The sequence below is a fragment of the Kitasatospora sp. MBT63 genome, assembly GCF_000710465.2.
In the GTDB taxonomy this organism is placed as follows: domain Bacteria; phylum Actinomycetota; class Actinomycetes; order Streptomycetales; family Streptomycetaceae; genus Kitasatospora.
Genome location: NZ_JAIZ01000061.1, coordinates 1 through 57,469 on the forward strand (window position 1 = coordinate 1; position 57,469 = coordinate 57,469).

General features: G+C 73.1%; 53 protein-coding genes (1 of these 53 cut by a window edge). 38 read left to right on the forward strand and 15 right to left on the reverse strand.

The window, feature by feature from the left end; translation table 11 throughout:
• Positions 1-186: 186 nt before the first annotated feature.
• The 4 genes from AA75_RS04040 (at position 187) to AA75_RS04055 (ending at position 4,236) form a co-directional block, all read left to right on the forward strand.
• The gene (locus AA75_RS04040; protein ID WP_149037924.1) at positions 187-786 is read left to right on the forward strand and encodes a hypothetical protein; all 600 of its coding nucleotides are present in this window, start codon (positions 187-189) and stop codon (positions 784-786) included.
• 176 nt (positions 787-962) lie between these two features.
• Entirely contained in the window at positions 963-2,987 is a 2,025-nt protein-coding gene (locus AA75_RS04045) for a hypothetical protein (RefSeq protein WP_233288920.1), read from the forward strand.
• Positions 2,984-3,295, forward strand: coding sequence for a hypothetical protein (locus tag AA75_RS04050; RefSeq protein ID WP_033818330.1), 312 nt, complete (start codon positions 2,984-2,986; stop codon positions 3,293-3,295). The genes AA75_RS04045 and AA75_RS04050 overlap by 4 nt, the downstream gene beginning before the upstream one ends.
• Before the next feature lie 167 nt (positions 3,296-3,462).
• A complete protein-coding gene (locus AA75_RS04055) occupies positions 3,463-4,236 on the forward strand; it encodes an SDR family NAD(P)-dependent oxidoreductase (RefSeq protein WP_033818331.1) in 774 nt (257 codons plus the stop codon).
• Between the two features lie 11 nt (positions 4,237-4,247).
• On the opposite strand, the gene AA75_RS04060 is transcribed toward AA75_RS04055, so the two are convergent.
• Entirely contained in the window at positions 4,248-5,633 is a 1,386-nt protein-coding gene (locus AA75_RS04060; protein ID WP_033818332.1) for a hypothetical protein, read from the reverse strand.
• Positions 5,634-5,896: 263 nt separating this feature from the next.
• Here AA75_RS04060 and AA75_RS04065 point away from each other — a divergent pair, with 263 nt between their 5' ends.
• The 3 genes from AA75_RS04065 to AA75_RS04075 are packed head-to-tail and all read left to right on the forward strand — an operon-like array spanning position 5,897 to position 8,916.
• A complete protein-coding gene (locus AA75_RS04065; RefSeq protein ID WP_033818333.1) occupies positions 5,897-7,384 on the forward strand; it encodes a hypothetical protein in 1,488 nt (495 codons plus the stop codon).
• 60 nt (positions 7,385-7,444) lie between these two features.
• Entirely contained in the window at positions 7,445-8,449 is a 1,005-nt protein-coding gene (locus AA75_RS04070) for an asparaginase (protein ID WP_051811798.1), read from the forward strand.
• Positions 8,449-8,916: a PPC domain-containing DNA-binding protein gene (locus tag AA75_RS04075; protein WP_033818334.1), complete on the forward strand. Its 468-nt coding sequence runs from the start codon at positions 8,449-8,451 to the stop codon at positions 8,914-8,916. The genes AA75_RS04070 and AA75_RS04075 overlap by 1 nt, the downstream gene beginning before the upstream one ends.
• Here AA75_RS04075 and AA75_RS04080 read toward each other — a convergent pair.
• The 3 genes from AA75_RS04080 to AA75_RS04090 all read right to left on the reverse strand — a co-directional run bounded on the left by AA75_RS04080 (position 8,894) and on the right by AA75_RS04090 (position 12,294).
• Positions 8,894-9,952 (reverse strand): aldo/keto reductase, encoded by a 1,059-nt coding sequence (locus tag AA75_RS04080; protein WP_199520257.1) that lies wholly within the window; start codon positions 9,950-9,952, stop codon positions 8,894-8,896. The genes AA75_RS04075 and AA75_RS04080 overlap by 23 nt on opposite strands.
• A gap of 386 nt (positions 9,953-10,338) precedes the next feature.
• Positions 10,339-10,818, reverse strand: a complete 480-nt coding sequence (locus tag AA75_RS04085) for a TrmO family methyltransferase (protein ID WP_033818369.1) — start codon at positions 10,816-10,818, stop codon at positions 10,339-10,341.
• Between the two features lie 90 nt (positions 10,819-10,908).
• Positions 10,909-12,294 (reverse strand): hypothetical protein, encoded by a 1,386-nt coding sequence (locus tag AA75_RS04090; protein WP_033818336.1) that lies wholly within the window; start codon positions 12,292-12,294, stop codon positions 10,909-10,911.
• 368 nt (positions 12,295-12,662) lie between these two features.
• On the opposite strand from AA75_RS04090, the gene AA75_RS04095 reads away from it, so the two are divergent.
• The 23 genes from AA75_RS04095 (at position 12,663) to AA75_RS04205 (ending at position 37,924) form a co-directional block, all read left to right on the forward strand.
• Positions 12,663-13,181 carry an ATP-binding protein gene (locus AA75_RS04095; protein ID WP_051811800.1) on the forward strand — a complete coding sequence of 173 codons (519 nt, stop codon included), beginning with the start codon at positions 12,663-12,665 and terminating at the stop codon, positions 13,179-13,181.
• 44 nt (positions 13,182-13,225) lie between these two features.
• Positions 13,226-13,969: a hypothetical protein gene (locus tag AA75_RS47000; protein ID WP_149037925.1), complete on the forward strand. Its 744-nt coding sequence runs from the start codon at positions 13,226-13,228 to the stop codon at positions 13,967-13,969.
• Positions 13,970-14,034: 65 nt separating this feature from the next.
• Positions 14,035-14,460, forward strand: coding sequence for a hypothetical protein (locus tag AA75_RS04105; RefSeq protein ID WP_033818337.1), 426 nt, complete (start codon positions 14,035-14,037; stop codon positions 14,458-14,460).
• Positions 14,457-14,891, forward strand: coding sequence for a hypothetical protein (locus AA75_RS04110; protein WP_033818338.1), 435 nt, complete (start codon positions 14,457-14,459; stop codon positions 14,889-14,891). The genes AA75_RS04105 and AA75_RS04110 overlap by 4 nt, the downstream gene beginning before the upstream one ends.
• 57 nt (positions 14,892-14,948) lie before the next feature.
• Positions 14,949-15,959, forward strand: coding sequence for an ATP-binding protein (locus tag AA75_RS04115; RefSeq protein ID WP_149037927.1), 1,011 nt, complete (start codon positions 14,949-14,951; stop codon positions 15,957-15,959).
• On the forward strand, positions 15,959-16,342 hold the full coding sequence (locus AA75_RS04120) for a roadblock/LC7 domain-containing protein (protein ID WP_033818340.1): 384 nt from the start codon (positions 15,959-15,961) through the stop codon (positions 16,340-16,342). Before AA75_RS04115 ends, AA75_RS04120 begins: the two co-directional genes overlap by 1 nt.
• 47 nt (positions 16,343-16,389) lie before the next feature.
• Complete coding sequence (locus tag AA75_RS04125; protein ID WP_033818341.1) at positions 16,390-17,325, forward strand: SAM-dependent methyltransferase; 936 nt, start codon at positions 16,390-16,392, stop codon at positions 17,323-17,325.
• Positions 17,326-17,334: 9 nt separating this feature from the next.
• Positions 17,335-17,796, forward strand: a complete 462-nt coding sequence (locus tag AA75_RS04130) for a hypothetical protein (protein ID WP_149037928.1) — start codon at positions 17,335-17,337, stop codon at positions 17,794-17,796.
• Positions 17,797-17,846: 50 nt separating this feature from the next.
• Positions 17,847-18,029, forward strand: a complete 183-nt coding sequence (locus AA75_RS04135) for a DUF5999 family protein (RefSeq protein WP_033818343.1) — start codon at positions 17,847-17,849, stop codon at positions 18,027-18,029.
• Positions 18,026-18,559, forward strand: coding sequence for a hypothetical protein (locus tag AA75_RS04140; RefSeq protein ID WP_033818344.1), 534 nt, complete (start codon positions 18,026-18,028; stop codon positions 18,557-18,559). Before AA75_RS04135 ends, AA75_RS04140 begins: the two co-directional genes overlap by 4 nt.
• Complete coding sequence (locus AA75_RS04145; RefSeq protein ID WP_033818345.1) at positions 18,556-19,056, forward strand: hypothetical protein; 501 nt, start codon at positions 18,556-18,558, stop codon at positions 19,054-19,056. Before AA75_RS04140 ends, AA75_RS04145 begins: the two co-directional genes overlap by 4 nt.
• Positions 19,053-19,895 (forward strand): hypothetical protein, encoded by an 843-nt coding sequence (locus tag AA75_RS04150; RefSeq protein WP_033818346.1) that lies wholly within the window; start codon positions 19,053-19,055, stop codon positions 19,893-19,895. The genes AA75_RS04145 and AA75_RS04150 overlap by 4 nt, the downstream gene beginning before the upstream one ends.
• Positions 19,895-20,611 (forward strand): hypothetical protein, encoded by a 717-nt coding sequence (locus AA75_RS04155; protein ID WP_051811803.1) that lies wholly within the window; start codon positions 19,895-19,897, stop codon positions 20,609-20,611. The genes AA75_RS04150 and AA75_RS04155 overlap by 1 nt, the downstream gene beginning before the upstream one ends.
• A gap of 244 nt (positions 20,612-20,855) precedes the next feature.
• A complete protein-coding gene (locus tag AA75_RS04160) occupies positions 20,856-21,386 on the forward strand; it encodes a hypothetical protein (protein WP_149037929.1) in 531 nt (176 codons plus the stop codon).
• A complete protein-coding gene (locus AA75_RS04165) occupies positions 21,383-23,488 on the forward strand; it encodes a hypothetical protein (RefSeq protein WP_033818348.1) in 2,106 nt (701 codons plus the stop codon). Before AA75_RS04160 ends, AA75_RS04165 begins: the two co-directional genes overlap by 4 nt.
• A 73-nt stretch (positions 23,489-23,561) precedes the next feature.
• On the forward strand, positions 23,562-24,899 hold the full coding sequence (locus tag AA75_RS04170) for a hypothetical protein (RefSeq protein WP_033818349.1): 1,338 nt from the start codon (positions 23,562-23,564) through the stop codon (positions 24,897-24,899).
• A complete protein-coding gene (locus tag AA75_RS04175; RefSeq protein WP_033818350.1) occupies positions 24,899-25,810 on the forward strand; it encodes a Scr1 family TA system antitoxin-like transcriptional regulator in 912 nt (303 codons plus the stop codon). Before AA75_RS04170 ends, AA75_RS04175 begins: the two co-directional genes overlap by 1 nt.
• 81 nt (positions 25,811-25,891) lie before the next feature.
• Positions 25,892-27,775 carry a glycoside hydrolase family 15 protein gene (locus tag AA75_RS04180; RefSeq protein WP_149037930.1) on the forward strand — a complete coding sequence of 628 codons (1,884 nt, stop codon included), beginning with the start codon at positions 25,892-25,894 and terminating at the stop codon, positions 27,773-27,775.
• A gap of 213 nt (positions 27,776-27,988) precedes the next feature.
• Positions 27,989-30,121, forward strand: a complete 2,133-nt coding sequence (locus AA75_RS04185; RefSeq protein WP_051811808.1) for a DEAD/DEAH box helicase — start codon at positions 27,989-27,991, stop codon at positions 30,119-30,121.
• Positions 30,122-30,411: 290 nt separating this feature from the next.
• Positions 30,412-30,771 carry a hypothetical protein gene (locus AA75_RS04190; protein ID WP_033818351.1) on the forward strand — a complete coding sequence of 120 codons (360 nt, stop codon included), beginning with the start codon at positions 30,412-30,414 and terminating at the stop codon, positions 30,769-30,771.
• Positions 30,768-35,363 carry an SNF2-related protein gene (locus AA75_RS04195; RefSeq protein WP_051811810.1) on the forward strand — a complete coding sequence of 1,532 codons (4,596 nt, stop codon included), beginning with the start codon at positions 30,768-30,770 and terminating at the stop codon, positions 35,361-35,363. The genes AA75_RS04190 and AA75_RS04195 overlap by 4 nt, the downstream gene beginning before the upstream one ends.
• On the forward strand, positions 35,360-36,571 hold the full coding sequence (locus AA75_RS04200; protein WP_033818352.1) for a hypothetical protein: 1,212 nt from the start codon (positions 35,360-35,362) through the stop codon (positions 36,569-36,571). Before AA75_RS04195 ends, AA75_RS04200 begins: the two co-directional genes overlap by 4 nt.
• 177 nt (positions 36,572-36,748) lie before the next feature.
• The gene (locus AA75_RS04205) at positions 36,749-37,924 is read left to right on the forward strand and encodes a transcriptional regulator (RefSeq protein WP_233288921.1); all 1,176 of its coding nucleotides are present in this window, start codon (positions 36,749-36,751) and stop codon (positions 37,922-37,924) included.
• Positions 37,925-37,967: 43 nt separating this feature from the next.
• Here the strand turns inward: AA75_RS04205 and AA75_RS04210 are convergent, their stop codons facing one another.
• The 10 genes from AA75_RS04210 to AA75_RS53400 all read right to left on the reverse strand — a co-directional run bounded on the left by AA75_RS04210 (position 37,968) and on the right by AA75_RS53400 (position 47,505).
• A complete protein-coding gene (locus AA75_RS04210) occupies positions 37,968-38,558 on the reverse strand; it encodes a nitroreductase family protein (RefSeq protein ID WP_051811812.1) in 591 nt (196 codons plus the stop codon).
• Positions 38,555-39,835 carry a cation:proton antiporter gene (locus AA75_RS04215; RefSeq protein ID WP_033818354.1) on the reverse strand — a complete coding sequence of 427 codons (1,281 nt, stop codon included), beginning with the start codon at positions 39,833-39,835 and terminating at the stop codon, positions 38,555-38,557. The genes AA75_RS04210 and AA75_RS04215 overlap by 4 nt, the downstream gene beginning before the upstream one ends.
• Before the next feature lie 117 nt (positions 39,836-39,952).
• A complete protein-coding gene (locus AA75_RS04220) occupies positions 39,953-41,056 on the reverse strand; it encodes an SAM-dependent methyltransferase (protein ID WP_033818355.1) in 1,104 nt (367 codons plus the stop codon).
• 168 nt (positions 41,057-41,224) lie between these two features.
• Positions 41,225-42,097, reverse strand: coding sequence for a dimethylarginine dimethylaminohydrolase family protein (locus AA75_RS04225; protein WP_033818356.1), 873 nt, complete (start codon positions 42,095-42,097; stop codon positions 41,225-41,227).
• Between the two features lie 121 nt (positions 42,098-42,218).
• Positions 42,219-42,704 carry a GFA family protein gene (locus AA75_RS04230; protein WP_233288922.1) on the reverse strand — a complete coding sequence of 162 codons (486 nt, stop codon included), beginning with the start codon at positions 42,702-42,704 and terminating at the stop codon, positions 42,219-42,221.
• On the reverse strand, positions 42,704-43,567 hold the full coding sequence (locus AA75_RS04235; RefSeq protein WP_233288923.1) for a DUF3865 domain-containing protein: 864 nt from the start codon (positions 43,565-43,567) through the stop codon (positions 42,704-42,706). The genes AA75_RS04230 and AA75_RS04235 overlap by 1 nt, the downstream gene beginning before the upstream one ends.
• Entirely contained in the window at positions 43,564-44,847 is a 1,284-nt protein-coding gene (locus tag AA75_RS04240; protein WP_033818357.1) for a hypothetical protein, read from the reverse strand. Before AA75_RS04240 ends, AA75_RS04235 begins: the two co-directional genes overlap by 4 nt.
• A gap of 76 nt (positions 44,848-44,923) precedes the next feature.
• Positions 44,924-46,063, reverse strand: coding sequence for an inosamine-phosphate amidinotransferase 1 (locus AA75_RS04245; protein WP_051811814.1), 1,140 nt, complete (start codon positions 46,061-46,063; stop codon positions 44,924-44,926).
• A 114-nt stretch (positions 46,064-46,177) separates the two neighbouring features.
• Positions 46,178-47,254, reverse strand: a complete 1,077-nt coding sequence (locus AA75_RS04250; RefSeq protein WP_051811817.1) for a fatty acid desaturase — start codon at positions 47,252-47,254, stop codon at positions 46,178-46,180.
• 116 nt (positions 47,255-47,370) lie between these two features.
• A complete protein-coding gene (locus AA75_RS53400) occupies positions 47,371-47,505 on the reverse strand; it encodes a hypothetical protein (RefSeq protein WP_255369496.1) in 135 nt (44 codons plus the stop codon).
• 438 nt (positions 47,506-47,943) lie between these two features.
• On the opposite strand from AA75_RS53400, the gene AA75_RS04255 reads away from it, so the two are divergent.
• From AA75_RS04255 to AA75_RS45130, 5 genes are all read left to right on the forward strand, one after another.
• Positions 47,944-48,837, forward strand: coding sequence for an amino acid--tRNA ligase-related protein (locus AA75_RS04255; RefSeq protein WP_233288924.1), 894 nt, complete (start codon positions 47,944-47,946; stop codon positions 48,835-48,837).
• A gap of 33 nt (positions 48,838-48,870) precedes the next feature.
• Positions 48,871-49,791 (forward strand): TauD/TfdA family dioxygenase, encoded by a 921-nt coding sequence (locus AA75_RS04260; RefSeq protein WP_063794272.1) that lies wholly within the window; start codon positions 48,871-48,873, stop codon positions 49,789-49,791.
• Positions 49,792-49,833: 42 nt separating this feature from the next.
• Positions 49,834-50,937, forward strand: coding sequence for a hypothetical protein (locus AA75_RS04265; RefSeq protein WP_233288925.1), 1,104 nt, complete (start codon positions 49,834-49,836; stop codon positions 50,935-50,937).
• A gap of 65 nt (positions 50,938-51,002) precedes the next feature.
• On the forward strand, positions 51,003-51,896 hold the full coding sequence (locus AA75_RS04270) for an aminoglycoside phosphotransferase family protein (RefSeq protein ID WP_033818359.1): 894 nt from the start codon (positions 51,003-51,005) through the stop codon (positions 51,894-51,896).
• Between the two features lie 44 nt (positions 51,897-51,940).
• Positions 51,941-52,969 (forward strand): NUDIX hydrolase, encoded by a 1,029-nt coding sequence (locus AA75_RS45130; RefSeq protein WP_051811819.1) that lies wholly within the window; start codon positions 51,941-51,943, stop codon positions 52,967-52,969.
• A 421-nt stretch (positions 52,970-53,390) separates the two neighbouring features.
• Here the strand turns inward: AA75_RS45130 and AA75_RS04280 are convergent, their stop codons facing one another.
• The gene (locus tag AA75_RS04280; protein WP_033818360.1) at positions 53,391-53,987 is read right to left on the reverse strand and encodes a hypothetical protein; all 597 of its coding nucleotides are present in this window, start codon (positions 53,985-53,987) and stop codon (positions 53,391-53,393) included.
• 1,393 nt (positions 53,988-55,380) lie between these two features.
• On the opposite strand from AA75_RS04280, the gene AA75_RS47005 reads away from it, so the two are divergent.
• The 3 genes in view from AA75_RS47005 to AA75_RS04295 are tightly spaced (at most 24 nt apart) and all read left to right on the forward strand, a layout consistent with a single transcriptional unit that may run on beyond the window.
• The gene (locus tag AA75_RS47005) at positions 55,381-55,965 is read left to right on the forward strand and encodes a hypothetical protein (RefSeq protein WP_149037932.1); all 585 of its coding nucleotides are present in this window, start codon (positions 55,381-55,383) and stop codon (positions 55,963-55,965) included.
• Positions 55,959-56,900 carry a hypothetical protein gene (locus tag AA75_RS04290; RefSeq protein ID WP_033818362.1) on the forward strand — a complete coding sequence of 314 codons (942 nt, stop codon included), beginning with the start codon at positions 55,959-55,961 and terminating at the stop codon, positions 56,898-56,900. Before AA75_RS47005 ends, AA75_RS04290 begins: the two co-directional genes overlap by 7 nt.
• Positions 56,901-56,924: 24 nt before the next feature.
• A protein-coding gene (locus tag AA75_RS04295) for an SAF domain-containing protein (protein ID WP_233288926.1) crosses the window boundary here: on the forward strand, positions 56,925-57,469 show its 5' portion. 142 nt of this gene lie beyond the right edge of the window; the window shows 545 of its 687 coding nt (coding positions 1-545); the start codon lies at positions 56,925-56,927; its stop codon lies beyond the right edge, outside the window.

Genomic DNA, 57,469 nt, shown 5'->3' on the forward strand with positions numbered 1-57,469 from the left:
CGCCCGCCCGGCCACCCCTGGGCATGGCCCGCCGCCGCGGACAGCCCCGGCACCGAGGACAGGGACACCATCAGCCCGTCGCCGCCCCGCCGGCTCCCGGCCCCTGTCACCCGAACGAGGGCCCGCACGGCCACGGCAGGCCCCGCCGCTCACCGCGCATCCGAACGCTGTGGGACGGTACGGGCCATGACCCCGCGCGCGAACCGGCACCTGCAGCCCGTCCCAGCCGCCCGGCCGGCGCACGCCCCCGAGGGCCAAGAGCTCTCAGATCGCGACCGAGCAGCCGCGCTCGTAGATGAACTCCTCACCGCCGCATCCGAGCTGCGGTGCGTACCGGGCTATGTCAACGGCGACCACATGGACCAGTGGTACGTTCCCGCGAGCAAGCGCCTGCTGGAAAGCCTGGCCGACCTCGCCGCCGCGGTCCACCAGCCCGAACTGGAGCTGCGGCTGCGCCAGGTGGACAGCCCCCGCTGCTACCGCGATCCACGCCCCGGGCAGCCGACGCGCGGCATCCGGATCTGCGGACGCCCGGTCGACGCCTGGCACCAACTCTGCCCGGAGCACCAGGAAGTGGAGGACCGTGCTCGCGCGGCCCGCCGCGCCCAGGCCGACGCCCAGGCCGAGCAGGCGCGGCTACGACGCGACGCGGAGAACCTGCGCGCCCTCCAGCGCCCCTGCCCCCGCTGTGAAGCCCGGCCCGGCAGCGGCTGCACCACCCGCAACGGCAACCCCTGCGACATCCACAGCCCCCGCAAGCGGGACAGCCCGCAGGCCAACCGGTAACCGATCCCCGGGACAGCCAACGCGCTGGCGCGGGCCAACCCGAGCCGACGGGTCAGCGCCCGCCGACCGCCCGCGGCGATCCCCTGGCGGACACCGCCGTCAAGTCCGCACCCCAACCCTCACCCTCCTCGGGCAAAGAGGCCCGAACCACCTACCGGATCGGGCACGATGAGGCCATGCCTGCCCCGATCACCAACCCCCTCCGATGCTCAGGCTGCGCACGCAGCCACGCCGCAGCGAGCGACCAGTCCGAGTGGAACGGGGACTACGCCAAAGGTGTCCTCAGAGCGGTGATCTGCCCGGGGTGCCAGACCCCCGCCCAGTCGGTCGAGGCGCTGGTCAATGCGGCACTGATCGGCCCGGGGACCATCAGCCGCACCCCCGACGGGCGCGCGCGAATCATCGAGCCGGGAATGTGGACCCGGGTCGAGGCCGCCGCCCACCCCCTCGTCCAGGACGACCCGGACGTCCACCTCGCGATGACGGTGCGCGACGGCACCCTGCTGATCTCCGTCGCTCGACACAGCGACGCCGCTCTCGTCTCGGCGCTCGCCCCCGGCCCCTGCGCGGAGGTCGCCACGGCCGCGCTCAGCGCCGCCGGCGCCACCCGCACCGGACGCCGGGTGACGGTCACCGCCGCGGACAACATCCCGGCCGACACGGCGTTCCTCGCCGCTGACCACGCCGCTCTCGAGGACCATGAGGACCGCAGCGAGCTGATCCTGCTCTTCAGCCCGGACATTGACCCGGCTCTGCTGCGCGCCGTCGCCCCCGACATCGCCGCCGCGATGCGCAGCCAGCTCCGCTCCACCGTCGGCGTTGCGGACGGGCCCCGCGGCCTGCCCGGCCAGCGGACGGACGGCACCGACCTGCAAGCGGTGGGGTTGGTCACCAGCGGGCCGGCCTGGCAGCAGTTCTGGTACGGCGCGGCAGACTCCGGCTTCGACCTGGAGGCCGGCCTGCGGGGCTGGATCGAGCGGGTCATGGCCGACAGCGACGCAACCGCCCTCCTGGCCACCCGGTACGGGCTGACCTGGTCAGAGCTGCCCGCCGACCACCGCGCGCAGCTCCACATCCCGACCGCCGGCGACGGGCCCGGCCTCAGCCTGGCCACCCTGATGCTCAGCACCCGCGAGGCCGACTGGGAGTGGGACCGCCGCTTCACCCGTGTCTGCCCCGACCGGCTCCCGTCCGACCTGCGCGGCCTCGTGCCCACCCACCTCAGCGCGCTCCGATCCGGCCTCGTCACGCCAGCTGCCTTCCAGCCCGACCGCCGGCGCAGCCCCGCCGCACTCCAGGCCCACCGCGTCGCCGCACTGGCCACCACCGCGGCCTACCTCGCCATCGACCACGCCCATTTCGTCCCCGCGGACCTCGCCCTCGACGTCGCGACCACCACCGAGCCAGACGCCGGCACCCTCCAGGCGCTGCGCCTGCCCGGACTGTGGAACCTGGTCCTCCACGAGCCGGTCCCGGTCCGGGCGATCAGCGCCGACGACGACGAGCTGGAGGTCATGACCGCCCATGGCGTGGTGCTGGGCCGCGAGCAGGCCGTGCTCGGCGCGGTGCTCGCCGCCCACCCCGACCACACCGTCGACACCAGCATGGGCCTGGTCCTGGTCACCGACGTCGATGACCGCGGCACCCGCCGCTGGTACCTGCATCCCGCCGCCTACGGCAGCCACCCCGCCGGCCGGCTCCTCTACTCCTACGCCGCCCAACTGAGCTTCGCCGCCTGGCTGAACGCGCCCGAGCCGCCAGCGCGCGGGACCTCCGGCAAGCCGGACTCAGCGAACCAGCTCAAGCGCCTGGCCAGACACCCGGCCGTCAGGGCCGGCGCGCTGCACCGCATGCGCGTCCTCGACTACACGCCACCGCCGGCCGAGCCCGCCGCCCCTCTGCCCTCCGACGGCACCGGCACGCCGCTGAGCCACTCCAGCACCCGCCGCGCGTTCTGGAAACCCGGCGTTCGGATCGGCATCCGCGACAGCTCCGGCCGCATGGTCGGCCCCGTCTACAAGGACGGCGCTGTCGAGGGCGAGACCTTCAACCGGGAACGCCGGTGGATCCGCCGATCCACCGTGCGCCCGGACCTGCCGCCACGCCCGGACCGCCGCGTCTACGAGCTCACCAACGACCCGGCCACCGCCGCCCCCGGAACAACCCCGGAGGGCCACGACCCCGATAGGCTCCGTCCGTGACCATCCACCCTCGTCCGGGTAATACCCTTCAACTGCCCGTCGATCCGGAGGACGCCGCGGGAGTCGATGCCTGGCTCAGGCCGTACGGCTGGTGCGTCGAACCCGACCCCGCACAGGCGAGGCTCGGACACTTTCGCCTGCGGCCGCTGCGTACGAGCGACCCCGACGACCACGACGGCGGCCGCACCTTCAAGCCTGGTGCCATCATTCAGTGGACCGGTGTAGACGTCGTCCGCTTCGCCCCTCCCGTTCCCAGGCCGCTGCGCCCCGTCGTCGCGATGATCGGCAACTCGGCCGTTCTCTCCTGATCGGGACGACAGAGGAACCAACCACAGCCACGGCGCCGCTCGCGCGGCTTCACGCGACGGAAGCTCTTCATTCCACGGCAGGATGGGGCCATGATGCCGCTGTCGGAGGTCGTACCCGTGTGTCCAGTCCGTCTTGAAGCTGGACATGTGGCAGCAAGGAGCGGGGGATGACCGACAGCGTACTGGCCGGCCTGCGCCTTGCGGTGACGGGAGGATCCCGCGGGCTGGGAGCCGAGATCGTCCGGCTCGCGCTGGCCGGCGGAGCGAAGGTGTCGACCTGCGCACGAGGGAAGTCCCAGCTTGAGACACTTCACCGAGATGTTGGCGGGACTTCTATCCATACGCACCTGGCGGACGTGACCGCCCCTGGCGGCGTCGAGGGCTTCGTTCAGGCCGCTGTGGACGCGATGGGTGGCTTGGATGCGGTAGTGGCCTGCGCAGGCGGATCTCGAGGGGGCGGCATCGAGGAGGCTGACCCTGCCGACTGGGCCTGGACGCTGGACATGAACGTCGGGCACGCGGCCCGGTTGATCGGCAGCGCCGCACCGTACATGCGGGAGGCCGGCGGCGGGTCCGCAGTGGTGGTCTCGTCGATCTCGGGGTGGAAGCCGGGACGGCCGGCGCAGTATGGGGCGGCGAAGGCGGCCCAGATCAGCTTGGTGGCGTCGACGGCGCGAGAGCTTGCTGCGGACGGGATCAGGGTGAACGCAGTGTCTCCGGGGTCGATGCTCATTCCGGGCAGGCGCTGGGATCGGCTCAGGCAGGAAGACCCGGTGGAGTTCGCACGGCTGTTGGCGCTGGTCCCCGGCGGCAGGTTGGTGACGCCCCGGGAGGTGGCGGAGGCCGTCCTGTTCCTGCTCTCCCCTGCCGCCTCGGGCATCAGCGGGGTGAACCTGCCGGTGGACCGGGCGCAGGGCGCGCCCGGTCCGGACGGCTACTGACCGGCGGGATGTCAGGCGGCCGCGCCGAGCAGAGGCCGTGCGGCGCGGCGGAACGCCCGTACGGCGGGCTCGGTGGCCCGCGAGTCGAGGCGCAGGTTGAAGTCTCGGAGTGCTTGAACCGAGCGCTCGCTGCGGGTGTCGGTGAGGTGCTCCAATGCCTGGTGGGCAGTGTCGAGCGCGGCGTCCAGGTCGTTCTGCTGGAGGAGTGCGGTGGCTTGGACGGAGCGGCTGATGGCCTGGCGTCGGCGCCGGTTGGCGTTGGCGTCGACTGAGGCGCGAGCGAGGCGCTCGGCGGCTACTGCTTCGCCGAGGTCTCGGTGAACGAGGGCGGCTTCGGCTTCCAGGTAGTGGGGGTCGAGGTAGCCGACCCACGGTGACTCGCTTTCGGCGCCGCGGCTGGAGGCCAGGGAGATGTGTGCGGCCTCGAGTGCGCGGGTTGCCGCGCGGTGGTTGCCGAGGGCGGCGTGGGCGCGGGCATGCATCGCCTGCAGGCGCATCAGGCCCAGTGGGCTGCCTGTGTGTCGGGCGGTGGCGATGCCGGTCTCGGCGAGGTCCGCGCCTTCGCTGGGGTTGCCGAGGCTGGTGGCGAGGTGGGAGAGCCCAGCGAGAATCTGGCCGGCGAGTACGCGGTCGCCGCCTTCTTCGCACAGGCGCAGGGCCTGGATCATGTAGCGCTGGGCGAGACCGTAGTCGGCACGGTCGTAGGAGGACCAGCCTGCCATGGCGGCGAGCTTCGCGGCGTAGGTGAACAGCTGCGGGCGTTCGCCGGCGGGGAAGGTGCCACGAAGTTGAGGGATGAGCTGGGTGGTCAGGTAGTTGATGATGCTGGCCTGGACTCCGGCGCCGCCCCATTCGTTGTCCATCGCGTCGAACATCGTGATCATGCTCTTGGCCTGGGCCAGGGCGCTGCTGTCTGCGACGGCGGCGTGGAGCGAGGGGTCACGGTTGAGGAGGTGGAGTAGCCAGGCGCGCTGGGGAGGGTGGAGGGCGGAGGAGACGAACGGGAGGGCGCCGGTGAGGAGGGATCGGCGGCTGAGGCCGTCGCCGCCCAGCTCGGCGGTGGTCTGGAGGGCTTCATGCACACTCCGACGGTACGTCAGAGTTCTTGTCGAGAAGTCGCGGTGCGGGTCTGCAGGGAATCCGAGGGCTGCCGGATCGACGCGGCGGCCGAGCAGGGAGCCGATCGCCTCGGCGATGAGCTGGGGGATAGGGACTCGCGGAACGTCGCCATAGCGGACCCATCGGGTTACCGACGCCTTGTCGTACCTCGTGACCAGGCCCTGGGCCGTGGCGAGCTGGTTGACGCGTAACGCCAGGCCGGCGTTCGAGCAGCCGGCTTCGAGGATGGCGGCTGCCAGCGCCGGGTTGCCGGTAACGTCCGCTTTCTGGCCTGCCATGGCTGAAATCCTGCCCGCTCCGAGGGTCCGCTGTCCGGCGAATCACGATCTTCTGCTTGCCGGTTGTGCGGATGTACACCCGCACAACCCTCGCACAACCCCCCTCTTGGAGCGACCGGCCCGTCACACTGGGTACGCCTCTCGCGTTCGGCGGGCAGGCTCACCCGACTCTCCCGCAAGCCCTCCCGCGCCACGCGACATCGCCCGCCGGGATGGCGCGGACAGCGTTCGGGGCGACAGCGGATCCGGGACGGAGGCGAAAGATGGCCGTGTGGGCCCCGGAGACCCCGACGTTGTTCTGGCGGCGCCTGGAACAACTCGGCAGCGCGAGCTGGGCCGCCTTCCAGATTCACCTGCCCAGAGCGGCCCTCCGGGCAGCTGAGGAACTCGACGAGCCGAAGCTGGCCAAGGTCTCGGCTTCCAATCCGTCCTTCCGGCGCTGGGCCTCCGGAATCAGCGAGCCCCGCGACGACGCTGCCCGGGTCATCGTTCACTGGCTCGGCCACCCGATCGAAGCGCTGATGGCTCCCGCAACCGGGCTCACCGCCGCGCGTACCCTCCCGGACGACGTCCTCGCCCATGCCCAGCGTGCCGGGCGCCGCTGGCCGACATCGACCCTGATCCCCGCCGAGGCGGTCCCCGGCTTCGGCGGACACTGGCGCCTCGACGGCATTGCCGCGTACGACTCGACGACGACCGTTGCCCAGGTCTACGAAGCGACCCGCCAAGGTGATCTGCTGGTCATCGATCCGGCTGACCACGACCATGTCCGCCAGCTCGCCGATGCCTCCGCCCGCATGCTCCTGCTTGCCGCGTACGACGGCGAGCTGTACCTCCTTGATGCCGCGCACGCCCGCCGGCACCTGGCCCGGCGCCCTTTCGCGGTCCTGCCCGTGCCGCGCGCCAACCGCCTCGACGACCTCACCTACGCCCTGACCCTGGCTCTGCTCACCTGCGACGACGCCCTGCTGGCCGACGACTGGGCCATAGAGGAGCAGCAGGAGGCGCTGGAGCGCTACCGGTCGCTGCCCCGCTCGGCGCCGGCCAGGACTTCCATGCCGGACCTGCGGGCGGTCACGAGCGCGTTCATCGGGTCGGAGTTCTGCGCCCGGCACATCCTCGGCCACCTGGCCGACACGGAGTCCGTTCCGCTGTTCTGGACCCGGGAGCAGCGGGGCGAGCAGGGCATCGGGTGGTTGATGTGGCGGCACAAGCACGTCTACCTGCGGGAGTTGACCGGCCGGTTCGGCACAGGTGGGCGGAAGCGGATGGCCAGGGCGTTCTGCATCCCGGCCTCCGCCGTGTCCTCCAGCGATCCCTACGAGCGGATCTTGTTGTTCTTGACGGTGGCGCTGATGGAGCTTCACGGCCTGGACGTGTGGGTGAGCGCCGACGAGCGCCTGGCCGACGTGGACGGCTTCGTCCTGGTGCCCGGTGAGCACGCGGTCCTGGCGAACTGGGTGGCCGGCGAGGCGATGTGGCGGGTCGATGCCACCGCGGAGCCGGCCGACCTGCTCAGCTACCAGCACATGCTGGACCACGCGCGCGCCACCTCGGTGGTGCGGGGAGAGGAGCCCCGCCAGCGCCTTCGGGCCCTGGCCGAGCACCTCGCCCTCGACTGGGCGTGGCTGACCGCGCGCTGCGGCGAACTCGCCCGGTCGGGCAGCACGGCGATGCTGCGCCCCCGCAGCCGCCACCTGACCCTGGCCGAGGTCGACCGGGTGCTGGCCTTCGTCGGCACCCTCGGCTGACCGTCGAGCCGGTAGGCTCCGCAACGCACCCGGCGCCGAGACGATGCGAGGACGAACACCGTGACCGACTCCCGCCCCCGCGCCCGCGTGCTGTATGTCGGCCTCGGCGGCACCATCGCCATGACCCGGACGGACACCGGCGGCATCACCCCCGTACTCGGAGCCGACGCGCTGATCGCCGCGGTGCCGGGCCTGGCCGAACTGCCCGTCTCGGTCGAGTCCCGCAACCTGGCCCAGGTGCCCGGCGCGTCGCTGACCATCGACACCATCGCGCGCGTCGCCGCCGAACTTGCCGCCGAACTGGACACCGGCCGCTACGCCGGCGCGGTCATCACCCAGGGCACCGACACCCTGGAGGAGACCGCCTACCTGCTCTCCCTCCTGCACCGCACCGACCACCCCCTGGTGGTCACCGGAGCGATGCGCGCGCCGTCCCTCGCCGGCGCCGACGGCCCCGCCAACCTGCTCGCCGCCGTCACCGCCGCCGCCGACCCGCAGCTGCGCGGCCTCGGACCGCTGATCGTCTTCAACGACCAGATCCTCGACCCCGCCCGCACCCGCAAGACCCACTCCACCAGCACCGCCGCGTTCACCGCCGACACCGGCCCCCTTGGGCACATCGTCGAAGGCCGCGTGCGCTTCCTGGCCCGCCCCCTGCCCCGCATCGTGCACGCCCAGCCGTTCACCCGCCCGGCCACCGTCGGCCTGCTCACCCTCAGCCTGGGCGACGACGGCGAGATGCTGCGCGCCGCCCAGGGCCGCTTCGACGGCCTGGTCGTCTCCGCGTTCGGAGCCGGCCACGTGCCCGGCGGCCACGTGGAGCTCCTCCAGAAGGAAGCCGCCCGCATCCCTGTCGTCCTGGCTTCCCGCACCGGTGCCGGCCCGGTGCTGTCGCACACCTACGCCTTCCCCGGCTCCGAGAGCGACCTGCTCGCCCGCGGCCTGATCGGCGCCGGCTACCTCGACCCCTACAAGGCCCGGATCCTGCTCACCGTCCTGCTGCGCACCGGCGCCGACCTCGGCGCGGTTCGTGCTGCCTTCGACCCCTCCGCCGTGGAGCTGTGATGGACTTCCAGCAGGCCACCCTCGGGCGCTCGTTCGTCCTCGCCTTCGCCGACGGCGACGACTTCCTTGCCGAGCTGCGCCGCTTCTGCGAGCAGCAGCAGCTCCTCCAGGGCTACATCCCGATGTTCCTCGGCGGTTTCCGGGTTGTGCGGCTCGTCGGTTCGTGCGGCCCCCTGGCCGACCCGGAGGCCCCCGTATGGGAGGAGACCGTCCTCCAGCACGTGGAAGCCGTCGGCGCGGGCACTCTGGCCCGGCACCCCGACGGCGGCTTCGACCCCCACATCCACTTGTCGGTCGGCGTGAAGGCCGACCGCGCCCGCGGCCACACCAGCCACCTCCTCGGCGCCCAGGTGCAGTTCATCCAGGAGATGGTGGTCACCGAGATCCTGGCACCGGTCATGAACCGGCCACGCCTGGGGCCGCACGGCATCCCTACCCTGGAGATCAGTTCCGCGCCGCTCCCGTAGGCGTGGCGGGGGCCGGAAGCTCGGCACACAACGCGTCGTAGACGGACTCGACGAAGCCGAACTCCTCGACGGACAGAGGAGAGCGCGCGGCCGCCAGGAGTCCGTCGACCTGCTCGCCGCTGCTCGCGCCGACCATCACCGTGGCGCGGTCGCTGCTCTGCAGGCAGTACTGCAGCGCGAGGCGCACCAACTGCGCCGGATCGGGGCCGAACCGCTCGCGCAACCGGTCGAGATGCCGGTCGACAGTCCGGAGCGGCTGCGCACCGAACCACCCGTGCATTGCCCGCAGGTCCCCCTCGGCGAAGCGGTGTTCGGCGCCCGACGAGTACACGCCGGTGAGCAGACCGTGGGAGAGCGGCCCGTGGACCACAAGCCCGTAGCCCTTGCGGTGTGCGAACTCCCTCACGCTCTCGGCGCCGAGCCGGGCCGACGGGAGCAGGTCGGCGAACCCCACCGCGAGGACGTCCGGCTGCACCCGGTGGAGGAGTTCTGTGAAGCGGGCGAAGCCGGCGCTTTCGTCGGTCCTGCCCGCGGTTGCCGGCAGTGGCAGGCCCAGGCTCCGGGTCCAGCCGCTGTCGCGCAGGGAGCGCATCACCTCAACGATCTCGTCCGCGTCCCCCAGTCCTGGATCCACACGGGCCAAGGAGATGATGTCGAGCTCTTCGACGCCCGCGTTCTCGTTGAGCAGTTCGAGCTGGTGCCGCATGTGGACCGGCTGGAGCGAGTGCGAGGCGGTGCCTCGGAACTGCCCCAGAGTGATCGACAGCCGCAGCTCCCGGGCCGCGTCCTCTCCCAGGTCGTTGCGGAGTCGCCCGATGAGCCGCTCGGCATGGCCCAGCCCGTATACATCGCTGCTGTGGATACGGCGGATGCCCGCTGACCAGGCCCGATGCAGTAGCGCCAGGGCTTGGTCGCTGCTGATCTCCGCACCGCCTACGGGTACCCCGTCGACCACAGCGGGACCGCCGAGGGGACGGCTGCCGAGGCCGAGGCGCCCCAGTGGCGAACTCGGTGCATCCGAGGCATCCGTGCTCACAACAGCGTGCTCCCATCCAGGGTCGACGATCCGCCTGGACGCACAGTCCCAGTTCGGGCGGCGTCACCGCTACAGCGGCAGGCGTCACTTCAGCGTCACTTCACGGACTCGCGGTCCCGCAGTCTGGAGATGGTGATCGTGAAAGGGGCCGCGTGCGGCTGACGGCCAGTGCAGCATGCTCTCGAAATGACGCTGAAGTGACGCCCGCCGCTGTAGCGGTGACGCCTGTTCGAGCGCGACCGTTTCACTCCGCAGGTCGGACCGACTGACGAGTGAGACGGAGGCGCATCATGCAGACGGCTGTCGTACTAGCAGGCGCCTTCGCAGTCGAACGGTTGAGCTCGGCCGCCGTCCGCGGCCGAGTTTCAGATAGTCCAGAAGTCGATCTACAACGGGCGCTTGTCAGCGTCGTCCCAGTAGTGGGCGAGCATCTCGCCCGGCCAGGCCGGCTCGGTGATGGGTCCGCGCGGGCCCATGGCGACGAACCAGGGCGCCAGGTCCAGCACGGGCGTGCCGTCCACGGCGTCCAGGTCCGTGACGTGCAGGTCCCGACCGTCGACGCGCAGCAGGCGGGGGTAGGACGTCCCGATTTGAGCGGGCCTGCGGTGGTTGCGATGGACGAAGGTGCCGGTGGCCGGCCACCGGCTGTCTCCGCGGGGGCTGCGGGCGTGCAGCTGGACATCGTCGGGCGACGCCCGGTGGAAGAACCAGACAACAGCGAGGTGGGAGAACTCCTCGAGGCCCTGAAGGGTGTCGAGCGGGTACTCACTATTCAGTCTGATGATCGACTCCACGCCGCCCTGAAAGTCGTCGGCGGGCTCGGTGTGCCCGCTGACCACGGTGGCGATCGGCTTGAACTTGAGCATGTCGTCCGGCACGGCTGGTTCCCATCTCGTTCGGCCCATCGGGCCGCCCAAAGGCTGGGGCCGGGCCGGGGGTTCGTGGGTGTGGCGCGGTCAGCCTACGGTGCGCAGGAACTCCTGGGCGCGCCGGTCGAGCCGGGCCGCAACGCTCCCGCCGCGCTTGCGGACCGGGGACAGGGTGCGGCGCATCTGGACCACCGTGCTCCGGGCCCGGGCGGACTGGAGGCCGACCATGGCGTCCAAGGCCTGGTCCCAGGTGGCGCAGCCGGCCTCGATGTGGCCTTGGCGGACCTGGACGTCCCCGAGGTATCCGAGGGTGACGGCCCGGGTGCGCGCGAACGGCAGCAGACGGGTACGGACGCTGTGCTGGAACTCGATCTCCGCGCCCTGGAGGTCCCCGAGGTCGCGCAGGGTGCACGCCGTCTCGTGGGCGAGGCTGGCCTCGCCGAAGAAGTCGACCCGCGCGGGATCCTCCCCGCTGCCGGCCGGGGCCGCGTTGCCGAGGTAGTTCTCGGCCCGCAGCAGCGCCGTCAGCGCGTCCTGCCGGCGGCCGGAGGCGGCCAGGGCCCGCGCATGGACGACGCCCAGCAGCGACTTCTCCCTGGAGCTCGCCCGGCCGTAGCGGCGGCGGTCCATGGAGGCCTCGGCGAGCTGCAGCGCTCGGCCGGGGTGTCCGAGGTCCACGGCCTGGTGCGCGGCGGCGCGCAGGATGTGGCCGGCCAGCGGGGCGTCGTCCGCCTCGGCGGCCAGGGCCAGCGCCACCTCGAAGCCCCGCTGAGCCGAGCCCTGCCGGCCCGCGTCGAAGTCCATCCAGCCGGCCACGTAGACGAGCTCACCGGCAGCCGCGGCGAGATCGCGGCGGACCTGCTCGCTGGGGAAGCGCCCGGCCATGTAGTCGGCGACGTCCGTGCGCAAGTACGTCGTCAGCGCTGCTCGGCCGGCGCGGCCGCCCAGGCGCTGGTCGCGCGAGGAGAAGAACACGGCCGCCTCGCGAACGGCCTCGACCTCAACAGGGCTGACGGCCAGGCGCGAGAGCGGAACGCGCCGCTGGGCGGCGGCCAGCCTGCTCTGCCACCACGGCTCCGGCGGGAGCACGGCTCCGATCGCGGAGTAGACCGAGCCTCCGATCACCTGTCGCCGGCTCAACATGTCGCTGCTCCCGAGGTCTGCGAGTGCGGAAACGCTGTCGGCGTCCCAGCCGGGCGCCGCGGGTGCCTCGTCGGCAGGGGCGAGCCCGACGGCCGAGGGCGTGATCACGCGCCCCAGTCCCCTGGAGAGCGTCGCGCACAAGATATCCGGGGCGCGACCGCTGGGTTTCACTCCCCGGAGCCACTGCGAAATGTGGCTGCGGGTCACCGACAGCAGTTCGTCGGCGCCCTGCTCGGCGGCCAGGCGGCGGAAGTGGCCGGCCAGCTGTTCCTGCGACCAGCCCAACTCCTTGACGACGGCGTCGAGCAGCAGGTTGCGTTCAAGCGCCACGGTGCGCCGCTCCTCCTCGAAACGATCTTTAGCAGCTTTAGCGGCATCCGCTGCCGCGACCGGGTACCCACGGGCCGTGATCGGCGGTTCGCTCACTGTCGACGATATTCCGCCGCGGCACCGTGCCGAGGCGGTTTCGTCAAGGTCAACGCCCGGGTCCCGCAGTCGCGCTACCCGCTGGCGGCCGACACCGGCCTCACGAAGGGGGGAGCGAGCGTGGTCACGGTGGCGACGAACTCCGGCCCGGCAGGCCGAGCGGTCGCACTCCGCCATGGATGCCCGGCGGCGGCAGCCGCTTCGACAGCACAGGTACGCAGCACGCTGGGCGCGGTGCCCCGCAGCGGCGCTGACGCGAGGGAGCTGAAGGCATGACGACAAGCCCGGACCAGCCCTGGCTGCTCCCCGAGCCGGACCCGGGGACGCTCCCGGACCGCAGCGAGGTCGAGGAGCTTCGGGCGGTGGAGCTGCGGGCGGACGGAGCCGCTGCCTCGGCCGGCCGCCGTCTGGTTCGCACCGAGCTCCTCGGCTGGGGCCTGGCCGACTTGGCCGACGACGTGGTCCTGGTGGCCAGTGAGCTGATCACGAACGCGGTCCTGCACGGACGCGGGCCCGGCGCCGACAAGGGCTTCGTGACCGTGACCGTCGCCCGCTACCGCAGGATGGTCGCCGTCTGCGTCGAGGACCAGAACCTCAGCTGCCCGGTCGTCCGCGCGGCCGGTGCGGACGCTACCGGCGGCCGCGGGCTCGAACTGGTCGGCAAGCTGAGCGACCACGTGACCCTCGGGCGGACCGAGGCCGGCCGCGGGAAGCGGATCACGGCCTACTGGCGCAGCGACGGCACCGCCACGTGCCTCCAGAGCGCCACCGAGCCGGCACTCGCCACCTGAGACCCACCCGTCACCACACCCAATCACCCGTCCCTGGGGGGGAAATGACCACCACCCGTGCTGGAGGCACACGTCGGCGCAAGCCGCCCGCGCCCGGACGCCGCCTCCTCGACCGGCTCGGCACCCTGATACGGCCCGGCTACGCGGGCAACGCCATCCGGCCGCGTACGGTCCGTCCCCAAAGCGCCAGCTATGACCGCCGTCCGTCGCCAGGGTGCACCGACCTGGCCGCCATCACACCGGCGCAGACAGCGGCAGGCCAGAACCTTCCGACGGCAGCCGCGTTGCACAGCGGCGGAGTTGAGCTGGCTCCCTTGTCCGAGCATCGCTTGGTGGCGCCCGAGCGGGAGGCAGGGGACTTCACGGTCGACCATCTGGTGGCCGACCAGCTCGTCCGCCACGCTGATGCCGTCCGCCTCGCGATCCGGCGGCAGACCGGTACCGGTGACTACATGTGGGCGGAAACCCGGCTGACGGCCGCCCGGCACGCGGTCGATCTCCTCACCGCGATCGTGGCCGACCACGGCTGGCCTTCGTACCGGCTTATCGGCGAGGAGGCCAGCATTGCGGCGCTGCTGATCGCCACCGAGGCCGATCTGGCGGCGCAGGCGCAGCTGCGAGACGCGCTGGGCAGGGCTGTCGACCACGGCAGGGTCCCGCCTGGCTACGTCGTCTTCCTCGACACCTACGGCCGCATCGCCTTCGGCGCTGCGGTGTCACCGCCCCGGCGCACCCTGGACCGAGAGCAGTCCGGCCGGTCCCAGTACGTGGGGGCCGCCGCGTGCTGAATTCCCCGCGCTCGGAGCCCGGACTCCAGCTCGGTCGGCCCCGTGAGCTGGTCATCGGATCGACCATGCGCTTCCCCCGCCCGCACGCCGGCACCCCGGCCCCCTGCTCTCCCGCAGGGCTGGCCGGCCTGGTCACCGGCATCAGCGGCGGGGTCGGCGCGGTGCGCACCACCACCGCGGGAGAGATCCTCGCCCACACGCTCGGACTCGACCCGGCAACCACGGCGGACCTGGCGAGGGTCGCGGTCGGCGGCTGGCGGTGGGCCCGGGACGGCGGCCACCTCGGGAGGCTCTGGTACTGGGCGCGCCGTACCCACGACACCCAGGCCATCGTCACGGCTCTCGACGACAGTTGCCTGCTCGTGGTCGCGGCCGACGGCACCACGGCCGTCGACACGATGCGGTCTGCGCTCAGGGCCTTCTCGCTGGCCCCGTCGTCCGGCCCGTGCACAGCCGACTACGCGCCCCTCGCCACAGGGCGGACCCGGTGACCGGCACGGCCCTGCGGGGCCGGCAGGCACCGGGGGCCAGGTACCAGGTCGCGCGAAGCGGCTACGGCCTCATCCCGCAGTGGGTACCCCGCGACCAGGTCGAATCCGTCGTCCTGGGCGACCGATTCGACGTCGTCCGGATGCCGCAGGAGATCGGACGCCGGGTGATCGCGGCGCTGGGCAAGGAGTGCGGGATGGTCCTGGCCAGCCGCCTGGCCGACAGCATGGACTTCCTGGTCGAGCCCGGAGTTCTCACCCCGGGCTGGCGAGCCTGCGGTGCCCGGCTGCGACGCGCCGACGCCCGCCTGAGCGTGCCCCCCGCAGCGGTGCGATCCGGCCGGGACGTGCACTGGGCCATTCCGCCGGGCCGGCTGGTGGCCACCGCTCCCAGTGCCCTGCTGGCCGCCCTCGGAGTGCCCCAACCGAACTGAGCACCCCTCATCCGCCCTGCCCCCATTCGACGACGGGCACCCACCTTGGAGGTGATCGTGAGTACCAGGTCGATCCGCAGACACCGGCGGGCCGCGCCGCAGCCGGAAGCCGAGTTGGACAGTCTCCGCAGCCAGCTCGCCGGAGCCGGCCGGGCGGCGGTCGAGGCGTTCGTCCGCGGCGGCCTTCCCCGGATCCTTCGGACGGTCCGCCCCGGCGGCCTGCCGCTGCACCCGAGCGCCGCACCGGAGCTGCACCAGGCGGTCTGGCAGATCTCGAACTGCTTCGGCCAGCTCCAGCACGCGGCACGCCAGGACCTGCTGGCCAGCCTCGAGCCCCTCCTGGGCGTCCTGGAGGTCCAGCGCCGTATGTTCGCCCAGCAGCAGCTGTCGCTCACCGACCCCCAAAAGCTCGACTCGGCGATGGGCCTCGACCACGCCAACGCGATGGCCCACCACGGCGTGCTGCGCGCGCTCGTGCTGGCCGGCGGCGCCTGGCCCGAGCGCCGCCGCAGGCCCGCCACCCTGGTCGAGGTCGCTCAAGGCGCTCAGTGCGCGATCGCCGACTTCCAGCGTGTCGAGGTGACCGGTGACTCCGCCCTCCAGGTCCACGGGCGGGTAGTCGAGCCGCTGATGACGGCCCTGGCCGAACTGCTCGACAACGCCGTCCGCGCCTGCGCCGAAGGCGAGGAACCCGTCCACCTGCACGTCGAGCGCAGCGCCGACGGCGGCGCTCTCGTCAGCGTCACCGACGCCGGAGTCGGCATGGACGACCTCACCCTGGCGCAGGCCACCGCGCTGGTCGAGGGGCGGCTCCACCCGGCGTCGGACGCGACTCCCCCGCCCGGAACCGTCCGGCCGGCACCGCGCCAGCCTCTTCCCCGGCTCGGGCTGCGCACCGTGGCCCTGGCGGCGACCGCGCTCGGTCTCCACGTCCACCTGCAGTCCGCCCCGGGCGGCGGCACACGCGCCACCGTCCTGCTACCGGGCCACCTGCTCGTCCTGCCCGATGACGCTCCGCCGGCCCCGGCGGCCTTCTCCCCCACGCCCGAATCCCTGGAAGAAGTCTGATGAACCAGCCCCGCACCGACCTCTCCGAGACCCTGACCGCCATGGCCGGGACGGTCCCCGGCATCCGCCACGCGCTCCAGGTCAGCCAGGACGGTCTCCTCATGGCGTCCACGGACGCTATGCCCCGAGACCTCGCGGACACCCTCTCCGCCGCGGTCACCGGCCTGGGCCACCTCGCCGCCGGCGTCGCCCGGGCGCTGCAGGGGGCGTCGACCCAGCACATCTCCATCGACTACCACGACGCCCAGCTGCTGATCGTGACCGCCGGAGACGGCTCGCTGCTCGCCGCCCTCGGCACCGGTGAGGCCGAGATGGGAGACATCGGCAAGCAGCTCGCGATGCTGGCCGACCGCCTGACCCCTGCCGGCGCGCTGTCGGCCTGACCTCCGGCCCGAATCCCGCACGCCGTCCGCGACCGCTGGAGAACCCGATGCCCCTCACCACCCGCCGACCCCCCGGCCCGGCCCGCCCCGCGACCAGGCTCCACACCCTGCCGCGGCAGATCGCCGGCACCGGATTCCGGGTGCCCTGGGACGGACTCGCACCGGACCCGGGCGAGCACCCCTGTCGGCGGCTGGACATGAGCCTCCCGCAGTCCGCGCGCGTGGAGGACGTACTGCTCGGGGGGAAGACGAGCTTCCCCGCCGACCAGACGGCAGCCCGGCAGGTCCTGGACGGCGACGAGGCGGAGGAGCGAGCCGTGGCCCGCAAATGCTTCCGCACGCTCGCCGCCGCCCACCTCGCCCGCCTCCCCGGTGCCGACCAGCTCATCGACTTCGGGTGCGGCCTCCCCCTCCCGCCGCAGCTGCTCCAGGCGTCCGGGCCCGGATTCGCCGAGCTCCACCGCCTGGCCGCCCCGGGGTCCACGGTGGTGCACGTCGACAAGGACCCGCTGGTGATGACGCACGCCCGGGCCCTGCTCGCCGCTCCGCAGGGCGGTGCGGTGGCCGTGCGGCACCACGAGACCGACTTCGCCGACCCGGCCGGCGTCCTCGGCCGGTCCGGAGTGCCGATCGCCTGGGACCGGCCGGTGGCGCTGCTGTTCTTCGACGTCCTCCACGAGATCCCGGACGCCCACCAGGTGCTCGACGCCTACAAGGCGGCGGTGCGTCGCGGCAGCTGGCTGGTGGTCAGCCACCGCAGCGCGGACAGCCCGGCCGGCGGCGCCGAGGCCGACGGCTACCGGGCAGCGGGTCTGCCCTGCACCGCGCGCACCCGTGAGGAGGTCGCAGCGCTGGTCGAGGGCTGGGACCTGCTCGGTCCCGGAGTCGCCCCCGTGCGGGAGTGGTCCCCGTCCCTGGGCCCGACCGATCCGCGAGCGCAGCGCCGGGCCAGCGGCTACGCCGTGATCGCCCGCAAGCCGTAGGGGGCCGCGATGCACACCACCCGAGTCCCTGCCCAGGCGTCGTTCCCGCCCCGGCCGATGTGGCTGCCGGCCCACACGATCCGCCTCTACTGCGGGCGTGCGTTCGAGGTGCTGCGGTGCAACGGGGAGGAGACGGAGACGGTACTGGCCGCAATCGGTCCTGCCTGCGGGCCGGTGATCACCTCGGCGTTGGGCTACTCCGACTTCCTCCTTCCGCCGGGAGAGCACATCCGAGAGGCGGTGCCGCGCGCGAGCGGGGTGCGGATGATGCCGCCGGGCACGCAGATCGACGTCCCGCCGCTGGCCGCCACGTCCTCGGAAGGCCTGTACTGGCGGGTCCCGCCAGGCGCCGGGTTCACCCGCCTCACCGAGGTCGCCGCAGCGCTGGGCCCGCCCGTTCCTCCGCCTTTCGAACACACCCCTCCGGCCCTCGCCGAGCACCCGGTGCGTACGTGGCGGCGGCTCAGCTGACCGCGCCCCGTCCCCCTTCCGTCCACCTCGAACACCTGAAGGAGCCCGCGATGCCCTCCGAAGCACCCCCGTCCGGCAAGACGTCCGACACCGAGGAGGACCAGCTCGTCTCCTTCTTCCCCGAGCAGGGCTGGGGGCAGCTGGCCAGCGGCACGCTGGTCTTCGGTGACGGCAGCCAAATGGACCCCGACGGCACGATCGTGCCCCCCGTGTACGAGCGGGTGACCTGGTGAGAGCCGTCGCCCCCGTCGCCCCCGTCGCCCCGGGCTGCTTCGCCCGCGTCCCGGCAACCGCGCCCGAACCCACCGCGGAGCAGATCGCCGTGCTCAAGGGCACCCCGGCCGACCACGACCGGCTCGCCGCCTGGCTCGCCGGCCCCGAAGCGCCGGCCGACCCGTGGGCGAACCCCGCGCTACCCGTGGAGATCGACGGCGAGGGCCGCTTCGAGGTGGTGCGCCTGCTCACCCCGGTCGCCCTCGCCGCACTCGCCCGCCTGCTGCTGGCCGGCGACCCGGTCGGCCCGGTGCTGGCCACCACCCCCCGGCACTGCCTGGAACTGCTGTGCGAGCCGGGCACCGCCCGCGGCCTCGCCCTGTACGGCGTCGTCCGCTCGGCGCAGTCCGTGCGGTGCCCCCGTCCCGGCCGCATCGCCCGGGGCCGGCACTGGCTGTCCGTCCCGACAACCCACCAGCTCACCCGGTCCGCCGACCTGGTCAAGGCGATGCTCCAGGACGCCCCGGTACCCGCAGGCGGTGCGCGATGACCGCCGCCGCGTTCCACCACGACATCGAGAACCTCCCCGGCGCGGCGCGGGCCCGGGCCGTCGCGGACACGTCCGGGCTGCCGGTGGCGCTCCTGGCGTCCGCCGACGCGCCCTGGACCGCCACCGAGGCCACGGACGTCGCCGGCCCGGCGTTCACCGTCTGCCGGTACGAAGACGGCAGCCGCACCGAGGCCCATCCCCTCCCAGACTCCGCAGTCCGGTCCGATCGCGGCCGGGAGCGCTTCGTCCGGGCACTGCTCGCCGCCACCGTGCCCGACGGCAAGGACGCGGGCTACCTCAGCGCCTTCCTCCAAGGACGGCTCCAGGAGTCCACGGTCCGCGTCGACGGGACGTGGCGCTGCTACGCGAACGTCGTCGAGCGGTCGCTGGTCCTGGCGGTGGTGCCCGACCGCGCGGGCGCAGGCACCGCACCGAACCTGGTCATCGTGCATCCCGCCGCGCCGGCCGCCGACCGGGGCCGGGGGGCAGCCGCGTGAGGCAGACCCGGACCTTCGCCGTTGCCGAGGACAGCGCCGGCAGCCGGCCTCTGGTCTTCGACCCGCTGACCGGCGCCGCCCACCGGGGCCCTCAGCCGCTCCCCTGCGGCCGGGCGGGCATGGACGAGCAGCAGGTCACCGGCTGGCCGGAGGAACGGCGCACCCCGGTCCTAGCCGTCAGCGCCCCCAGCCGGATGTTCACCGACGCGGCCGCCGCACTGCCCACTCTGGAGCGGGCCGGCATCGTCGCGGTGAACCTGCTGGCGGCCGGCCTGGACGAGACCCTGGTCCGCTCTGCCCGGCTGCTGAACCGCGCGGGCCTGGTGGTGACCGTGACGACCAACCGGCCCGGCCTGCCGCGGCTGGCCGAGGAACTGGCCGGTGTCGTCCACGCCGTGCGGGTGCAGCTCCACGCGCCCACCGAGGGCGAGCACGACCGGCTGGCCTCGCCGCACCAGGCGCGCTGGGCGGAGTCGTTGACCGGAATCCTGTCCGCGGTCAACGCCGGGCTGCCCGTCCAGCTCGTCGTCGAAGCACCGCCGCTCGGCGCCCGGGACACCGAGCGGCTGCTCCTCGCGGACGCTGCCGCCCACCGCGCGGCCCAACTCGGGGTCTGCGGCCTGACCCTGCTGCCGCGGCCCGGCGCTCCCGCCGTACGGCCGCTCGGCCGCAGCAAGGGCCGCCCCCCGGAGGCCGGGGCCCGGCTCCTTCACCGGCGCGGCAGTACCGGCCGGCCGGTGGCGACCCGGATCGGGATCGGCCGGGCGGAGAGGCCGATGTCCGGCCTGGGCGCCCTGGCCGTGCTGGGCGCGGTGCTCGCCGTCGCGGAGGTGGCCTGATGGTGCGCGCACCGCTGTCCCCGGCCGAGGCACCCGTGCCGTACCTGACCGCCCGTCACGGCGAGGTGCAGGAGCGGCCGTCCGTTGTCTACGTCCGGCAAGGCACCACGGTGGTCGGGATCGGCTACGCCGACGAGAGCGAGGAGGACCGCGACGCTCGCGGCGTCCTGTGGGAGCGCGTCAGCGAGAACCCGGGCGGTGCGCCGAGGTACCGCTACGCGCACCCCGAGCGCCAGGCCGCCGCGATGGACGACCTGCGCTGCCAGGTCCTCTTCACCGAGGCCGACTGGACCGAGAAGGGCGTCCTCTTCCTTTTGCGAGACATCCGGGGTGATGAGCAGACGCCCGCCGGCTGGCCGGAGGGCGCGGTGACGCTCCACCCCCCGCTGTCCCTGGAAGGTGCGGCCTGGTCGGTCCTGGCCTGCGGGCACCTGGCGGAGGGCTGGGTCGCCGTGCGGGTCGCCGACCCCGACCCGGAGTACGGCTACTCCGGCACCCTCTACCAGCCCTCGTCCGCCGGGCCGGTCCCCGTACCCGAGGGCAAGGCCGCGACCGTCACCTACCAGCACTCGCTGGTGGGCTGGCTGGTCGCCTCCGCCCAGGCGGCGGTCCTGCGCGGATGTACGGTCGTCGACCTGGCCGCCGAGCTCTCGGCCGCCGGCCACGCGGAGCTCGCCAAACGGGTCGCCGCCGCCTACCCCGAGGTCCCGGTCTGATGCCGGGCACCGACGACGACCGCGCTCCGTGGCGCAACTGCCTCCGACCGCCCCGGCTGATCCACCAGGTCCGTCCGCCGTAGCGGTGGACGCGACCGCCGCTCCACCGCCCGCCACCTGTCTTCCATCTAAGGATCTCGCTGTGCCGCCCCTGCCCACCGCCGCCCGACCGACAGCATCCATCAGCACCGGCACCCCGCCTGCACGGGACGCCCTGCCGGGCGGGGCACCGGAGCCCGCCGCCTTGACGACGGTGTTCGGCGAGTCGTGCCCGTGCGGCCACACCGTGGCGGTGGCCGCGGCCGACGCGGCGCTGCTGCTGCCCCTGGCCCGCGGCCTGACCACGGCCGCCGTCGCCCGACAACTCGGCCTGAGGGAGAACCAGGCCCGCGACGGCATCAAGAGGCTGCGCACCACCCTCGGAGCCGAGCGGATCCCGCAGCTGGTCGACCTGGCCATCCGGTGGAGGCTGATCGACCCGGGCATGGTCGCCCCGATCCGCCCGGGGCGGCCCAGCCGCGACCTGAAGCGCCTCGAGATCGGCGCCCTGGCGAACGCCGCCGCCGGAATGAGCGCGGACGCCAGCGCCAAGGACCTTGGCATCACCACCGGCCAGCTGGCCAAAGTCCTGGCCGCAGCCCGGGACGTCCTTCTGGCCCGCGACACTGCCCACGCCGTCGCCCTCGGCCACCGCCTGCACCTGCTGCCCAACAGCCACCCGCACCTCGTCACGCACGAGAGTGCCGACCTCGCCGCCGAAGCCGGTGCTGCGTGAGCCTGGAGAGCCACAACGAGATCAGAGGCGGGCAGTTCGGCGCGACCGTGCAGGCCCGCTCGATCGAGAGCCTGACGATCAACCCCGCCGCCCCGGCCCATCGACCTCCCGTTCAGCGCCAACTGCCCCGCCGGCCAGCGCACTTCCTGGACCGCAGCGACATCACCGCGTACCTGACCGAGGAGCTGGCCCGCACCCCGGACCGGATCCACGTCGTGCACTCCCCCGCCGGCATCGGCAAGAGCGCCCTCGCCGTCGAACTGCTCACCAGGCTGCCGTGCCCGCCCGGGGGCCAGCTGTACGCGGATCTGCGCGGTGCCGCCGTCGGCGGGCCGGCCCGCGACCTCGAGATCCTGGCCCGGCTGCTGCGCTCGCTGGGCTGGGACGGTCCGTGGCAGGACCCGGCCGAGGCCGCAGCCTGGTTCCGCAGTGCGACCGCCGAGCGCCCGGTCGCCCTGCTGCTGGACGACGCGGCCAGCGCCGAGCAGGTGCGCGCGGTGCTCCCGGCCACCGGGTCCACCGTGCTGGTCACCAGCCGCAGCGTGCTGCCCGGCCTCGTCGCCGTCGGCGCCGAGCACCACGAGCTGGGGCCGCTCCCGGCGGCCGAGGCGGTGGAGCTGCTGACGCTCCTGGCCGGTACGCGACACATCCCCGACCCGCAGGCCGCCCGGGCCACGGTCGAGGCATGCCGGAACCGTCCGCTGCTGATCGCCCTGGCGGCAGCGCGCCTGCAGACCCGCCCCGGCGCCGCGGCGCTGCCCGACCCCGACGACTCCATGGACGTGATCACCGTTCACCTGACCGAGTCCTACCGGGCGCTGCCCGAAGACGCCGCCGCAGCGTACCGGGCCGCCGGCACCGTGCCGTTCAGCAACATCACCGAGGAGATGCTCGCCGCCGTCCTCGCCACCGACCGGGCGACGGCCCGGCGCAGCCTCGCCGCGCTGGAGCAGGCCGGGCTCATGGCGGCCACCGGCGACGCCTTCACCCTGGTCCCGGCCGGCGACGGCCAGCGTGCCGCCGCCGACCTGGCCCAACTCACCGACAGCCCTGAGCAGCTGACCGAGCAGCGCCGCCGGGCGCTGGAGTGGTGGCTGGCCGCCCTCACCCGAGCCGAGCGGCACCTGGCCCCCCACCACCGCGAGCTGGACCGCACCTACCTCCACCCGGCCACCGCCGACCCGCACTTCGACTCCCGCGAGCAGGCCTGGGCCTGGCTGGCCGGCCAGGAGGAGCAGATCCGCCCGGCCCTCGCCGCCGCCGAGGAGGCCGGCTGGGACGACCTGGCCTGGCAGATGGTCCACGCACTGTGGCCGCTGTGGCACCGGCTCCGTCCCTACGAGCTGTGGCTGTGGGCCTGCCAGCTCGCCGTCGATGCCGCCCGCCGCACCGGCGACGGGCTGGTGCTCCGCGAGATGCTCAACCAGCACGCGGTGGCGCTGCGCGGCCTGCACCGCCCCGCCGACGCCCTTCCCCTGATCGAGGAGGCCCTGGACCTGGCCCGCCGGGACGGGGATCAGCGTGGCGAGGGCCAGCACCGGCACGAGATCGGTGCCACCCTCGTTGAGATCGGCCGGGACAATCCCGGTGACCTCCCCAGCGTCGAGCAGGCCGCCGCCGCCCGGCCGCACCTGACCGAGGCCCGGCAGCTGCGCGAGCAGACCGGCTACAGGCGCGGCGCGGCGGTCACCGACATCCTGCTCGGCCAGGTACACGCCGCCCTCGGCGACCACGACCAAGCGTTGGCCGCTCTGGACCGGGCCCGCGAAACCCTGCTGGCCGTGGACGATCTCCACGACGCCGCCCGGGCGCTCGCCTGGCGCGGCCGGATCCAGCTCTTGAACGGCGAGACCGCCAACGCGGCCAGGGCCCTGCACCACGCGCAGTCGGAGTTCGCTGCCGCGGGCTCGCGTGCCTGGGAGGCGCTGGCCCTGGAGTGGCGTGCGGACGCGGCTGAGGCCGCTGGCCGCCGGGACAAGGTCGACGCGCTGCTGCGCGCGGCGCTGGCGGTCTACGGCGGCAGCCCCCGCGATGCCGGCCGGATCCAATCGCGGCTCGAGCAGACCTCCGCTGGCTCCGGCGCCGAACCGCCGGGCAGGTGATCCGAGCCGGTCGCGGCACGGAGCACTCCGGGACTCCCCCACTTTCACCCAACCTCGTACTGAAGGACCTACTGTGAATGCACTCCCCGAGCTGCTGGCCAAACCCGACCTGGTAGGCCTGGATCTGCCCGGCATGGCCGGGCTCGCCCAGTACCTGCTGGAGGCCGGTGCCCTGCCGACCAGCTCCCACGCGATCCCGGGTGTGCGGGTGGAGGCCGCTTTGGGGGTCGACCGTACCTGTCTGATCGCGCCGGACAACTTCTGTTTCGACGAGGCTGAGGCGAGGCAGGCAGCCGTGCTCGGGCTGCCGGTGCTGACCCACTCACGAGCTGTGGCGATGCTGGTGGACGCCGCGCCGCTCAGCGTGGTGGTGGCAGGGGCCCACACCACCGCGGTGACGGCCACCGCCCTCACCAGCGCCATCGGCTACCGCAACCCCGCATGGGTACTGCCCTCCGCGTTGATCGGCCGGACGCCGGGGCATGCCAGCGGTGGCGATCTGCTGATCGCCACCCTCTCCGCCAGCCCGCCCCCATGCGCTCCGACCGTTCTTGTCGTCACATCCCTCGCCACGGCCGAGCCGGATACGGCCGCCGATGCGGGACTCAACGCGACGCTGGCGGTGGCCCGGAACGCGAAGGTGGTGGTGGCGGCCATCTGGGATCCGGGCGTACGGCGGTTCGTCGAGTTGCTGGCCGGTGAAGGCGGACCGCAGGTGCTCACGGTGGGCACCGACCGGGAGTGCGACGTACGGCTGATGCAGGACATGTGGTCCGGCACCGCAACTCACGCCGCCGTCCGCGACGTGGACGGGGCCGTGCACCGTTTCACCCTGCCCATGCCCGGCCGGCACCACGCGGCAGCCGCGGCGGCCGCGTTCGCCGCAGGCGTCGCGCTGGACTGCCGACCGGCCGATCTCGCCGCCGGCCTTACCGCCTTCCCCGGCGCCGACGGCTGCCTCACCGTGGTCGGAACCGCCGGCGGGGTCGCCGTGATGGCCACCTCTATCCGAAGTGCCGAGGAGTTCCACGCCGACCTGGACACCGTCCTCAACTTGACGGACGGCCCCCTGCTTGTCGCCGTCGACACCACCGGGCTCGACAACGAGACCGCCGCCCGCGTCGGCACGGACCTCGCCGACGCTGCCCGCCTCGTACTCACCGGCCCGGCCGACGACCCCAGCGCCACCACTCAGGCCGTCGTCCGCGCCGCCGGAGCCGCCGGAGTCCCCGATGAGGAGATCACCGTCTGGCGGCCCGGCCCGTGCAAGCCGAACCTCGTCGCCGTACTCGCAGAACTGGCGGTGCCCGGCGGCACCGTTCTGATCTCCGCCGACGACGCCCACGGTCGAGCCGAGCAGCTCTTGGAGCACCTGCGCACCGCCACCCCGGCAGCGAACAGGACTCGCTGATGCACTCCCAGCTCACGACCGCCCCGTCGACCGCTGTCGGAATCCCGGCCTCGACCGAATTACACCCGGGCCATGTCCCGGTCGGCCCGCTTGTGCTGGGTGCGTGGCTACGCACCGAGCGCTGCGCCGGCGGGATCCGGCTGCGGACGTCCGCCGCCACCATCGGGCGCACGGTCCGTGATCTGCGGGACATCGAGGCCGGGATGGCCCCGGCCGCGCCCGGCGAGATCTACACCCTGCTGCAGCTGTACGGAAGCGGCGCCGACCAGCACCACGCGCTGACCGCGATCGCCCACGTTCTCCACGACGGCACCGAGCCACACGACCAGCTGGCCGACCTCTGCCAGGGCTGGCCGAGCCGCCTGTTCCAACTGATCTGGCAGGCCAGCCGGGTGAGAGCTGCCGCCAACTGCGTCGTCCCGCTCGGCCTGCGGTCCCCTCTATACGGTGCGACAGTCGCCGAGCAGATCATCGGCGTCGCCGAAGACGACCTCCCCCTGCTGACCCACCCGATTCCAGCCTCGCGCCTGACCGCGCAGCCGTGGACGGTCGTGCTCGGCGAAGCCATTGCGATTCGCTACTTCCTACCGGGGCTGGACGCCCAGCTCGACCACCTTCTGCACCTTTCCGAGACCGGCGCCGTCGACCTGCGCGTGGCCACCGGCCCCGCTCACCCCAGTGCCGAGCTCCTCGAGCTCGTCCTTCCCGGGCCGCCCGTCGTCACAGTCGTCGCCGAGGTCACCCGCCGAGGTGTCCTCTACCGGGCCGGGCCCCACGGCGCGGCCGGGGAACTGTCCCGGCTGATCGACAGCGCCCGAGCCGGCGCGGCCTCCCCGGAGGCCAGCCGCATCCTGCTGCGCCGCTCCTACGCCGCCCTTGCCATCGCTGCCCTGGCCGCCGCCGTCTCCTGACCTTTGATCCGCTCCATCCCACCCAATGAACGGACAGCCACCACAGTGCCGCGTACTTCTTCCCCCACCGCACCCGTCCCGTTGAGCACCCCGTTGGAGGAACTCGTCCCGCTGAGCGACAACAGGGCGGCCGTCCTGCTGAGTACGAGCGGAGTCGTTGAGTACGGCTGCGACGCGATCGGCAGCAGCGCACACTTCGCGCGCGTGCTCGGCCACCGCGACCACGGTGACTGGGCCCTCGCCCCGATCGACGGCGGCCGGGCCGACCGCAGCGGCTGGCAGGGCGACACCGCAGTTCTCGTGCAGGAGTGGACCACCTCCGGCGGCACAGTACGTATCAGCTCCTTCATGCCGCCCCAGCCGCATCGCGGCGCGCCCAGCCGTCTGCACCAGGTCATCGAAGGCGTCACCGGCAGCGTCCTGATCCGCTCCGAGTTCGCACCCCGGTTCGAGGACGGGCGGCTGCCCGGGCACTCCGAGACGCTGGTGCGGCCCGACGGGTCGCGCGCGCTGCGGCTGTCCGCCGGACCGGTCACCCTGCGCCTCGACGGGCCGGCCCACCGCCTCGACGCGTGCGGTCGGTGGACGGCGGACTTCACCGTATCCGCGGGCGAGCGGATCGCGCTCACGCTGACGATCGGCAACTTCGAACTCGGGGCGGACACCGTGCCGCACGCCCACACCGACCTGCGCGCCACCCTCCGCGACTGGGACGAGTGGACGGCCCGCCTCACCTACACCGGGCCCAACCGCGAGGCGGTGCTGCGCAGCGCCATGCTGCTGCGGGGCCTGACGATCCGGGGCACCGGCGCCGTCGCGGCGGCATTGACCCGCAGTCTGCCGGAGCTGATCGGCGGCGAGCGGAACTGGGACTACGAGGCATGCTGGTTGCGTGACGCGGCGCTGACCATTCACGCCCTGGTCAGCGTCGGATTCCTGGACGAGGCGGCGCGGTGGCGCGGATGGCTACTGCGAGCCGTCGCCGGCGACGTGACCAAGATCGCCATCATGTACCGCCTCGACGGCGGCCGGACCCTGACGGAGCGCGAGCTGGACTGGCTGCCCGGCTACGAGGGCTCCCGTCCGGTGCGGGCCGGCAACGCCGCCGCCACCCAGCGGCAGAACGACGTCTACGGCGAGGTCATCCAGGCCCTGGTGGCGGCCGAGCATGCCGGGCTGCCCGCCGACCCTGGCATCGACGCCCTCCTGCCGGCGCTCGGCGAGGAGATCGTGCGGATCTGGCGGCAGCCTGACGCAGGGATCTGGGAAGTGCGCGGGCCGGAGCGGCGCTTCGTCCATAGCGCCCTGATGTGCTGGCAGGGCCTCCAGCTGTTGGTGGAGTGGGCCGAGGCGCGGACGCGCACCAGGGTGCCCGTCGTGGATGCCAGTACGGTGGCCCGCTGGGCGGCCGAACGCGACACGATCAAAGCCGACATCCTCCAGCACGCCTTCGACCCGGATCTCCGGGCCTTCACCCAGTACTACGGCGGGCGGGAACTGGACGCAGCGGTGCTGCTGATGGCGACGAACGGCTTCCTGCCGCCCGACGACAAGCGACTTGTCTGCACGATCGACGCGATCTCGCGGGAGCTGACCGACCCCGCCGGCTTTGTCCGCCGCTATATCCCCGCGGCAGACGGCCGCGTGGACGGACTCACGGACGACGAGGGCGCGTTCCTGGCCTGCAGTTTCCACCTGGTCCAATCGCTGGCCTACATCGGCCGCACCGCCGACGCCAACGAGTTGTTCGGCAAGCTCCTCGCGCTGCGCACCCCCCACGGGGTGATGACCGAGATGTGGGACGCCGAGCGGAAGCGGCCGGTCGGCAACATGCCCCAGGCCTTCACGCTCTGGTCGCTGATCGGTGCCGCTCTGGCCCTTGAGGTCCGGCCCGGCGGCGGCACCGGCCACGTCGTGCTCCCCGGGCAGCGCACCCAGAACACAACAACGACGGTCGCCGTGTGACCAAGGCCGCGCCCACAGCTGCCGCCCGGAGGCATCCGTCCCGATGGCCGGACCGCAGCCCGAGCCGGACCTGCCCCCGCCGGCCCCTGATCCGGGGCCGGCGGGGACTTTCCGAAATCTCGGAAGACGAACACGGACAGACAGACATGTGAGAGCGGGCGGTGAAGTGCCCGGACCAATCACCAATCCCGATGAATAGGAGAGGCACCGTACGTGGGAGCTCTGTTGTGGCCGCACCAGGAGGAGGCAACCGAAAGCGTTGCCAAGGTGCTCGCCCAAGACCGCAAAGCTGTGCTGCTGATGGCCTGCGGAACAGGCAAGAGCCGTACTGCGGCAGCGGTCGTCAACACGATGCTTGACCATCCAAGCGGCCACATCCTCGTCGGAGCGCCCACGCTGGATCTTCTCTCCCAGATGCTCCAGCAGTGGATCGACGCCTTCGGCCGCAGGTGGCTCGGCGAGATCCTGGCAGTGTGCACCGACAAGGAGCTCCTGTCGGCCCAGGTCTTCCGCGGCGGGCCGGGCGCAGGCGTCAGCAGCAACCCCGCAGACATCGCGCACCAGCTGGGACCTGACCGCAGGGTGACTACTGCGGTCACCTACCAGAGCCTGCACACCCTGGTTGCAGCCCACCGTGACCACGGGCTGCAACCATGGGACCTGGTGATCGCCGACGAAGCGCATCGCACTGTCGGCGTCAACAACAGCTGGTCCGTGATCCACGACGAACGGCTGCTCCCGTCCCGGCTGCGCCTGTCGATGACCGCAACACTGAAGGCCGTTATCGGAAGCGAGGACGATGACCGGGCCGTAAGCCTGGACCGGCCGGACCAGGTCGGACCCATCGCGTACAGCCTGCCGTTCAGCCAGGCCATCGAGCGGGACTTGCTCGCGGACTACCGGCTGGTCGTCGCTACTGTCACCGACGACGACATCCGCGCGCTCGTGTCCGACGGCAGCCAGTATCTGACGATCGGCCACAGCAGTGTCGAGGCCGCCGTCTTCGCCAAGGCCATCGCGGTCCTGCGGGCCGCAGCGAAATACGGCTGCCGGCGGATGATCACCTATCACGCCACGATCGCCGCCGCCAAGGCGTTCGCGCTGGTCCTCCACCAGGCGATGGAGCACCTGCCAGCGGAGGAACGACCGGCATCGCTGTGGACCGGACACGTCAACGGCGAGCAGCGCCGCGAGACTCGCCGACGGGTCTTGGACCGGCTGCGCACCGGGACCGACGCCCTGACGGTGGTGACCAACGCGAAGCTCCTGACCGAGGGCGTCGACGCACCGGAAGTCGACTCGGTTGCCCTCATCGACGAGCGCGGCTCCGTCATCGACCTCATCCAGATCATCGGACGTGCCCTGCGCCGCGGTGACCGGAACAGTCCCAAGACCGCCACCGTGATCATTCCCGCACTTGTCGGTCCCGGCGATGGCGGAGATGAGGAGGCTGCCTCCGCCTCAGCAGTGCTGGCACCGGTGATGGCCATGGCCGCAGTGGACGACCGGGTTCGTGTGACGCTCGACCGTGCCAGACGGGGCCGGCACACCACACACTCCGGCTCCGGTGGCGGGCCGAGCTCCTCGCTCCCGGACTGGATCTCCTTCGAGGGCACCGCGGTCCCGGAGAGCTTCGTCCAGGCGATCAGGGTGTCTGCTCTCGACGCCTCTGCCTCCCGCCGCGAACACATCCTGGACGCGCTGGCCGCCTTCAAGGCCGAGCACGGCCATCTTCTCGTCCCCCTGGACTGGGTCAGCCCCGCCGGGGTCATGGCCGGCAGGTGGCTCGCCAACATCAGGAGGAGGCCCGGCTACCTGCCCCCCGCCATCCGTCAGCGCCTGGATGAACTCGGTGTGGTCTGGAACAAGCTCGACGCGGCCTGGGACCAGTTCATCACCGACCTGGCCGCGTACAAAGAGGAGTACGGGGATCTGCTGGTTCCGAGCGCCTACGTCACCCCCGAAGGGCGGAGGCTCGGCTACCGCGTCCAGCACGCCCGTGCGGACTACGACCGCTACACCCCCACCCAGCGCAAGCAACTGGACGACCTGGGCTTCGTCGTGAGTGACCTGGAGCGGCGCCGTCAAGTCTGGATGGGGCTCCTTCGGCAGTACATCGCTGACACCAGGCGCCGGCGCGTGGTGCAGAGCTACGTCACACCTGATGGCGACAAGCTCGGCGCCTGGTTCAACACCGTCCTCGTCAAGGCCCGCCGGGGACAGCTTTCCGATGAGCACCGAGCGGAACTTGTTGCGGTGGGAGCCGATATCCCCCTCCCGAGGGATGCTCCGAATCGTCCTGGCCTCGACCCCGACCCCACGCATGCCTCTACCGCCGTGCTCTGACGGTGAGGTCCGCCCTGATCACCGTGCCGCTGCGAGGAGCCCTCCCCGTGCCCAGGGACCTGGCCGCACGGCTGCAGATTGCCGCAGCGGCGTCGCCGCTAAGCCCGCCCTGGAGGTCTACGTATGAAGATCGAGATAGTCCTGATGTCTGTTCCTCGGGTCGCGGCCGTGCGGGTTGCCAACCAGCGAATGGGCGGGACCTGGGGGCCACAGCGGTGAGCACGGCCGACGTCGCACCCCAACTTCCTGCCCTTGTCGCCGCCCGGGTACCGCGAGACGCATGGCCGACCATGAACGCAGCGAACCCCCTGCGGTTCGCGGTACTCGGCGCCCCGGTTCTTCACACCACGGCGCTCACCCGCCGCGGGCACCAGGCCGCCACCTACCCCGGGCCTGGTCTGATCGTCCCGGCTCCGGGACTACCGCTCACCGCGGGGCTCTTCAGCCTGGACGCGATCGATGACGCTGCCGCCGGGCAGGTCCGCCAGCTGAGCACGACCTTACCCACCGTGCCGGTGATCGTCATCGGGCGGCTCCTCGCCAAGGTCGGCGCCCCCACCCGCCTGAGCGCGGCCGCCGTCGCCGCCCGGCACAGCCTGCTGCCCGATCGTCCCACCGCTCCATCCCTGCAAGGAGAACGTCCAGCATGACCGGAGGGACGGCCGGCCCGGCCGAGCTTGCGGAGTACCTCCAGCTCAAGAAGCGGAAGGAGGAGAAGGCACGCCTAAAGGAGGAGATGAAGCTCCTGGCGGACCCCACGACGGACTTCAGCATCCTTCAGGACCGCGTCTTCGGGCGGCTGCTGCGAGCGGTCTGCGCCAGCGGCGTCGTGCCGGAGCCGTTCAGGGACGAGCTGGTGCTGCGGGTGAGCGCCGGCCGGTGCCGCGCACCGTACCTGCGCGCCCTGTTGCTCGGCGACAAGGTGCCCGGCGTCATGCCGCTGGCTGTCGTGGCGTGGGAGGCGATGGCAGCGGCACCGCACAAGGCGGTCGCCGTGCTGACCGCCCACCACCAGGCCACCGACGAGTGCGCCCGGCTGGTGGTCCGCCAGGTCCCGGTGTCCGGGGACGGAGTGGCCGTCCAGGCCGCCTGCCGCTCGGACGCCGGCTTCGTCCACGGCGCCGCGGCCTTCGCCCACACCCTGGAGGCGGCACAGGACCTGGCCGTCCTGAGCCTGCTCGGACACCTCAGCGGAGCCCACCCGGTCGCCCAGAGCGAGCCGGACGGGGACGGCTGGTCGCCGTACGGTGCCAAGCCGGCACCGGAACCTCCGGCCGCTGCTCCGGGGGCGTTCCACACCGAGCTGCTGCGGCTGTGCGCGCTGGAGACGGTGGCGCCGGCGGTCCTGGCCGAGATCTCCGCCCGGGTCCGCGCGGGCGCCCTGACAGCACGCGACCTCCACCTGGTCCTGTTCCGGGCCGCCGGGCCGCAGTGGGAGCCGGTACGCGTGACCGCGCTGGAGGCCGCGGCGGCCCCCGGCAAGGCCCAGGCCGTGCTGAAAGCCCACGCCAAGGAGGCAGGGGCCCTCAGGCCGGTGTACCAACAGGAGCCGGCCGCGGACCCCGCCGACTTGGGGGAGCGCCATGCCGTCCGAGTCGTCTACGAGGTCGGCGAGCACGTGCACGAGGTGACCAGCGGCCTCTACCGCTCGCCGACGACGGCCCTCTCCGTCGCCGCGCTCCGCCTGCTGGCCGACCTCGCCGGCCTTCCCACGCCCGACCTCGCCGGACCGGCCGCCGCAGACCCTCAGGGAGGTGAGAACAACATCGCCACGCTGCGCGAGATGGAGCAGGCGATGCTCCTGACCGGTCTGCAGATCGAGGACGACGACGAGCTGACCGGCACCTCCTTGATGTTCAACTGCCGTATCACGTGCAGCGCCGGCGGCCGGGACCTCGAGTCCCGCGGGAGTGGGGCGAGCACCGCAGGCGCCCGGGTCAAGGCGGCGGACGCGATGCTGCGGCTCGTTCTCGACCTCCCCAGACTCGACCCCCACCCCAGGCAGCCACCACAACTGCCGGTGAGGATGGTGGCCCCGCCGGAGCTCACCGACGGCCGGGATCCGCTGCGGGTGCTGAAAGTGCTGCGCGACCGGCGGACGATCACCGACGTGACGGAGGACGTCGGCGCTCCGACCGGCCCGGCCCACAGCCCGCGGTTCCCCTGCACCTTCTCCTGCCGCATCCAGGGCGCCGCCTACTCGGCCACCGCCCGCGCCGTCGGCAAGCAGACTGCCCGGCGCGAGGCCGCACGAGCCCTGCTGCGTCGGCTCGGCACCGTCCCCCTCCCCGCCACCGTCACCGCGCCGGCCGCACCACCGGCCCCCGAGCCCGTGCCGGTCCCGGCGCAGCGCCGCGCTCCGGCGGCGAGCGCCGCCGAGGTGGTGGCGGCCGAGCGGGCGGTGTGCGAAGTGCTGCTGGACGGTGCGGCGATGGTCGCCGAGCCGGTGGACGGCGGCATGGCGATGTCAGTGTTCCGGGTGGACGGCGCTGCTCTGCCGGGCGGCTGCCCCGCACCGCTGCTGGAGGCCGACCTGGAGCTGGTCCTCCCTCACATGGGCGTGGGCGTTCGGGCGGTGGCCGTTGCCGTCTGGCGGGTGCCGGTGCGGCTGCTGACCGGCATCCTGGCCCGGCTGCCGGACCAGGGCCTGCATCCGTCGGTGCGGCTGTGGGCGCGGGCGACCCGGCTCGCGCTGACCGCGATCGCGGCCGGGCTGCTCTACCCGACCCTGGACGCCGGCGACCGCGACGTGTGGCGCCTGGGCCCGCTCCCCGCAGGGCTGGCCGCCGAGGCCGCGGGGCTTGCCGACGCGATGCCGGCCCACGCCCACTGCGTGCCGGCCGCCCGCGCGCCGTACCGGCTGTGGGCGCCGCGCACCGTGCTGCGCCAGTACCTGGACGCCGTGGCCGAGGCGGTGGTCCGCGGTCCCGGCACCGCCGCCGTCCTGGGGACCGGGCCGTGGAGCGGCCCGGTCCCGCGCCCGCAGCAACCGCGGCTCCGGGCCTGGTGCGACCAGGTGGAGCGCAGCATCGGACACCGGCTGCCGGCGCTGGTCGTGACCATCCGGCAGCCGTCCGAGGGCAGCCCCCTGGACACCGACCTGCTGTGGGTCCAGCTGGGCGTGCGCACCACCACCACGCGCGGCGGGCGCCTCCACCTCGTCCCTGCTGCGGAGTACCTGCCCGTCGCGGGCTGCGACCTGGCCCGGCTGGAGCGGGTCCGAAGCGCGCTGAGGGCGGCCGAGCCCGCCTGGCCGCCGCTGGGCCGGCTGCTGGAGCAGGAGCGGCCCGGCCGGTTCACCGTCCGCCCTGCCGAAGCGGCGCTGCTCCTGGGCGAGATGGGCCAGCGCCTCACCCGGGCCGGCGTCGAGGTCGCCTGGCCCGGGCACTGGGCGATGGGGCTGCAGCTGCGCACCGTCGTCGGCTCCCGCCCCGTCCCTGAGGCCACCGACGCCCCGCACCGCTTCGGCCTCGCGAACCTGCTGGACCTCCGCTGGCAGCTCGCCCTCGACGGCGACCACCTCACCGAGGCGGAGATGGACGCCCTCGCCGCCTCGGGCCGGCCGCTGCAGCAGGTGCGGCGGCGCTGGGTCCTTCTCGACAGGCCCACCGCCCACCGCGCCGGCCACCGCGACATCGGCACCCTCGACGTCCCCCAGGCCCTGGACGCCGCGCTGACCGGCTGCGCCGCCGTCGACGGAGTGGACCACCCCTGCGATCCGGCCGGACCGCTCGCCGACCTGGTCGAAGCGCTGCGCCCCGGTGCCCGCGAGCCCGTGCCCGCGCCCGCCGCGCTGACCACCGCGCTGCGCGACTACCAGGAACGCGGCATGAGCTGGCTGGCCCACACCCTGGACCTCGGCTTCGGCGCCGTCCTGGCCGACGACATGGGCCTGGGCAAGACCGTCCAGACCCTCGCGCTGCGGCTTCACCGCCGGGAACAGATCGCCCGGCCCCACCCGGACCTGATCGTCGCACCGGCGAGCATGATCACCGTCTGGCAGCGCGAGATCGCCCGTTTCGCCCCCGGCACCCCGACCCGTATCTACCACGGCCCCGAACGCACCCTGGAGGGCGTCACCGCGGACACGGTCGTCATCACCACCTTCGGCACCCTGCTGCGCGACGTCGACGCCCTGGCCGGCTTCCCGGTCGACCTCCTCATCGTCGACGAGGGGCAGTTCGCCAAGAACCACCTGAGCCTCACCGCCCGCGCCCTGCGCCGCATCCGCAGCACACGGCGCATCGTGCTGACCGGCACCCCGCTCGAGAACCGCCTCCTGGACCTGTGGTCGGTCGCAGACCTGGCCAACCCCGGCCTCTTCGGGACAGTGCGCGTCTTCGGCGAGCGCTTCGCCCGGCCGATCGAGGCGGACCCCGGCGGCGAGGCGACCCGCCGCCTGTCCCGGCTCATGAGCCCGTTCCTGCTGCGCCGCCGCAAGAGCGACGCCCACATCCTCCAGGAACTTCCCCCGAAGATCATCTCCCACCGCTGCATCCCGCTGACGCCCGAACAGGCCGTCCTGTACGAGCGGGTAGCCCAGGAGGCGATGGAGCGCATCCGCACCGCCGAGTCGCCGCACCGGCACGCAATGGTCCTGACGCTCCTGTCCGAGTTGCGGAAGATCTGCAACACCCCCGCCCACTACCTGAAGGAGGAGCCGCAGGAGCCGGGCACCTACGACGTGCCGGCGGCGCGGCGCCGCTCGGGCAAGCTCGCGGCCCTCGACGAGCTCGTCGAACAGGTCCTCCAGGAGGAGAGCGGCGGGGGCGCGCTGGTGTTCACCAACTACGCCGTGATGGGGCGGCTGCTGGTCGCCCACCTCAAGGCGCAGGGCATCGCACCCTTGTTCCTGCACGGCGGCGTCCCGCCCGGCCCCAAGCGGCAGCACCTCGTCGACGCCTTCCAGGACGGGCTCAGCCCGGTCCTGATCAGCACGATGAAGGCCGGCGGCAACGGGCTGACGCTCACCCGCGCCACGGACGCGATCCTCTACGACCGCCCCTGGAACCCGGCCGTCGAGGACCAGGCGACCGACCGCGCCCACCGCTTCGGCCAGGACAGCACGGTCCGCGTCCACCGGCTGACGACCGAGCTGACGGTCGAGGACCGCGTCGACGCCCTCCTTCACCACAAGCGGATCCTGGCCGACGCCGCCGTTCCCCATGCCGCGGAGACCGCGCTCGGAGAGCTCTCGAACGGCGAACTCGCCGACCTCATCACCCTCGGAGCACGCCCATGACCCCCAACGGCCCGTGGGCCCAGGCCTGGCAGCTCGCCGCGCAGCAGGCCGCCGCCCACCAGCACACCTTCCTTCAGGCAAGCGCGATCCACCTCGCGGGCGGAGTCGGCGACCTGAACCTGGCCGCCGGGAGGGCCACCGGGCTCGTCACCGCCCACCAGGACGAGCCGGCCCGCGCCCAGCTGGACCTCGTGCCGTTCACCGCCGACGAGCAGGCCACGCTCGCCGCCGCCCTCGCGGCCGGCCCGCACCGGGAACTGCTGCTCGCCGGGCACCTCCCGGCAGCGCTCACCGACTCCGACCACACCGGCGGCATCAACATCGCCCCCGACCCCGGGCACTTCACCTGGGACTGCTCCTGCGGCCAGGCACCCTGCCGGCACACCGCCGCCCTCGCCCACGCCGTCACCGACCGCCTCGACGCCGACTCCGCTCTCCTCCTTCTCCTACGGGGGCTTGGCGAGCACCGCCTCACCCAGCTCCTCCACGACCACGCCCCCGGCGCCCGCCCCAAGCGCCAACACCAGTACGCCGCGCTCGTCCCCGCCCACCAGGCCTTCCAGGCCCGGCCGGCCGCGCTGCCCACCCCTGCGGCATCCGAACCCCTCCAGGAGCCGAACGCCGTCACGTTCGCCGACGCGCCGCTGCCCGCACCGCCCGAACCCGCCCCCGCGCTCGCCCAGCTGCGCCACCTCGCCGCCCTCGCGGCCGACGAGGCCCGGTACCTCCTCGCGGGCCGCGGCACGCCGGACAGCGACCCGGTCAGCGACGCCGTCCGCATCGCCGCCGCCCTGCCCGCCGCCGGAAAGGTACCCGACCTCGCGCACCACCTCGGCCTGGAACCCGACGAACTACGCCTGCTTCTGGCCGCCCACGTAGCGGGCGGCGCGGCCGGAGTACGGGCCGCCCGGACGGACTTCCCCGCCGACCCGGCCCTGCTGGAGCGAGCACAGCGGGCCATCGCCCCGCTCCGGCCCGCCAGTCGGGCACCCCTGTCGGCCGAGGGCAACCGGATCACCGACACGCTCGTCGGCGTCCAGGTCCGCGTCGACCCCGACGGGAACTGGCACCCGTTCACGGCGGCCGACGGCGACTGGAGGCTCGCCGGGCCGGCGGCCCAGGACGCCGCGGGCGCGTACCGCGACGCTCTCGCATCCCGCCGCATCCGCACGAAAGTGCTCTCCCAGGACCGAGGTCGGCATGCCTGAGCTGACGGCCGTCCAGGTTCCGGCGGCATCCGCATGAGCGGGTCGGTGCCGGTGAGCGGCACCTCGCAGAGGAACACGGACCTCGAGAGGATCGTGCGGGACGAACTCAAATGGTCGATGTCGGGTTTCGCCAAGCGGGTTCGCGAGCGCTGCGCGGCCACCGGCCAGCCCCGGTCCGTGAGCACCAGCACGGTGTCGCGATGGTGCGCGGGGGCGCACCCGGGGCCGGATCTGGCGGCCGCGGCGTGCTACGTCCTCACCCAGGCGTGCAAGCGCCCAGTGACACCCGAGCACCTGAGGTGGCCCCCCGAGGATGTGAGGGTCGCCGAGCAGGCGCTCCAGTACGGCGACCTGACCCACGCGGTGCGGATGCTGAGCCGACTGTGGCAGATGGACGCCGTCCCCGGAAGCGCGTCGGTACGAGCGATGCCGTTCGCCGCGACGCCCCCTGCGCTGGAGGCGCTGGTCATGCTGCCCGACCCCGAGATCGCAGGGTCCGGGCAGCGCCGGGTGACCGTGGCGGACATCGAGTTGCTGGACGCGCACACCGACCTGTACGGCAGGACGGACGCCCGGCACGGCGGCGGGCGGTTCCGCTCCGTGTTCGCCGGCTTCCTGGCCGCCCACGCTGTTCCGCTGCTCGAAGGCGGGTACAGCACCGGGCGCGGGCGGCGACTGCTCGGCAGCGTCGCCGACGCGGTGCTCGCGCTGGCGAGCATGGCCTACGACGACCAACTCCCGGGCCTGGCGCAGCGGTACGACGTGCAGGCGATGCGGCTGGCGCAGGCGATCGGTGATCGCGGCCGGCTGGCGCGCGGCTGCATCCACCAGGCACGGCTGGCGGCGGTGCGGGGGGACGGCCGGGAGGTGCTGACCCACGCCCGCAGCGCGGTGGTCGCGGCCACCGGCTCTCCCGCGCTGGTGCGGGCGTATGTCGCGGTGACGGAGGCAAGGGCCTGGGCCTACAACGGGGACGCCGGCCAGTGCCGGGCGGCGGTGGAGCGGGCGCGGGCGGCGTTCAACCGGGCCGGGAGCGGGTCGGACCCGCGGTGGCTGGCGTGGCTGGACCGCCCGGAGCTGGAGGGCCAGGCCGCGTGGGCGCTGGCGATGGCCGGGCTGGTCAAGGAGGGCAGGCAGGCGCTGAAGGTGGCGATGGGCCTGTCGCCGGAGCGCACGCGCGACAGCGTGGAGCTGCTGATCACCGGTGCCGAGCTGGCCCGGCTGCGCGGGGACCGGGCGGAGCGCGAGGAGTTGCTGGCGAGGGCGAAGACGACGGCGCAGCACCTCAAGAGCCGCCGGCTGGCGCGGCGCCTGGCCGACGCCGCCGCGGGCGGCCCGCTCCACGACTTCTGACCCCGGGCCGACCGGGCCGGGCTGCCGGTGGTCAGGGAGCCGATCAGGCCGCGGTGGAGCCGAGCCAGCTGAGCCTGGAGCGGACGTCGATCGCCGCACGGGGCCGGGCCGCCTCGCCGGGGACCGGGGTGCCGACGTACAGGTAGCCGAGCAGCTGCTCGTCGTCTCCGATGCCGAGGTGCTTGCGAACCTGCGGCGCCTCCGGGCAGGGGCCGCCGAACCAGACTCCGCCCCAGCCGCGCGCGTCCAGGAGCAGCAACAGGGTGATGGCCATCGCGGACGTCGCTGCCAGCTGCTCCCAGCGCGGGACGGTCGGGTGGTCGCGGGGCTGGAAGACGAGGCCGAGCATCAGCGGTGCGCGCAGGTGCTTGGCGGCGATCCGCTCGGCCAGGTCGGCGGTGGGCGCGGCCTCGGCGGCGGCTTCGCCGAGCCGGGCCCGGGCGTCGCCACAGATCGCGATCACGCGCCAGGGACGCAGCTGCCCGTGGTCGGGCGCAGTGGCCGCAGCCGCCAGCAGGTCGAGGAGTTCGGCCTCGCCAGGGGCAGGCTCGGTGAGGCGGATGGTGCTGCGCCGGGCGCGGATCGCCGCCTCGGTGCCGACCGCGGCGGGCCGGGAGTCGGAGGTGGAGGTCACCGGGCTGCTCCCGGGGTGCCGGTCTGCGCAGGGGCCGGCACCTCGGCGGGACCCGGGGTCGTCAGGTCGGGGGCGCCCCGGGTGAGGCGGTCGAGCAGGGGCGCAGTGGCGGCGGTGGTCACGACCGCCATGAGAACCATGATCGTGAACAGGCCGGTGGAGATGACGCCGAGCTGGAGGCCGATGCCTAGGACGACGATCTCGGTGATCCCGCGGCAGTTCATCAGGGTGCCCATCAGCGCCGACCACCGCCAGTCGCAGCCGGCCAGCCGGGCCGCCCCGGCGGCCCCGATCCACTTGCCCGCCACGGCGACGGCCAGGACCAGAGCGGCCCAGCCCCACTGGCCGGCCGGGAGGTGGGCGAGGTCGGTGTGCAGGCCGAGGTCGACGAAGAACAGCGGGAGCAGCACCGGGACGAAGACCGCCTGGAGGCGGGCGGCGGTGCGCTCGACGGCCGGCAGGCCGCGCGGCACCGTCGCGCCGAACAGGAACGCTCCGAAGGCGGGGTGGACGCCGATCCGGTCGGTGGCGCACGCGGCCAGGAGCAGCCCGGCGACCAGCAGCACCGTCACCAGGTCATCCGAGCTGCGGGCGACGCGCTCCAGCATCCACTTCAGCACCGGGCGGGCCAGGGCCAGGGCTGCGGTGAGGGCAGCGGTGAACGCGAGGGCGGTGAGTGCATCCAGCGGGGAGCCGGCGGTGGCCAGGGCGGTGACGGCGATGAGCAGGCACCAGGCGAGCGCGTCGTCGGTGGCCGCGCACGCGAGGGCGAAAGCGCCCAGGCGCGTGGTGGCCAGGCCCCGGTCGGTGAGGATCCGGGCGAGGACGGGGAACGCGGTGACGGACAGCGCGGTGGCGACGAACAGGACGAACGGCAGCCGCTGCACGCCGGGCGGGGCCAGGGCCGGGTACATCACGACGGCGAGCCCGGCACCGAGGCCGAGCGGCAGCAGGATGCTCCCGGCGGCGACGGAGGCCACGGCGCGGCGGGTGGTCCGCAAGGAGCGGAAGTCGAGTTCCAGGCCGACGAGGAAGAGGAACGCGAGCAGGGCGATGTTGCCGAGCACCGAGGTGTAGGGCAGGACGGTGGCCGGCAGCAGGGCGTGCTGGACACCGGGGGCGACCCAGCCGAGCAGGGAGGGGCCGAGGAGTATACCGACGGCCATCTCGCCGATGACGGGCGGCTGGCCGAGGCGGCGGGCGGCCCAGCCGCCGGCCTGGCAGGCCAGCACCACGGCCGGGACGGCGAGGAGGACGAGCGAGAGCGGAGTGGACAACAGGGTCTCCGGGCGAAGGGCCGGCCTGGAGTGCGGGCTCCGAGAGCGGCCGGGCAGGGATCGACATGCAGGGCGGGCAGCTGCTCGACGGCAGCGGCGTCGAGGCCGGGCGTTCGGTCAGGCCGTGGGGAACAGGGCCTGGTAGAGCGGGTCAGCCCGGAAGGGGCCGCCGTGGTGGGGGGAGGTCAGCGAGGCGTGGTGCTCCTGGCCGCCGGTGGTGCGCAGCGTGGCGGAGAGGTGGTAGTCCGGGTGGATGCCGTCGTCGCTGAGTGCTGTTTCGATGGTGAGTTCCAGGACGTCTCCGGGTGCGACCGGCACGGGCTGGTCGAAGAGCGGGAAGTAGATGCTGGCCCAGTTGGTCTTCATGCGCAGCGCGTCGAGCGGTTCCTCGTCGGGCAGGCACCAGAGGTTGAGCCAGGTGAGCACGCCGTCGACGTGGCCGGCCCGGGTGATGGCCAGGCGGGTGGTCGTGCGCTGCTGCGTGCGCAGGTCGCCGTTGAAGTCGAGCACTTCGACGGGCCGGCCCTCGCAGAGGAGGGCGTCGGTGTTGGGGTTCTCGATGCGCAGCCGGATGTCGAAGGGGCTGCCGTGCCAGTCGAAGATGTGCTGCAGGTACGGCAGGGCCTCCTCGGCGAACGCGACGGGCTGGCCGGGCAGTAGGCCGGGGAGGTGGACGGGGGCGGCGAGGGTCACCGCGCGGTGCGGCACCACCAGGCCCCCGGGCGCCAGGTGGCGGTCGCGGGCGTCGGTCAGGACGGCTGCCGCGCCTTCGGCGCCGGCCAGCGAGCCGATGATCTCCGCCACGCAGATGTCGGCCCTGGGTGCGAACTGGAGGGCGGTCGACTCGCCGTGCAGCAGCGTGATCATGTCGCGCTCGTCGAGGGTCTCCAGGGTGCCGGCGGCCGTGTGGAAGGCGTCCGCGATGACCTCGACGGCCACCGCGGTGCGGGCTCCGGCCTGCACGCTCTCGCGGGCCCACAGGAGGTCCTCGCCGGTGCCGATGTCCAGGACGCGCCGGCCCGGGGCGAGCTTGGCCAGCGCCGCGAGGAAGCGCTGGTTGCGCTCGTGGTCGGTGGTCATGGTCGAGTAGAGGAACCCGTCGTAGATGGGGTACTCGCCGACCGTCGGCCACAGGGCCGCCCTGCCTTCCCGCCCGGGCTCCGGGTCCACCTCCACGAGCACGGTGTGTCCGTGTACCTCAAGCTCTCGGGTCTTGTGCATGGTCAGCCTTTCGCGGGTGTTCGGACGGTCGGGCGGGGTCTGCGCTCGGTGCTCGGCCGCCGGTCGCCGCAGTTTCGGCGGCCGGAAGCGGTGCTCGGCCGCCGAGCGGGCGCGGCGGCTCGGCCCGGCGGCCGTGCTTGCCGGGCTCGGGTGGTGCGCGGTCGGGGGTCAGGTGCGCAGCAGGGGCAGGGTGGTGCAGCGCAGGGAGCCGGGGATGCGGGTGACCTCGGAGTAGTCGACGGCCAGGACCTCGAGTCCGAGGGCGGTCAGGGCGGCGGCGATGCGGTCGCTGCCGGCGGCGACGACGACCGTCATGGGGCCGATGGCCAGGACGTTGACCTGGACGGCGCGGGCCTCGGCGTCGGTGACGGGGACGAGGTGGTCGAAGTGGGCGTCGAACCAGCGGTTCTGGTCGGCGGTGAAGACCTCGCGGTGGATCAGGGCGGTGCCGGGCGCGACCACGGCGAGGTGGTCGTCGAGGTGCACGATCCCCTTGACCGCGAAGGGCACCGGGACGACTTCGCGGCCGATGCCGTGCCGGGCAAGGGCGTCCTGGAGGGCGGCCGCGCCGTCGGGGCTGGTCTCCTCGCTGAGGCCGACGAGGACCCGGGTGGTGTCGGGGAGCAGGACGTCGCCGCCCTCGATCGTGCCGCGCGCGAGGTCGACGGGCTGGACGCCGAGGGCGGGGTCGGCGAGGGCGTCGGCCTCGGGCAGGCGGTGCTCGGAGTTGAGGCGGGCGCGGATGAGGAGGTGGTCGACGGCGAAGGCGATGTCGCGGGGGTAGTGCTGCACGGAGCAGCCCGGAGCGTCGGGGAGCAGGACCACGTCGGTGCCACGGTCGCGGAGCAGGGCGATCAGCCGGTCCTGCTGTGCGCGGACGGCGCCCGGGTCGTAGGTGCCCCAGGTGCTGGTGGCCTGCTGGCGGGCGAGGACCGGGTGGACGCCGGGGCCGTCCAGGGGGCGGGTGAAGTCTCCTGCGTGGCGCATGGCCACCCGCTCGAGGGTGCCGTACTCGGTGGCGACACGGACAGCGTGGTCCACGGGTCCTCCAGGGATCGGTGCGGGCGCGGTGGTGTGCGGGGTGGAGGCGGTCCCGGCACGGCCCGGTGGGTCTGCGGGGGCGGGCGCTGTCAGGCGCGCCCGCCCCCGCAGGGCCCGTGGGTCAGCCGGCCGCGCCGGGCTGGGCGCACTGGGCGAGCCAGGGCGCGGCCTCGGCGACCCGGTTGAGGTTCGTGGGAACCAGGGCCGGGTCGGTGCCGTAGTCGTCCAGGGCGGTGGCGAGGAAGCCGATCATCGTGTCGTCGCCGTAGTCGCGGGCGGCGAGGTGGGTTCCGCACCTGCCGCAGAATCCTCGGGCCGTCTTGCCGGGGTAGGTGTCGAACCAGGTCGGCTCACCGCCCTCGCCGGTCCACTCCAGCCCGTCCGCCCGGAACCCGACCCACCACTGGAACGGCGCGCCGGAGCGCTTGGCGCAGTGGGCGCAGTTGCACACGTGCGGGTCGTCCACCGGCCCGGTGACGGTGAAGCGGATCCAATCGCACAGGCAGCCGCCGGAGCGGACCTTGAGGTCGGGGCCGGTTGCGGCAGCGACGATGGCAGTGGCAGTGGCAGTGGCGGTGGCGGTGGCGGTGACGACGGCGTCGGACACTAGTTCAGTTCCCTTGCACGGTAGGCCAGTTGGGTCCACCAGTGTGCCATCGCGCAGAAGATCTGGAGGAAGCCCTCCAGGGCCTGCGGCAGGTCGAGGTGGAAGAGGTCACTCTGACGGACGAACCGGGCCAGGCCCTCGATGTGGGCCTCCTCCACGCTCATGCCGCCGACCTGCGCGGCCTCGTGGCCCTCGTCGAGGTGGAGCCGGTAGTAGTAGTCCAGGTTCTTCAGCTGCGCGCCGCTGGACTGGATGGTCAGCTCGCCGTACCGGTCGGTGATGGCGCGCAGGATCTCCGTCTCGGCGACGGCGACGCCCTCGGTGGCGTAGTAGCCGCCGGCGATGAGGCCGGTCATGTGGCTGTTCACCAGGACCTGGTGCTGGAGGACCAGCTTGGCGGTCTCGTCGGCAGGGACGTGGCCGTTAACGAGCAGGCCGAGGTCGGCGAGCAGCGCGCGGGTGTAGAGGATGTAGTGGGCGGGGACCTTGCCGGGCTCGCCGCCCTCCTCCAGGAAGTTGCGGTCGAACTCGTGCCCCAGCGCCGGGCAGGAGCCGTAGACCTGGCTGGCCGCCAAGCGCAAGAACTGCGCGTTGTGCCGGGCGAAGACCGCCAGCTCCGCGATGTACATGCGGGCCTGCGCCGCGGTGAGGGTCGCGGGGTCGACCAGGGAGCGGATCTGCCGGTAGACCGCGTCGATCATGGGCCTGAGGTGCTTGTCGACGAGGTCGTCGCCGCTGTCGCGGGTGCCCTGGAGGGTGGCGTGGATGTAGCCGCGGGTCTCCGGGTTCGCGGCCAGGTACACCTCGACGAGGCTGGTACCGCGCAGGCTGTCGAGCGTGGGCGCGGTGGCGGTGGTGGTCACGCGGTCTCCTCGGGCGTGGTGGTGAGGCTCAGGCCGCCGGTGGCGCCGAGCGTGCGGATCGCGGCGAGCACCTGCGGGTCGTCGGGCAGGGTGGTGGGGCCGGCGTTGAGGCGCTCGACCAGGTCGGGGGTGAGGACGGCGGGGTCGGCCGCCGTCTCGCAGCCGCGCAGGAACGCCTGCTCGCCGGTGACGATCAGCCGGTAGGGGGCGCGGACAGCGACGCTCGTGCCGGGCCCGAGCGCGACGGCGGCGAACGCCGCGGCGACCTCGTCCCGGGCGAGGTCGAGTTCGGTCTGCTGCCAGCCGCCGTTGCTCAGGACGGTGTACCACCGCTGGTGGGCGTGCTGGGCGGCGGCGGCCGTCGCCCGCTCGGCGGCGGCGGTGAACGCGTCGGCGGCCACCGCGCCCAGGCGGCGGGCGAGCTCGCCCGGGCCGCCGGCCAGCGGCTGCATCGGGGAAGGCCGGCCGGCGTCGGTGTCGGGCTCGCTGGCCAGGAGGTTCTCCAGCAGGTCGGGCGCGATCCAGCCGCGGGCGACCGCGGCGTCGGGGAAGGTGTAGAGGGGGATGGCGACGGAGATGCTGAACTCGTCCTGGCGGCCGACGTGGAAGACGCGCTCGGGCAGGAACAGGGCGTCGCCGGGCTCCAGGGCGAAGTGCTGGCCGTGTTCCAGCAGCCACGTGTAGTCGCCGTACAGCGGCTCGCTGCCGCCGGTGAGCTTGCGGTACTCCTCGGCCGGCCAGCAGTAGAAGTCCTTGGTGCCGGGGCCCTGGTGGGTGAGGACCGCGTTCTCGTAGCCCTCGTGCACGCCGAACGCGGTCCCGCTGTAGTTGCCGACGAAGGCGACCAGCTCGGCGCCGCCGGCCGGGACGCCCCAGCCGTCGATCAGCGCGCCGACGAACTCGCCCAGGCCCGCGGCCAGCGGCTCGGAGACGCTCTCCAGGGTGTTGAGGACCAGGCTGAACCGGTCGGCGCCGATCTGCTCCTGCATCCACGCGACGAAGTCGCCCTGCGGCCAGGCGTCGGCGGCCAGGACCTTGTCCACCAGGTCGGGGCGGTGCTCCTCGCCCACGTACACCCGGGCGTTCGCGGTGATCTCCACTCCGGCGGCGTGGGCCCGCCGGATCGCGGCGAAGCCCTCGAGCACGGCGGCGGGGTTCGCCGCCGACGGGGGGATGATGCCCTTGAACAGGTACGGGCGCGTCATGCCGTCGGTCCTGGCGGGCAGGGTGTCGGTCCAGAACTCGCGGGGCGGGGGCCACTGTCCGGGGGTGCTGCTCATGGCCGGGTACTCCTTCGGTTTCGCGGCCGCGCGGGGGCGGCCGGGTGGGCGTGCACGGGGTGCGGGCCGGGGCGGACTACGCGACGAGGTAGTCCTCGGGGCCGCCGTCGCGGACGGTGTCGAGGGTGAAGCAGTGGTGCCCGCCGCCGAACAGGCGCCGGTGGCGGTGCCGGACCGGGACGACCGTGAAGCCGCGCTGCTCCAGCACCTTGATCAGCTCCGGGTAGAGGGAGTTGACGACGACCGTGCTCTCGTCGATCGACAGGACGTTGATGTCGATGTACCGGGACGCGGTGGGAACGACGAACCCGAACCCGTCGTAGTCGGGCTCGGGCACCGAGCTGGGCGGCGGGTAGATCGCCTCCCAGGTCCGCATCGCCTCCGGCAGGAGGTCGAGGTACTGCGGGTCGCGCAGCAGCATCAGGCCCGGGCGCAGGGGGACGACGATGGAGTCGACGTGGTTGTCGGCGATCCCGGGCAGCCGGTGCCAGCGCAGCTGGGGGAAGGTGCGGGCCAGCCACCGGAAGGCGAGCTCGTGATTGTGGTTGGCGACGTTGACGAGGACGTCGCGGCCCAGGCGGACGCACTGCGCGCCGTCGAAGACCATCTCCAGGCCCAGGCCGTCGATGGGCAGGGCGTGCTCGCCGGCCATCGCCGCGGTGACGTCGATGCCGTTGCGCTCGAAGTAGGCGGTGTCCAGGGAGTGGGCGGCGAGCGCGGGGCGCGGCATGGCCAGCCAGTTCGAGCCCTGCTCGAAGTAGCGGGTGAAGAGCGCCTTGAGGTGGTCGTTCTCGAAGATGCGGCTGCGGATGTGCGGCGCGGTCTCCACGATCGTCTCCCCGAGGACGACCGCGTTGTCGCGGACGTTCAGCGGCGGCGTCGCACCGCTGCTCCACCACGGGGAGGAGACCTGGACGTCCTTGCCGGGGGCCGAGGGGCGCAGCACGCGCACCCCGCAGCCGGCCAGGGCGTCCGCGAAGCCGGTGACGTCCTCGATCAGCTCGTCGACGATCTGCTGCGGGATCGTCAGCTGCCGCTGGCCGTCGGGCAGGTGCGGGGCCACGTTCTCGTAGTAGAACAGGCGCCAGCTGCTGTCGGCGTCGTGCGCGGTGTAGTGGTCGGCGCGGCCGACGACGACCTCGCGCAGCCGGGTGAAGTCGTCGTAGCTGTGCGCACCTTGGGTGGGCGGGTCGAGCTGGGACTGGGGCTTGGTCATGGGTGGCCGCCTCCTCGGCGGCGGGTGCCGGCGCGGGCCGGGCGGGCAGGGGATGCCGCCCGGACCGCGCTGCGGCGGGCCGGTCGTTGGTGGTGAAGAAACGGGGCTGAGCGGTCAGGCGGCCGTGCGTTCGGCGGCCGGGGCCTGGAGCGGTGCGGGCCGGGCGGTGAGACGGGCGATGACGTCCTCGATCACGCACGGCACGTCGGGGGTGGAGCGGCGGCGGAAGAAGTAGCCGGAGCACCACGGCACCTCGCTCCAGCGCTCCACGCGCTCGGCCAGGAGGGCGGTGGCCTCGGGCAGACGACGCCAGGGGATCTTGGGGCACCAGTGGTGCACGGGGTGGTGCATGTCGTCGAGGTGACCGCCGAGCAGGTGCCGGGTGAGCCAGTGCGAGGACCAGCCGCGGGTCTGCAGCAGCACATCGTCGTCCTCGATCAGGCCGGCGTGGTTGCCGAGGTCGGTGATCCAGGTGACCGTCGGCCGCACGAGCACCAGCGGGACCAGCCAGTACAGCACCAGGTCGCCGAGGACGCCGAAGGACCAGCACACGGTGGCGACGGCGGCCCACGCCGCCGCGCGGGCGGCCGGCGCCCAACGGCTCTCCCGCGGACCGCGGGTGACCAGCGTCCGCAGCGCCGACGTCGGCAGCCGCCACAGCGCGGCCCCGCCGATGACCCGCACCACGAACGCGGTCCTGGTCATCGGGGCGCGGACGGTGTGCAGACCTCCGGCCCGGTAGGACTGGAACATCGGATCGGCTCCGCTGCCGAGCTGCGCGTGGTGCACGCCGTGGGTGGCCCGGTAGGGCCGCAGCCCCTCACCGAGCAGCCCGGTCAGCAGGTACCCCACCAGGCGGTTGCCGCGCGCGGTGGCCAGCAGCTTGGCGTGGACGCACTCATGTGCCAGGTTCGAGAGATGCCGCTGGCGCACCCCGATGTACAGCACGGCGAGCAGCGGGCCGACGACGTGCCCCACCAGGGAGCCGGCGAACCCCGCCGCGACGATCGCGCCGACGTCCAGCGCGACGTCCCGCAGGCCGACGCTCGGGGCGCCGCACAGGCTCTCCAGCTCGCCGATCAGCTCCGGCCCCAGCGCCTGCCGGACCGGACCGGACGCGCCGGTCGAGTGCCGGGTGCGCCTCGGTGTCTTCTCGCGCCGGGGTATCGACCACCGGCCGGGCCTGCCCATCTGCTCTCCTTCGAACATCGCTGAGGGCTGGGTGTCGGCTTTCCGTGCACCGCTGTCGGTGGGCGGGGCGCCCCGCCCACCGACAGCAGCACGTCAGCCGATCAGGACGATCGGGGTCAGGCGGCGGCGCCCGGCCGCATGCCGAGCTTGATGCCCGGGCGCATGCCGAGCTTCACGGAGGCGCCGGGGCGCATGCCGAGCTTCACGGTGCCGTTGCCCGGGCGCATGCCGAACTTCAGGGTCTGGTCCATGGGTTCTCCTCTCGGGCCGCGGGCATGCCGCAGCCACGCGTGGTGAATCGGATGGTCGAGCCGCAGACGAGCAGGCTCGAAGGAGCCGGCCGGGGCGCTGCGCCGTAGCGCCGGTGACAAACCGTCGCGCCGAGTGGCCGTGCCATCACGCTAGGACCGGACCGGGGGCGGCGGCAACGGGTCGTGCCGTTGCGTCGGATGCGCCGGACCGTTGCGTCCCCGTTGCGTCCACCATGCCGATGACCTGGGCAACCGCCTGCCGGTGCGGCCGGAATCGCCGACACCGTCCACAGGCCGGAGCCCTGGGTCGATGCGCGCGGTCTTCTGTCCCGCGGCAGCACGCGACTACCTTGAGGCGCTCCAGGGGATCCGCTCCGCCCGGATCGCCACACCATGGTCAACTCCCCTTACCTGCAACCCTGTTGAGAGGAAGTGCGCATGTCCGCGCTGCCCGACCCCATTCGTCTCAAGGCCGACGTGCTGCACGGCCTGCGGGCCCTGCTGCACGAGGAGCGCTTCACCGAGGTGGTCACCCCCGTCGCCCGCCGGGCCGACCTCGGGCCCGGCCGCCGTGTCCCCGCCGCCCTCCACGAGGGCCGGCACCTGCGCGCGATGATCGGCCCGGCGCTGCGCGTCAACGTCCGCGCCGACCTCCCGCGGGTGTACGAGATCGGCCCCTGCTTCCGCCCCGAGGCCCCCGATGCCCTCCACGCCTCCGAGTTCACGATGCTCGACCTGTACGCCGCCGGCCTGACCTTCGAGGGCCTGATCGGCCTCGCCTGGCGCCTGGTCGGCCCGCACCTGACCGCCTACACCCCCGACCGCCTCTCGATCACCGACCACGTCCGCGACGCATTCGGTATCGACCTGCGCACCGAGCCCCTCGGTGACCTGCACACACGTATGGCCGCCCGGATCGGCGCCGATGCGGGCGAGCCGTTCCGCGACGTCCTCGGCCTCTACATCGCCCGCGAACTCGAGGCCGGTACCGCGGGCCGCGCGGTGTTTCTCACCGACTACCCGACCGGCGGCGACGAGCCCTGCGCCCGCCTGGCCCCCGGTACCACCGCCGTCCTGGAGCGGTTCGAGCTGATCGTCGACGGCGTCGAGCTCGTCCACGGCTACACCGACGAGACCGACACCGCGGCCTTCACCGACCGCGCCAAGGCCGTCGGCCTCTACGACGCCGAGCAGCAGCTCGCCCTGGACGCCGTCGAAGCCGGAGCCGTCCCCGCGGACACCGCCGGCCTCGGCATCGGCATCGAGCGCCTGTGCGCCGTCTCCGCAGGGCTGCGCGACATCACCCCCTTCCTCCAGTCCCCCCAGTTCTGACCCCGGCGCATCCACCCTGGACCTGGAGGCACGATGGACCTCGCGATCACCCCGCTGCCCGGCGGATTCGGCGCCCGCGTCGAGACCGACCTCGCCCGCACGGCCGGCCCCGCCGCAGCGCGCACGCTCACCGATCTCCTGCACCAGCACCGGGTGCTGGTGCTGCCCGGCCAGCACCTCAACCACGCCGACCTGCTCGCCGCGGCCGCCCTGTTCGGCGACGTCGACACCGCCACCGACCGCCGGTACACCGTCCCCGGGTTCCCCGGCCTGACCGTCGTCTCCAACATCCACGACCAGGACGGCCAGCCGATCGGCATCTACGACGGCGACGACGAGGAGGAGTGGCACGCCGACAACTCCTTCAAGCCGCAGCTCACCACCGCCACCCTGCTCTACTCGGTCATCACCCCCGACGAGGGCGGCGAGACCCGCTTCGCCGACGCCACCCGCGCCTACGCGAACCTTCCGACCGACCTCCGGGAGCGGGTCGACGCTCTGAGCGCCGTCCACTCCGCCCAGCACCTGGGCACCCTGCAGGCCGACGCCGCCGGCGGCCGCTCCTCCACCCAGGCCGGCACCCTCGCGCGCCTGCCCGAGGTCATCCACCCCCTCGCCCCCATCCACCCCGTCACCGGCACCCGCACCCTGCTGCTCGGCTCCATGGTGATCCCCCGCATCGAGGGGCTGCCCGACGCCGAAGGCCAGGCGCTGCTCGACGACCTCCTGACCCGCGCCACCGGCCCCGACTACCTCTACACCCACCGCTGGAGCCAGGGAGACCTGGTCATCTGGGACAACCGCGCGGTGCTGCACACCGCCTCCCCCTGCGACAGCTCCCGCCACCAGCGGCTGCTGGTCCGCGCCGCCGTCCGCCAGGCGACACGCCGCCCAGGTCCTCCCGACGGGGGAATCCCCACCGAGTCGCCCACCACCGCGCCGACCCACCACTAGGGTGACCGAGTGAGTTCCCAAGTTCCCCTAAAGGACAAGGCCTTGAGCCCAGAGCGGATCGCCCGGATCGGGCGCGAGATGCAAACGGCCTGCCCCGCCTTCGACGCCGCCTCCTTCACCACCCAGGTCACCGCCGACCTTCCCCGCCTGGAACTCAAGGCCCGCATCACCCGCACCGCACAGGGCCTGCACCAGCATCTGCCCCTCACCGGGCCGCCCGCCCTCGACACCGTGCTGCGCTCCCTCCCGGCCACTCCGGAGGCCGCCGGCGCCGAGGTCGACTTCGGGCTCTACACCTACGCCCCGCACTCCGCGTACGTCGCCGCCCACCACCTCCACCCCGAGACGCTCGACCAGGCCCTCGCCGCGTTCGCCACCATCACCCCGTACTTCTCCGCAGAGGACGCCGTCCGCACCGCCCTCACCTCCTTCCCCGAGCAGACGCTCGCCGCCGCCGCCGGGTGGGCCACCGCGTCCGACCACCGGGTACGGCGCCTGGCCAGCGAGGCCACCCGACCGCACCTGCCCTGGTCCGTGAGCGCCGGCCTGCCCGTCGACGCTGCCCTCCCGCTGCTCGACCTGCTGTACGCCGACACCAGCCGGTTCGTGACCACCTCGGTCGCCAACCACCTGCGCGACATCTCCCGCACCCTGCCCGACCTCGTCCTCGACACCCTGACCCGGTGGCGCACCGAGGGACGCGCCAAGCCCGCCGAGCTCGCCTTCATCACCCGCGAAGCACTGCAACTGCGACTCAAGGCCGGCTGGGCACCCGCCTACACCGCCCTCGGCTACGACCCGCAGGCCGCCGTCAGCGTCGGCCCGATCCGCCTCGACCGCACCGACTACCAGCTCGGCGACAACCTCTCCTTCGAGGCAGACCTCACCGCGCCCACCGACACCCCGGTGCACGTGATGTACGTCCTGACCCGCACCGGCCCCGACGCCCGGACGAGGGAGAAGGTCTCCCACCTCACCCGAGCCACCGTCAAGGCCGGTGCACCACTGCGCCTGGCCAAGGCCCATGCCCTGCCGTCCACCGGCAGAGCCGCCCTCACACCGGGCAGCTACCACCTCTCACTCCAGGTCAACGGCCGCCGCCACCCCCCGGCGTTGCTCCGCATCACCAGCGACCGTTCCAACTGACCTAGGGGCCGCCCGCCCATGCTCTCCGCAATGGGCAGCGCCGTCCCGTTCGGAGACCCGATCCGATGACCTGTTCCCCGCCCCTGCCTGAGGTGCTCGCCTGGGTCGCCGGGCACCTGCCCGGCCCGGTCGAGGCCGTGGACTGCTCCTGGCCGCGCGCAACCTCCCGGGTGTGGCGTCTCGACGGCCCCGACGGCGCCGCCGCGTTCCTCAAGATCAGCCCCGACGAGGCGGCGTACGACCGGGAGGTGGCCGGATACGTCTACGCCGCTAAAGCCCTGACGAAGGGGCAGGCGCCGCGGCTGCTGGCGGGCGATCCGGGGCTGCGCGCGCTGCTCACCTCGGCGCTGCCCGGCCGTGTCGTGCGCGACCTGCCGCTGGAGCGGGGCGTGGAGGTGAGGCTGCACGAGGACGCGGGGCGGCTGCTGCGGCGCTGGCACGACCACTCCGGCCCCACAGCTGCCGACCGGGCGGCGGTCGCTGAGGCAATGGGCGCCTACGCGCAAGAAGCGGAGGAGTGCCGGACCGCTCTCGCGGGGCAGGTTCCGGACGAGGTGCTCGCCCTCGTCGCCGCCGCGGCCGCCGAGATCCCCGGTCTGGCCGACCGGCTGCCGCTGCGCTTCCTGCACGGCGACTATGCGACCCGCAACTGGCTGATCGACCCGGACACCGGCCGACACGGCCTGATCGACTTCGAACAGGCCCGCCACGGGCTGGTGGTCGAGGAGTTCGTGTGGCTGCTGGGGGCGTTGTGGCCGACGCGCCCCGACCTGCGCAAGGCGTTCTTCGCTGGGTACGGTCGTCCGCTCGACCCGGTGGAGGAGCGGCTGCTGGTGCTGCTGACCGTCCGCCTCGGCGCCTCCTACCTCCACACCGGCCTGCGCAAGGGCCGCACCGACCTCCAGGAACGCGGCCGTCTCGCCCTCGTCCGCACCATCGCCCACCCGTCCCGTCCCTGACTCGCACCGCCGTTGCCCCGCCCGCCCACACGAAGGAGACGATCGTGTCTGTCGCCGAACCGCACATCGCGCCCGTCGGGCAGGAGCCTGAGGAACCGGGCGCCGCCCGGCGGCACCCCCTGGCCCATCACCCTGCCCCGCTGGCCTGCGCCGACGCCCTTCTGCGCTCCCCTGATGGGCGGCTGCTCATCGTCGACCCCACCTACAAGGCCGACTGGTACCTGCCCGGCGGCATGGTGAAGGAGGAACTGCCCGCGGACGCCTTGACCCGCGACCTGCACGAGGGACTCGGCATCCAGACGACAGTCGGACGGCTGCTGGCCGTGGACGGGGAGTCCGCCCCGTTGGGCCGGCCGCTGGTGTCCTACGTCTACGCGGCGCACGCATCGGGCCCGGTGGAGGTGATGCTGCAGGCGGGGGAGATCCGGGAGGCCCGGTGGGTCACCGAAGGGGAAGCACTGCAACTGCTCGCCCCGCACGTGGCGGCGCGGCTGCGGGCGGCGCTGGACGCCGAGCGCGGCGCGCACACCGCCCTGCTGCGCGACGGGGTGCCGGTGCCGCCCTCGTCGCGGGACTACTACCGGCAGCTGCCGTCCCCGCTGGCGGCCGCCACCGTGCTGGTCCGCGACACCGCAGGCCGGGTCCTCGTCCTAGAGCCCACCTACAAGCAGCACTGGGAGCTGGTCGGAGGCATGGTCGAGGCCCACGAGTCCCCGGTCGAGGCCGGGGCGCGCGAGGTGAAGGAGGAGATCGGGCTCAACCTGCCGGTCGGGCGGCTGCTGGTGGTGGACACCGTCCCGGGCCGCCTTGCCCGCAACGGCCGTGCCCTGATCGCCCACGTACACGACCTGGAGCCGCTGACGCCCGCTCAGGTGGACGCGATGGCCCTGGACTCCGGCGAAGTGCGCTCGGCCCGCTGGCTGGCCCCCGCCGAAGCCGCCGGCCTGCTGCCGCGCATCCTGGCCGAGCGCGTCACCGCCGCGCTGCGCGCCCTGGAGAACGGCACCGTCGAGATCCTGGACCGCACGGACACCACCACCCTGGCGGACCCCGAACGTGGGGACGCCGAGTAGCGCCCGCCCCGGTCCTACCGACCGAGGAGCACCCGTTCCTGGCGTCGGCTCAACCCGTTCGGCCGGTACGGTAGCGTCCGGCCGGCTCGCCGGCCCCCGCTCCAGTGCCCGGCCGCACCACACCGGCCCGTCTCGGCACCAACTCGAACCTGCTCGCCCACGTCGCCGACGGCGCGCTGGCGGCGTGCGCGATCGACGTCGTCTACCGGGGCCACGACGGCCCCGCCCACCCCGGCGGCCTGTGGGGCCGCGTCCACACGGTCGTCGCCGACCCGCGCCACCGCCACCGCCCCGGGGACTGGAGAGGCAGTCACCCGGGCCCTGGTCGGCAAGCTCCGGGAACGGGGCTGCGCCCGGTGACGGCCTCCACCAAGCCGTCGGTGCCCAGCCCGGGGCACCAACGCAACGAACCCCACTCAGATCAGAGGAACTCCGACAAGTCGATGGCTGGCACGCCGTTGCTACTGTCGGCCTGGCGGTGCAACAGCGCGCGGCCGGCAGAGGTCAGCACCGCCGTATTCCCATCCGCTGCGCCCTCCACCAGTCCGTTGGCGACCAGACCTGAGAGCGGGCGGGTGTCGAGCGGCGAACCCCCTAGCGGGCCGGAGTCGACCCACCGCCCGCGCTGCTTGGTGACGCGCGCCTGGTCGACGGCGATGAGTAGCCGCCGGTCCTCAGTGGCCAAGGGCCGGACCGCGCTCACCTGGACGCCTACGTTGCGGCAAGCCGGCGCGTCGATCGTCACGGCCTCCATCCCACCATCGCGCACCAACTGGCGGATCTGGTCGTGGAAGCGGCCCTCGCTGAGCTCGTCGCCCTCGTCGTGGACGTAGCTGACCCTCCAGCCAGGTGGATGCTCTGTCTTCTCGAGGACGAAGCCCGAGCGGCGGTGCACCACCAAGCCGGCTTCATCGCGGCCTGCTTCCTGGCGGGGCAGTAGCCCCTTGGAGGTGAGCAGGCGGACCAGCACGTCCTTGCCCGGACGGGTGCGGATGAGCGGGGACTCCTCTGCCTGCATGAATCGCCTTCTGGAGGAACGCGGTGCGAGCCGCGGATGCCGTCTGCCCGAGCGGCGTTCGGGCCCGACTAGCACCGTAGGGGTGGGCTTCGGTGCCCGAGGGTGGGCAGGCCGTAGACGTACCGGAAAGGGTGAAGCCGAGGTGGCCGTGATTGCCGCTCGGGACGGGCGGCGGCCCTGGAGCGCGCCTCCTGCGTCCGTTGAGCAGGGGTGGGGGCCGCAACCAGCGACAGCGGCCTTGTCTCCCCCAGGTGGTCAGTCCGGACCACTTCGTTCACGGACCTTGCCTCGGTGGGGTTGCGGGTGCCGTTCTCCGGAGGTGGCAGATGACCCGGACTGGATCCCGGGGTGGGCCAGCGCCCGCACCGTCCAGCCGCAGCCGCCGCAACTGCCGTCCGAGCCGCACCCGCCCGATCATCCGGTCCATGGCCGCGAGCCTAGGTAGCTGCCGGATGCCCTCTCAAGGCGGTGCGAGCTGACGAGATTCGTCAATCCGTGACCGGGCCGCAGTGACCGCGGGGTTCTCCTGTCTCCGGGCGGTTTACGCGTCCACTCGTTATTACTCTTCGGTAGGAATAGACGGAGGCTCGCCGGGCACGCCCGGCTGGATCGCTCCCCGGCATGGAACCTGGGCGCTGGACGCGCGCTGCCGTTGAACACGCCACGGTGGCAGCAGCTTCGAGCTGGACGGCGCACCGGCTACGCATGGTCATCGGCAGCGGGAACAATCCGCCGCCCGTCAGGCAGGCGCTCACGTCCAGGCGGCAGCCGGAGTGGAATCCGGGCATCGCGCTTCGCGACCTCCGGAAATTCCTCCGCCATCGGTTCGTCTTCAAACTGTAATGAGGGGGCTGCATCGCGCTCGACTAAATCACCGAGCCACTCATCTCAGCTCCACCGAAGCAACTCTGACAGGCCGTCAGCTATTCCCCTACCCCCCTCGTCGCCGGCGGCGGTGGCGGTCCGGTGCTGGTCAGCCAAGTGATCCGGCGAACACCGCAGCGGCGAGTCGGCACAGCATGAGTTCGGAGAGTAGCGATGGAAAGGGATTTATCGGACTTTGATGTAGGTCAAATCGGTCATTTTGGACCCCATCTCTCACAACTGCTACACATTGTGACAAAGAGTTTTCGGTTGACTCTGCAAGGTGATCGTGCGAGATTCGGCCAGTAGTTCCGTGGCAACCTGTCCGAAAATGGACACGACAATCACGGCAGGGTCACGCAAGGGGGAGTCATGGACGGGCGAGTCTGTCGCATCAGCCGTGGCCGAGCCTGCGCGGCTCCCGATACACCGGTTGAGCCGCTCGGGTGGGCTCCCGGCCAGGCGCTGTGCCCTACGAGGGCTGACTGAACCGCTCATGACGGACCGTGACCACCACTCGCCAGGGGGTATGACAGTGGCAATTGCCGATCCACGTTCGCGCCGTGCGGCCGCAGCAGCGGCACTGGTCGGCTCCGTGCTCGCGCTCGCCGGATGCCAGTCGTCCGGCGGCAGCGCGGCGCCGAGCGCGCCCGCGTCCGCCCCGACGAGTGCGGCGCCGAGCCCATCCGCCAGTCCGGATGCCGAGGCGCGTCAGCTGGTTCTGGCCGCGTACAAGGGCATGTGGGCCGAGCAGGTCAAGGCGTTCACCAGCGGCACGCTCAAGGACGTGAAGCTGGAGACGTTCGCCGGCGACAAGGCGCTGGCGGACATCAAGAGCGCCGCTGTCTACTACCAGGACAACAACCTGGTCCTCAAGGGCGAGCCCAAGCTCTCCCCCGAGATCACCGCGCTCGACCTCACCGGTACCCCGCACCGGGCCACCGTCCGGGACTGCGTCGACACCAGCAGCTTCCTGCCCTACGACAAGGGGACCGGCCAGCCCGCGCAGCTGACCGACACCAACCGACGTCATGTCCAGACGAGCACCCTGCGGATCTACGACGGCCGCTGGGTGGTCATGGAGTCCACCCTGAGCAAGGACCAGACGTGCTGAGCACGCGACGGGCCCTGGCCGGCATCGGGGCCGTCATCGCCGTGCTGCTCGGATTCCTGGCGACACCCGCGCTCGCCGACGGCGGGGCGAACTGCCCGCCGTTCGTGCTGGACTGCACCGTCAACGCCGGCGGTGGCGGCACCACCGGCGGAACCGGCGGGGGCGGCGGGGGCGGCGGAAACAACGGCGGCGGAGGCGGCAGCGGAGGCGTGGCCAAGTGCCACGCAGGCGAGCGGGAGGTGCCCTGCTACCGCGACGGCCTGGGCTGGTTCAACAGCTTCGACAGTTGCTACTACACGCTGATGGACCCGCAGCCGCCGGCCGACGACCCGATCTGGACCGGGCCGATCGCGGCGCAGGCGAAGGCGTACATGGCGACCTGCCCCTACAGCACCGCGCCGACCACCAACCCCGGCGGCATGCGCATCCTGAGCACCCCTCCCCCTGGCTTCGGCGGCCCGGCGGTCGACCCGCGCCAGCTCGCGGAGACCGCCGTGGAGAACATGCGGCTCCAGGGCGCTGACATCGGCATCGCCCCGAAGCAGGGTGGCGTGAGCCTGGTCGGCCTGCCGGTGTGGCTGTGGACCGCGGTGTCCGACACCACCTGGGGGCCGAAGAGCACGAGCGTCAGCGCCGGCGGGGTCACCGTCACCGCGACCGCGAAGGTCGACAAGATCGCGTGGTCGATGGGCGACGGCACGACCGAGGTCTGCCGCACCCCCGGCGAGGCCTACGACCCCTCGTACGGGACGCGCACGCCCTCCTGCGGCCACACCTACACCAAGGTGTCCGGCTCCAGCCCGTACAAGATCGACGCGACCAGCACCTGGATCGTGACCTGGACCTCCAACACCGGTCAGGGCGGCACGATCACCACCACCCGCGCGTCGTCCACGACGGCCGCGATCGCCGAACTGCAGACCGTCAACCGCTGACCTGTCTGCCCGTAGAACCCATTCGTGAGGACACCGATGGCCCGCAGCACCACCAAGCAGCGCACGGATCCGGCGACCGACTCGGCGCCGGCTTCCGTGCCGATCACCGAGTCTGCGCCCCGGCGTGGCCGCCGCCCGGCCCTGGTCGGGATCGGCGTCGCCGTTGCCGTCGTCGGCGCGCTCGGCGGCTGGAGTCTGGTGGACCAGGCGCGCGACCGCGTCCAGGTCCTCGCCGTCGCCCGCCCGGTCCCGGCCGGGCAGGCGATCACGGCCGCCGACCTGGTGGCCGCGGAGGTCGCCCCCGATCCGGCGCTGCGCCCGGTCGCGGTCAGCCGCAGCAAGGAGATCGTCGGCAAGACCGCGGCCACCGACCTGGTCCCGGGCTCGCTGATCACCACCCAGTCCGTGCGCGAGGGCAAGCCGGTGACGACCGGCAGGGACGTCGTCGGCATCCTCACCAAGCCGGGGCAGATGCCCCAGGGCCGGCTGCAGATCGGTGACGCGGTCATCCTGGTCGCCACTCCCCGTCAGGACGACACCAAGGCGGACGCGCAGCCCGCGACCATCAA

What these genes read in the sequence shown, in the direction of transcription:
- AA75_RS47000 (WP_149037925.1), top strand. Translation starts at nt 13,226, where the DNA reads ATGACCACCACCCGTGCTGGAGGCACACGTCGGCGCAAGCCGCCCGCG.
- AA75_RS47005 (WP_149037932.1), top strand. Translation starts at nt 55,381, where the DNA reads ATGACAGTGGCAATTGCCGATCCACGTTCGCGCCGTGCGGCCGCAGCA.
- AA75_RS04095 (WP_051811800.1), top strand. Translation starts at nt 12,663, where the DNA reads ATGACGACAAGCCCGGACCAGCCCTGGCTGCTCCCCGAGCCGGACCCG.
- AA75_RS04260 (WP_063794272.1), top strand. Translation starts at nt 48,871, where the DNA reads ATGGACCTCGCGATCACCCCGCTGCCCGGCGGATTCGGCGCCCGCGTC.
- AA75_RS04200 (WP_033818352.1), top strand. Translation starts at nt 35,360, where the DNA reads ATGACCCCCAACGGCCCGTGGGCCCAGGCCTGGCAGCTCGCCGCGCAG.
- AA75_RS04135 (WP_033818343.1), top strand. Translation starts at nt 17,847, where the DNA reads ATGCCCTCCGAAGCACCCCCGTCCGGCAAGACGTCCGACACCGAGGAG.
- AA75_RS04065 (WP_033818333.1), top strand. Translation starts at nt 5,897, where the DNA reads ATGGCCGTGTGGGCCCCGGAGACCCCGACGTTGTTCTGGCGGCGCCTG.
- AA75_RS53400 (WP_255369496.1), bottom strand. Translation starts at nt 47,505, where the DNA reads ATGGACCAGACCCTGAAGTTCGGCATGCGCCCGGGCAACGGCACCGTG.
- AA75_RS04040 (WP_149037924.1), top strand. Translation starts at nt 187, where the DNA reads ATGACCCCGCGCGCGAACCGGCACCTGCAGCCCGTCCCAGCCGCCCGG.
- AA75_RS04190 (WP_033818351.1), top strand. Translation starts at nt 30,412, where the DNA reads ATGAACGCAGCGAACCCCCTGCGGTTCGCGGTACTCGGCGCCCCGGTT.
- AA75_RS04220 (WP_033818355.1), bottom strand. Translation starts at nt 41,056, where the DNA reads ATGCACAAGACCCGAGAGCTTGAGGTACACGGACACACCGTGCTCGTG.
- AA75_RS04045 (WP_233288920.1), top strand. Translation starts at nt 963, where the DNA reads ATGCCTGCCCCGATCACCAACCCCCTCCGATGCTCAGGCTGCGCACGC.
- AA75_RS04145 (WP_033818345.1), top strand. Translation starts at nt 18,556, where the DNA reads ATGACCGCCGCCGCGTTCCACCACGACATCGAGAACCTCCCCGGCGCG.
- AA75_RS04240 (WP_033818357.1), bottom strand. Translation starts at nt 44,847, where the DNA reads ATGAGCAGCACCCCCGGACAGTGGCCCCCGCCCCGCGAGTTCTGGACC.
- AA75_RS04105 (WP_033818337.1), top strand. Translation starts at nt 14,035, where the DNA reads ATGCGCTTCCCCCGCCCGCACGCCGGCACCCCGGCCCCCTGCTCTCCC.
- AA75_RS04125 (WP_033818341.1), top strand. Translation starts at nt 16,390, where the DNA reads ATGCCCCTCACCACCCGCCGACCCCCCGGCCCGGCCCGCCCCGCGACC.
- AA75_RS04175 (WP_033818350.1), top strand. Translation starts at nt 24,899, where the DNA reads ATGCACTCCCAGCTCACGACCGCCCCGTCGACCGCTGTCGGAATCCCG.
- AA75_RS04060 (WP_033818332.1), bottom strand. Translation starts at nt 5,633, where the DNA reads ATGGCAGGCCAGAAAGCGGACGTTACCGGCAACCCGGCGCTGGCAGCC.
- AA75_RS04270 (WP_033818359.1), top strand. Translation starts at nt 51,003, where the DNA reads ATGACCTGTTCCCCGCCCCTGCCTGAGGTGCTCGCCTGGGTCGCCGGG.
- AA75_RS04085 (WP_033818369.1), bottom strand. Translation starts at nt 10,818, where the DNA reads ATGCTCAAGTTCAAGCCGATCGCCACCGTGGTCAGCGGGCACACCGAG.
- AA75_RS04280 (WP_033818360.1), bottom strand. Translation starts at nt 53,987, where the DNA reads ATGCAGGCAGAGGAGTCCCCGCTCATCCGCACCCGTCCGGGCAAGGAC.
- AA75_RS04130 (WP_149037928.1), top strand. Translation starts at nt 17,335, where the DNA reads ATGCACACCACCCGAGTCCCTGCCCAGGCGTCGTTCCCGCCCCGGCCG.
- AA75_RS04195 (WP_051811810.1), top strand. Translation starts at nt 30,768, where the DNA reads ATGACCGGAGGGACGGCCGGCCCGGCCGAGCTTGCGGAGTACCTCCAG.
- AA75_RS04055 (WP_033818331.1), top strand. Translation starts at nt 3,463, where the DNA reads ATGACCGACAGCGTACTGGCCGGCCTGCGCCTTGCGGTGACGGGAGGA.
- AA75_RS04075 (WP_033818334.1), top strand. Translation starts at nt 8,449, where the DNA reads ATGGACTTCCAGCAGGCCACCCTCGGGCGCTCGTTCGTCCTCGCCTTC.
- AA75_RS04155 (WP_051811803.1), top strand. Translation starts at nt 19,895, where the DNA reads ATGGTGCGCGCACCGCTGTCCCCGGCCGAGGCACCCGTGCCGTACCTG.
- AA75_RS04255 (WP_233288924.1), top strand. Translation starts at nt 47,944, where the DNA reads ATGTCCGCGCTGCCCGACCCCATTCGTCTCAAGGCCGACGTGCTGCAC.
- AA75_RS04250 (WP_051811817.1), bottom strand. Translation starts at nt 47,254, where the DNA reads ATGGGCAGGCCCGGCCGGTGGTCGATACCCCGGCGCGAGAAGACACCG.
- AA75_RS04120 (WP_033818340.1), top strand. Translation starts at nt 15,959, where the DNA reads ATGAACCAGCCCCGCACCGACCTCTCCGAGACCCTGACCGCCATGGCC.
- AA75_RS04245 (WP_051811814.1), bottom strand. Translation starts at nt 46,063, where the DNA reads ATGACCAAGCCCCAGTCCCAGCTCGACCCGCCCACCCAAGGTGCGCAC.